The 46,391-nt window shown below is 36.7% G+C and carries 43 protein-coding genes and 2 pseudogenes; 26 read left to right on the forward strand and 19 right to left on the reverse strand.

What is annotated here, in order from left to right; translation table 11 throughout:
- The first annotated feature begins 132 nt into the window (after positions 1–132).
- Complete coding sequence (locus tag ACTJJG_RS17025; protein ID WP_032057792.1) at positions 133–663, forward strand: NMCC_0638 family (lipo)protein; 531 nt, start codon at positions 133–135, stop codon at positions 661–663.
- Positions 664–725: 62 nt separating this feature from the next.
- Here the strand turns inward: ACTJJG_RS17025 and ACTJJG_RS17030 are convergent, their stop codons facing one another.
- On the reverse strand, positions 726–2,099 hold the full coding sequence (locus tag ACTJJG_RS17030; protein WP_440608988.1) for a dihydrolipoyl dehydrogenase: 1,374 nt from the start codon (positions 2,097–2,099) through the stop codon (positions 726–728).
- A gap of 146 nt (positions 2,100–2,245) precedes the next feature.
- On the opposite strand from ACTJJG_RS17030, the gene ACTJJG_RS17035 reads away from it, so the two are divergent.
- Positions 2,246–3,724 (forward strand): Ig-like domain-containing protein, encoded by a 1,479-nt coding sequence (locus ACTJJG_RS17035; RefSeq protein ID WP_032062606.1) that lies wholly within the window; start codon positions 2,246–2,248, stop codon positions 3,722–3,724.
- Positions 3,725–4,015: 291 nt separating this feature from the next.
- Here ACTJJG_RS17035 and ACTJJG_RS17040 read toward each other — a convergent pair whose 3' ends face one another.
- A complete protein-coding gene (locus tag ACTJJG_RS17040) occupies positions 4,016–4,351 on the reverse strand; it encodes a TIGR01244 family sulfur transferase (RefSeq protein ID WP_002116083.1) in 336 nt (111 codons plus the stop codon).
- A 192-nt stretch (positions 4,352–4,543) separates the two neighbouring features.
- Between ACTJJG_RS17040 and ACTJJG_RS17045 the strand changes: the two genes are divergently transcribed.
- The 3 genes from ACTJJG_RS17045 to ACTJJG_RS17055 are packed head-to-tail and all read left to right on the forward strand — an operon-like array spanning position 4,544 to position 6,296.
- The gene (locus tag ACTJJG_RS17045) at positions 4,544–5,440 is read left to right on the forward strand and encodes an alpha/beta hydrolase (protein WP_032056731.1); all 897 of its coding nucleotides are present in this window, start codon (positions 4,544–4,546) and stop codon (positions 5,438–5,440) included.
- A complete protein-coding gene (gene trxC / locus ACTJJG_RS17050) occupies positions 5,441–5,878 on the forward strand; it encodes a thioredoxin TrxC (protein ID WP_032056730.1) in 438 nt (145 codons plus the stop codon). It abuts the gene before it with no gap.
- A 1-nt stretch (position 5,879) separates the two neighbouring features.
- Entirely contained in the window at positions 5,880–6,296 is a 417-nt protein-coding gene (locus ACTJJG_RS17055; protein WP_002116010.1) for an acyl-CoA thioesterase, read from the forward strand.
- 70 nt (positions 6,297–6,366) lie between these two features.
- Here ACTJJG_RS17055 and ACTJJG_RS17060 read toward each other — a convergent pair whose 3' ends face one another.
- From ACTJJG_RS17060 to ACTJJG_RS17080, 5 genes are all read right to left on the reverse strand, one after another.
- Positions 6,367–6,873 carry a nuclear transport factor 2 family protein gene (locus ACTJJG_RS17060; protein ID WP_032056729.1) on the reverse strand — a complete coding sequence of 169 codons (507 nt, stop codon included), beginning with the start codon at positions 6,871–6,873 and terminating at the stop codon, positions 6,367–6,369.
- A gap of 76 nt (positions 6,874–6,949) precedes the next feature.
- On the reverse strand, positions 6,950–7,444 hold the full coding sequence (locus tag ACTJJG_RS17065; protein ID WP_014207651.1) for a DUF4442 domain-containing protein: 495 nt from the start codon (positions 7,442–7,444) through the stop codon (positions 6,950–6,952).
- A 433-nt stretch (positions 7,445–7,877) separates the two neighbouring features.
- Positions 7,878–8,864, reverse strand: coding sequence for a hypothetical protein (locus ACTJJG_RS17070; protein ID WP_000957703.1), 987 nt, complete (start codon positions 8,862–8,864; stop codon positions 7,878–7,880).
- A 1-nt stretch (position 8,865) separates the two neighbouring features.
- Complete coding sequence (locus tag ACTJJG_RS17075) at positions 8,866–10,005, reverse strand: hypothetical protein (protein ID WP_000134309.1); 1,140 nt, start codon at positions 10,003–10,005, stop codon at positions 8,866–8,868.
- Between the two features lie 566 nt (positions 10,006–10,571).
- Entirely contained in the window at positions 10,572–11,672 is a 1,101-nt protein-coding gene (locus ACTJJG_RS17080) for a hypothetical protein (RefSeq protein WP_176326760.1), read from the reverse strand.
- Positions 11,673–12,040: 368 nt separating this feature from the next.
- Here ACTJJG_RS17080 and ACTJJG_RS17085 point away from each other — a divergent pair, with 368 nt between their 5' ends.
- Positions 12,041–12,760: a hypothetical protein gene (locus tag ACTJJG_RS17085; protein ID WP_001281706.1), complete on the forward strand. Its 720-nt coding sequence runs from the start codon at positions 12,041–12,043 to the stop codon at positions 12,758–12,760.
- A gap of 355 nt (positions 12,761–13,115) precedes the next feature.
- Here ACTJJG_RS17085 and ACTJJG_RS17090 read toward each other — a convergent pair whose 3' ends face one another.
- A complete protein-coding gene (locus ACTJJG_RS17090; protein ID WP_000762710.1) occupies positions 13,116–13,607 on the reverse strand; it encodes a YfbU family protein in 492 nt (163 codons plus the stop codon).
- A 269-nt stretch (positions 13,608–13,876) separates the two neighbouring features.
- On the opposite strand from ACTJJG_RS17090, the gene ACTJJG_RS17095 reads away from it, so the two are divergent.
- Together ACTJJG_RS17095 and ACTJJG_RS17100 are read left to right on the forward strand one after the other, a co-directional pair.
- Positions 13,877–14,974 (forward strand): PD-(D/E)XK nuclease family protein, encoded by a 1,098-nt coding sequence (locus ACTJJG_RS17095; RefSeq protein ID WP_001177189.1) that lies wholly within the window; start codon positions 13,877–13,879, stop codon positions 14,972–14,974.
- Between the two features lie 108 nt (positions 14,975–15,082).
- Positions 15,083–15,367 carry a hypothetical protein gene (locus ACTJJG_RS17100; protein ID WP_372552836.1) on the forward strand — a complete coding sequence of 95 codons (285 nt, stop codon included), beginning with the start codon at positions 15,083–15,085 and terminating at the stop codon, positions 15,365–15,367.
- 227 nt (positions 15,368–15,594) lie between these two features.
- On the opposite strand, the gene ACTJJG_RS17105 is transcribed toward ACTJJG_RS17100, so the two are convergent.
- From ACTJJG_RS17105 to ACTJJG_RS17115, 3 genes are all read right to left on the reverse strand, one after another.
- A complete protein-coding gene (locus ACTJJG_RS17105; protein ID WP_372552835.1) occupies positions 15,595–16,800 on the reverse strand; it encodes a hypothetical protein in 1,206 nt (401 codons plus the stop codon).
- A gap of 788 nt (positions 16,801–17,588) precedes the next feature.
- Entirely contained in the window at positions 17,589–17,792 is a 204-nt protein-coding gene (locus ACTJJG_RS17110; RefSeq protein WP_000479026.1) for a hypothetical protein, read from the reverse strand.
- A 68-nt stretch (positions 17,793–17,860) separates the two neighbouring features.
- Positions 17,861–18,079 (reverse strand): hypothetical protein, encoded by a 219-nt coding sequence (locus tag ACTJJG_RS17115; RefSeq protein ID WP_000489162.1) that lies wholly within the window; start codon positions 18,077–18,079, stop codon positions 17,861–17,863.
- Positions 18,080–18,613: 534 nt separating this feature from the next.
- Between ACTJJG_RS17115 and ACTJJG_RS17120 the strand changes: the two genes are divergently transcribed.
- The 7 genes from ACTJJG_RS17120 (at position 18,614) to ACTJJG_RS17150 (ending at position 22,883) form a co-directional block, all read left to right on the forward strand.
- Positions 18,614–18,877, forward strand: a complete 264-nt coding sequence (locus tag ACTJJG_RS17120; protein WP_000790977.1) for a hypothetical protein — start codon at positions 18,614–18,616, stop codon at positions 18,875–18,877.
- 103 nt (positions 18,878–18,980) lie between these two features.
- Positions 18,981–19,127: a hypothetical protein gene (locus tag ACTJJG_RS17125; RefSeq protein ID WP_000682545.1), complete on the forward strand. Its 147-nt coding sequence runs from the start codon at positions 18,981–18,983 to the stop codon at positions 19,125–19,127.
- A 70-nt stretch (positions 19,128–19,197) separates the two neighbouring features.
- Positions 19,198–20,223, forward strand: coding sequence for a J domain-containing protein (locus ACTJJG_RS17130; protein WP_000942649.1), 1,026 nt, complete (start codon positions 19,198–19,200; stop codon positions 20,221–20,223).
- 81 nt (positions 20,224–20,304) lie between these two features.
- Positions 20,305–21,003 (forward strand): hypothetical protein, encoded by a 699-nt coding sequence (locus ACTJJG_RS17135; protein ID WP_001985473.1) that lies wholly within the window; start codon positions 20,305–20,307, stop codon positions 21,001–21,003.
- A 58-nt stretch (positions 21,004–21,061) separates the two neighbouring features.
- A complete protein-coding gene (locus tag ACTJJG_RS17140) occupies positions 21,062–21,391 on the forward strand; it encodes a hypothetical protein (RefSeq protein WP_001068164.1) in 330 nt (109 codons plus the stop codon).
- A 91-nt stretch (positions 21,392–21,482) separates the two neighbouring features.
- The gene (locus ACTJJG_RS17145; RefSeq protein ID WP_000553831.1) at positions 21,483–21,779 is read left to right on the forward strand and encodes a hypothetical protein; all 297 of its coding nucleotides are present in this window, start codon (positions 21,483–21,485) and stop codon (positions 21,777–21,779) included.
- A 54-nt stretch (positions 21,780–21,833) separates the two neighbouring features.
- A complete protein-coding gene (locus ACTJJG_RS17150; RefSeq protein WP_000951143.1) occupies positions 21,834–22,883 on the forward strand; it encodes a DUF932 domain-containing protein in 1,050 nt (349 codons plus the stop codon).
- A gap of 265 nt (positions 22,884–23,148) precedes the next feature.
- Here ACTJJG_RS17150 and ACTJJG_RS17155 read toward each other — a convergent pair whose 3' ends face one another.
- On the reverse strand, positions 23,149–24,030 hold the full coding sequence (locus tag ACTJJG_RS17155; protein WP_002037196.1) for a copper resistance D family protein: 882 nt from the start codon (positions 24,028–24,030) through the stop codon (positions 23,149–23,151).
- Positions 24,031–24,097: 67 nt separating this feature from the next.
- Positions 24,098–24,478: a copper resistance CopC family protein gene (locus ACTJJG_RS17160; protein ID WP_000689223.1), complete on the reverse strand. Its 381-nt coding sequence runs from the start codon at positions 24,476–24,478 to the stop codon at positions 24,098–24,100.
- Positions 24,479–24,756: 278 nt separating this feature from the next.
- On the opposite strand from ACTJJG_RS17160, the gene ACTJJG_RS17165 reads away from it, so the two are divergent.
- Positions 24,757–27,114, forward strand: a complete 2,358-nt coding sequence (locus tag ACTJJG_RS17165) for a heavy metal translocating P-type ATPase (protein ID WP_000349573.1) — start codon at positions 24,757–24,759, stop codon at positions 27,112–27,114.
- 77 nt (positions 27,115–27,191) lie between these two features.
- On the opposite strand, the gene ACTJJG_RS17170 is transcribed toward ACTJJG_RS17165, so the two are convergent.
- Positions 27,192–28,565, reverse strand: a complete 1,374-nt coding sequence (locus ACTJJG_RS17170) for a heavy metal sensor histidine kinase (protein WP_000149041.1) — start codon at positions 28,563–28,565, stop codon at positions 27,192–27,194.
- The gene (locus ACTJJG_RS17175) at positions 28,555–29,238 is read right to left on the reverse strand and encodes a heavy metal response regulator transcription factor (protein ID WP_001221582.1); all 684 of its coding nucleotides are present in this window, start codon (positions 29,236–29,238) and stop codon (positions 28,555–28,557) included. The genes ACTJJG_RS17170 and ACTJJG_RS17175 overlap by 11 nt, the downstream gene beginning before the upstream one ends.
- Before the next feature lie 148 nt (positions 29,239–29,386).
- Here ACTJJG_RS17175 and ACTJJG_RS17180 point away from each other — a divergent pair, with 148 nt between their 5' ends.
- The 8 genes from ACTJJG_RS17180 to ACTJJG_RS17215 all read left to right on the forward strand — a co-directional run bounded on the left by ACTJJG_RS17180 (position 29,387) and on the right by ACTJJG_RS17215 (position 39,556).
- On the forward strand, positions 29,387–29,737 hold the full coding sequence (locus tag ACTJJG_RS17180; protein ID WP_000853615.1) for a hypothetical protein: 351 nt from the start codon (positions 29,387–29,389) through the stop codon (positions 29,735–29,737).
- A gap of 81 nt (positions 29,738–29,818) precedes the next feature.
- A complete protein-coding gene (locus tag ACTJJG_RS17185; RefSeq protein ID WP_032015911.1) occupies positions 29,819–31,702 on the forward strand; it encodes a copper resistance system multicopper oxidase in 1,884 nt (627 codons plus the stop codon).
- Positions 31,689–32,609, forward strand: coding sequence for a copper resistance protein B (locus tag ACTJJG_RS17190; RefSeq protein WP_000557535.1), 921 nt, complete (start codon positions 31,689–31,691; stop codon positions 32,607–32,609). Before ACTJJG_RS17185 ends, ACTJJG_RS17190 begins: the two co-directional genes overlap by 14 nt.
- 45 nt (positions 32,610–32,654) lie before the next feature.
- Positions 32,655–33,116, forward strand: a complete 462-nt coding sequence (locus ACTJJG_RS17195) for a hypothetical protein (protein ID WP_000771461.1) — start codon at positions 32,655–32,657, stop codon at positions 33,114–33,116.
- Positions 33,117–33,196: 80 nt separating this feature from the next.
- Entirely contained in the window at positions 33,197–34,501 is a 1,305-nt protein-coding gene (locus tag ACTJJG_RS17200) for a TolC family protein (RefSeq protein ID WP_000675248.1), read from the forward strand.
- Entirely contained in the window at positions 34,501–36,000 is a 1,500-nt protein-coding gene (locus ACTJJG_RS17205) for an efflux RND transporter periplasmic adaptor subunit (protein ID WP_000945696.1), read from the forward strand. Before ACTJJG_RS17200 ends, ACTJJG_RS17205 begins: the two co-directional genes overlap by 1 nt.
- A 13-nt stretch (positions 36,001–36,013) precedes the next feature.
- Positions 36,014–39,160, forward strand: a complete 3,147-nt coding sequence (locus ACTJJG_RS17210; RefSeq protein ID WP_372552852.1) for an efflux RND transporter permease subunit — start codon at positions 36,014–36,016, stop codon at positions 39,158–39,160.
- 33 nt (positions 39,161–39,193) lie between these two features.
- The gene (locus tag ACTJJG_RS17215) at positions 39,194–39,556 is read left to right on the forward strand and encodes a copper-binding protein (RefSeq protein WP_000911301.1); all 363 of its coding nucleotides are present in this window, start codon (positions 39,194–39,196) and stop codon (positions 39,554–39,556) included.
- Between the two features lie 71 nt (positions 39,557–39,627).
- On the opposite strand, the gene feoB is transcribed toward ACTJJG_RS17215, so the two are convergent.
- The 3 genes from feoB to ACTJJG_RS17230 are packed head-to-tail and all read right to left on the reverse strand — an operon-like array spanning position 39,628 to position 43,026.
- Positions 39,628–41,457, reverse strand: coding sequence for a ferrous iron transporter B (gene feoB, locus ACTJJG_RS17220; RefSeq protein WP_001086231.1), 1,830 nt, complete (start codon positions 41,455–41,457; stop codon positions 39,628–39,630).
- The gene (locus ACTJJG_RS17225; RefSeq protein WP_001048216.1) at positions 41,447–41,707 is read right to left on the reverse strand and encodes a FeoA family protein; all 261 of its coding nucleotides are present in this window, start codon (positions 41,705–41,707) and stop codon (positions 41,447–41,449) included. Before ACTJJG_RS17225 ends, feoB begins: the two co-directional genes overlap by 11 nt.
- Positions 41,708–41,718: 11 nt before the next feature.
- Entirely contained in the window at positions 41,719–43,026 is a 1,308-nt protein-coding gene (locus ACTJJG_RS17230; protein ID WP_372552853.1) for a cation transporter, read from the reverse strand.
- 75 nt (positions 43,027–43,101) lie between these two features.
- On the opposite strand from ACTJJG_RS17230, the gene cadR reads away from it, so the two are divergent.
- Positions 43,102–43,494, forward strand: coding sequence for a Cd(II)/Pb(II)-responsive transcriptional regulator (cadR, locus tag ACTJJG_RS17235; RefSeq protein WP_000480875.1), 393 nt, complete (start codon positions 43,102–43,104; stop codon positions 43,492–43,494).
- A 144-nt stretch (positions 43,495–43,638) separates the two neighbouring features.
- Positions 43,639–43,764: pseudogene (locus ACTJJG_RS17240) on the forward strand (FAD-dependent pyridine nucleotide-disulfide oxidoreductase); the annotation flags it as partial.
- 144 nt (positions 43,765–43,908) lie between these two features.
- Here the strand turns inward: ACTJJG_RS17240 and ACTJJG_RS17245 are convergent.
- Positions 43,909–46,335 (reverse strand): annotated as a pseudogene (locus ACTJJG_RS17245) (ATP-binding protein); the annotation flags it as partial.
- Between the last annotated feature and the right edge of the window lie 56 nt (positions 46,336–46,391).

Genomic DNA, 46,391 nt, shown 5'->3' on the forward strand with positions numbered 1-46,391 from the left:
ATTCTAAACACCCCCGTTCCAATGAATGGGGGTGTTTCTTTATTGCGATAAAAAAATCTAAATCCCCGACTAACTTTAGAATGAATTATGATATAAATCACATTATTTAGAATGATAACAAGAGTATTAATCATGAAATTTTCAGAATTTAAAATATTTTCCTTTATATTGGCTACAACACTGAGTTGTAGTTGTATATATGCTAATGAAACTGTGAAAAGTTTGTATAGTACAAAAGCTTTTTTAAATATTTGTGTAAGTTCTAGAGGAAATCCAGAATTAATAAATAAACAAGCAAAAAATATGGGATTTATCCAAATGCCTAATGAATATGCTGCGCATTTTTTAAAAGATTATAATGGTCATGCTTGGATGATAAGTTCTTCTGAAGGAAAATTTTTTATTACTCAACTCGATAATGGCGTATGTTCATTATTTATAAATAAAGGAAATTCAACTGAAATTCAGAAGAATTTAGAAAACTGGCTACCTCCAGAATCTACGGGCCTAACTTATAAAAAAGAAGTATTTAAAGATAAGAATTTGACCACAACAAATTATATTATTTCTAAAAATGGGAAGCCTTTAGAGACATGGATATATACTAGTTCATCTGAAAAGAATGCTTCATTAGTTGCGGTTATTTCCCATCAAATGAATTAATTAAAGCAATGTGAAGTAGAGAAGAGCCAATTTTGATTAATAAAGGGCTCTTCTAAAATAGATTACTTCAGTTGTCTACGCGCATGCTTTAGAGCAGTTCGAAGACCTTCTTCTAAAGTCGGATGATAAAAGGGTTTCTCTAGAATATCATTTAGCGTTAATTCTTCACCGATTATCCAGCTTAATAAATGGGCCATATGTTCAGTTGCTTCTGTAAATAGCTCAGCACCTAGAAGCTTTTGGCTTTCCCTTTCTATATAAACTTCAATAGCACCTTTATTTTTTCCAAGAACTATAGCTCTTCCTTGTCGTTCATAAGAGGCTTCGCCTGTAATAAAATCTATACCTTCATCTTTTAGCTGTTTATAACTTTGACCTACGATCGCCATTTCAGGATGGCTAAACACAACTCCTAATGGAGTAAGGGTCTTAACTGAATTAACCTGTGGATAATTTAAACAGTTATAAACAACTTTTTTACCTTCATGAGCTGCTTCATGCTGTAGTGGTGTTGAGGTGTAAGCATCCCCAACAATAAAAACTGGATATGTATCTAGCTGCTTAGTTTTAGCATTTACAGGTAATAACTTAATATCTTTGAATGAATTATCAATATTTTCTAGTTTTAAAGTATCAATTAAACTTGTACGGCCAGTTGCAGCTAAAACATATTCAACTTTGAGAGTTTTCTCTGTTTCATCAAGTTGGTAAGTTAATACAGCATTTTCCTGACTGCATTTAACTTCACTCGGTAAAGTCTCGAATAGAATTGTTAATTCTTTTCCTAGCTCTTTTTGAGCAAGCTGTTGAAGTCTAGAACTGGTTAGGATTCCAATTCGTTTACTGCGAGCGAAGATTGTTGTTTCTACACCTAGGCGATGCATAGCTTGTGCGATCTCAAGAGCGATTACACCGCTACCAATTACAGCAATAGATTTAGGAAGTGTTTTTAACTCAAATATTTGGTCTGTTGTTATAAGCCGGTTTCCTAATTCTTGCTTCCAAATTTGATCATAATTAGGAGTTGAACCAACCGCTAGAATAAAACTTTTTGATTTATACTGTTTTCCGATAACTTCTACAGTTTGTGCATCAATAAAATATGCTTTGCCAGAAATTTTATGCTCAGTCGGCCATTGATCTACATCTTTTAAAGTTGCTTGTGTAAATCTGTCACGTAAAGTTTGTACATGCTGCATTACTTGATCAGTATTAATATTTGCAGATACATCTAAAGCAACCTCTTGAGCATTTTGAATGTCAAACATACGGTTTGCTGTAGAGATGAGAACTTTACTTGGCATACAGCCTACACGGGCACAAGTGGTATCCCATGGTCCATCATTTATAATTAAAATATTGTTGGTATGTTTAACGGCTTCTTTGTATGCGCTAATACCAGCAGTACCTGCGCCAATGATAATAATATCGAACATTATAAATTCCAATATCTATAAGTTTTCACTTAATAAGTTACATAATAAAACACAATGTAATTTATGTTTACAGAGTATGGTGAATATGATTACACTAATAATATAAATAATTAAAAAATCTTATACCTTTAGGAAAGATTGGGGAAATGAAAAGTATGTATAAAAAACAACTTACCTTAAAGTTGTCGGCTATTGCTGTGTCAATTATGTTAGCAAGTTGTGGTGGGGGAGGCGGTGATGGCTATTACCAAAATGGTTCATCAAATAGTAACTCATCATCTGGAAGTAGTAATAGCGGATCTCAGCAAGCGACTGCTACAGCTTTAAAGATAGAACTAGATAAATTATCAGTTGCTGCAACGAATGATACTTTAACTGTTACTGTTAGAGCTTTAGATAAGAATAAAGGCGGTGTTGCTGGTGCTAATATCACTTTGGAATTAGATGATCCAACAAATAACGTATCTATAGAAGGCGTATCTACTCAAACTACTGATGCGGCAGGTAATGCTATATACATTATAAAAACACCAAAAACATCGAGTTCGATAAATGAGTTGGTGAAAAATGGTTTTAAATTAAAAGTCTCTACGAATAATGGTACACTTACTCAAGAACAGACAGTGACAGTAACAGGTAGCAACAGTACTGTCGAAGCTGATACTACGAGTATTGTATTGTTTGATGCTACAAAAACCTCTCTAAATGTTAGAGGTGATCAAACAACCGTCACATTAACAGCTGTAGATGCAAATGGTGCAACTTTAGCAAACCAAGCGATTACACTTAAAGTTAGAAATTCAGTTTTAAATGGTGTCAAATTTACTCCTAATACGACACAAACTGATGCAAATGGTCAGATCACCTATACTTTATCTTTTAGTGAAAATCAAAGAACTTCATCATATAGTGCTGCTCAGTTCGTAACAGATGATCTTGTTTTAGAAGCAAACTTTGGCCAATCTACAAAAATTTATACTTATAAACTTGATGTGGTTAATTCTGATGTACCAGTAGCAGTAGGCGCTATTGCCGTAGCATATAATCCGACCACAATGGAAGATTCAAGTGATGGAGTCTACTACTATAAAAATATTTCAGTACAAGTGACTGATGTGGATGGTAAACCGATACCCAATCAAGATGTAGTCATGGGCGTTAATGCTCTTGCGTATTATAAGGGGCGATATGGGTTTGTTGATACTTCTAATCCAACTGATGGTAAACCAGATGAATATCTTCCTGTTATTAGAACAGCCTGTACATCACCAGTCCAAGCTGTAAATGTGAATGGGGACGTTATTAATCAATTAAAGCCGCTTAAAGAAAATTCTACAGTCCAAGTTGTATCGTATATCAACAGTGCAGGTACCGCTGCAACCAATAATAAATATACGACAGATGCAAATGGACGTTTTGATCTTAAAATTCAATATCCTAAAATTTATGCATCATGGTTAACTGTTCAGTTAACTGCTAAATCTACAGTTTCGGGAAGTTTAATTAAAGGATCTACATCTTTAACTTTAGGTTATCTATCGAAAGATGTTAATCTTACTGATCTTAATGGGCCAAATATAGAAAGCCCATATGGAATAGATCCAAATTGTTCAAATGGTAATTAATATAAAAAGAAGCAGCATTTAAGCTGCTTCTTTTTTTAGAGTTGTGTTCCCATACTAACTCCTACGGTAGGTCGGACCTGCATAGATGAGCATGCACTAAGAATAAGACAACTGACCAATAAAAATATAAGTTTATTCATAAGAGAACTGAGAAATTTAATGTGATTTTAATACTTTAGCTGAAAATTATTTATATATCTGTTGAGTTGATACAGTTGTATATATTCTTTTTATTAATAAAAGCTCTACTTTTTAGGAAAAATAGAGCTTCTCGTTGGCTCATTCAATAATTTAATCGTCTAATAAATCCATTTGTTTTGCTAATTGATATAGATTATTTGAACGGTTTCCTGTGCGGCAGAACATCAGCACAGGTTTTGGCAATTCATTATAATGATTAGCAAAAGTACGTACATCTAGCTCAGTAATCTGTCCAGCTACAACAGGTTGATAAACATAGTCTAAGCCTACTTGACGTGCTGCTTCTTCAATCTGAGCGCTTGTAGGTTGTTCTGGGCCGCCTTCCATATCTGGTCGGTTATTAATAATAGATTTAAATCCTTTTTCTACAACTTGGCCAACGTGTTCTGGACCAATTTGACCTGCGAAACCAACATTATCTGACATTTCGTCACTCCAAAATTTAACAAAACCTCTTATGCTGTATCATAGCATTAAGCTTAACCTGAGATACAAGACACTAAAACGTTGTTCCTACATAGATAAAACTTATGTCATAGAACAGCTCTAGATTTTTAAAAGGCGATCAGGATGTTTTTTGTAAATTCATTACTTCGACCATAATGCCACGGAGCACATATGCACGCTTATACGGTTGAGCCTTTATATGTTCCATGTGATCAGGAAATGATCGCAGCTGACTTTTATATTCCAAAAACAAATAATAAATCTGCGGTAATTATCATGGCGCATGGTTTTGCCGGATTGCGTCAATTTAAACTCATTCAGTATGCCCAGCGATTTGCACAAGCAGGTTACGCTGTTATTTTATTTGATTACAGATATTGGGGCGGTAGTACTGGCAAGCCTAGAGAAATGGTCTCTATCAATTTACAATTAGAAGATTGGAAGACAGTGATTCAGTATGCTTCGACTTGTAAACTTGTAGATAACCGAAGGATTGTGCTTTGGGGAACTTCTTTAAGTGGGGGATATGCGCTAAGCCTAGCTTCTGAGTTAAAGAATATTCAAGCAGTTTTAGTACAAATTCCATATGTAGATGGCGCTGAAACTGCCAAGCTCTATCCTTTACAGCGTTATCCCCAAGCATTAAAGCTATCGAGTCAGGATTATATGGGATCAAAGATGGGGCTTAATCCAAAGCGATTACCTGTTGTTGATCAACATAACCTATGCTTTATGCCTACCGCAGATAGTTATTATGGCTATTTATCGATTGTAAATCCTGACTATTATTGGAGTGGGGAAGTCCCAGCTCGTGTCTTCTTTAATCTGATGCGCTACCGTCCAATTCAAGTTGTGCGCCAGATTAATATTCCTGTTTTATTTATTGCTGCTCAAAAAGATTCGCTTATTCCTATTGAGTCAAGCCGTGAAGCTGCGACAAATATTGCGCCTTTTGTGAATTATCATGAATGGGATATGAAACATTTTGATATCTATCACGGTTCATGGTTTGAAAAAGCAGTAACAACCCAATTAGAATTTTTACATCAGCATATAGGAGTGATGTAAATGATTATTGTATGTGCATCGTGTGGTGCTAAAAACCGAGTTCCAGAAGAAAAACTTCCGGAGCAACCAAGCTGTGGGCAATGTCATCAGCCCTTACTACCGCTTGTACCTATTGAGTTAAATGAGCAAAATTTTAGTAACTACATCACGAATAGTGATCTACCTATTCTTATAGACTTATGGGCAGAATGGTGCGGACCTTGTAAAATGATGGCTCCACATTTTGCGCAGGTCGCAAAACAAAATCCAGGCGTTATCTTTGCCAAGATTAATACCGAAGAATCTCCTCGCTTGAGCCAAGCTTTTCATGTGAGAAGTATTCCGACACTTGTCTTAATGAATAAAACGACAGAGGTCGCGCGTATTAGCGGTGCATTACGTGCGCCTGAATTGCAACAGTGGCTCGATCAACAACTTCAAACGAATTTCGGGAGCTAAGGTGTCAGAAGCTTATACCAAACCAGAAGGAATTTTATCCTTACAAACGATTGCCATGCCAGCAGATACAAACTGGAGTGGTGATGTATTTGGTGGATGGATTGTGTCACAAATGGACTTGGCTGGAGCAATTCACGCAGAACGTTTCAGTCGTGGTCGCTGTGCTACGATTTCTATTAATCAAATGACCTTTTTGGTTCCGGTAAAAGTTGGCTTTGTCATTAGCTGCTATACCAAGATCTTAAAAGTTGGAAATACTTCTATTCAGATGCAAATTGAAGTTTGGGATAGTCATGATGACTCTCGTGAACCAATACGCATTACTGAAGGAGTTTTTACCTTTGTAGCAGTAGATGTAAAAGGTAATAAGCGTCAAATACCTGAAGAAGCGAAACAAAAGTTTTTGGAAACTCAATAAGAATCAGAAAGCCTGAATATTAGTATTCAGGCTTTAATCTTTATTCAAAAGAAAAATGAGTTTTTAGAAATTAAAACATCGTATTTGTATTTTTGCTTTGCTCAGGAATATTTTGTATTACATCCCAATGCTCTACGATTTTTCCATTTTCAACACGGAATATATCAACAATCGCTCTTCCTCGATCTTTTTCATTTTCAGTCGAATGGACATGTAAAACGACAAGATTACCTTCAGCAATCGCACGTTTAATCTCATTTTTAGCTTGCGGATTCTTTTGGAATTTTTCAGTGAAGAAATTAACGAAAGGTGCTTTCCCATCTGGAACATTAGGATTGTGCTGAATGTATTGTTGACCAATATAGCGGTCTGCATATTCTTTAACTTTATGTTTTAAAAAGACACCTTCATAAAAGTCGGTCACTATTCTTTTGTTTTGAGCACTTACTTTATCAATAGCTTCTGATTTAGCCGAAGTTACTTTACTGGTTTTAATGCTGGGTTCAGTCGCGTGAGCCGTTATTGTTGTAAATATTAAACTGGTAAATAAAGAGGAAAGAATTAATATTTTTTTCATTTTTAACCTCAAGATACAAAATATTAGTTTTATATCTTGAGGTAAATAACCGTCTAAAAATACTTTAGATTAGTTATTATTTCTTACGTTTAGGTAACCATGCCCAGAGCATTTGGCATTGAATTGGTTCATTGCCTGCATCATCAATCACAGTAACAGGAATCACAAGTTCGCCTTTCTCATTATCTGCAATAAACTTTTGTTGTTCAACAGACAATGTTGCTGTAGCAGTCAAACCGCCTTCAACCACTTTTAAATAATCTACATGTAATGATTTGATTAATAAAATTCGATTATCGGGAATATGTAAACCGGTTAGAAAACCTGTTGCAGTTTCTGCTAAAAGAGCCATAGCCGCAGCGTGGACGCCTTTAATATGATTCTGCATATTTTTTTGGTTATCTAAACGGACAGTAACGTGGTTTGAGTCTACTTCCAGATAGCGGATATTTGCTGTACCCACCATTGGTACGATACGACCAAACGCCTTGCTCCAAAGCGTGCTCCGAATGCCTTTAGGGAATTTTGAAGTTGCTTTTACCAGTTTTGATAGACGGTTGGATTGAGACATGGGATTACCTTAGCTTTAAATGGCCGACAAGATATTAATCTTTAAAGTTATTGAATTTTTAATTGGTTTTAAAGTTTTGATATTTAATGATTATTTGTATTTTTTAACTTCGTATACCCGTTGTTATACCCGTTTTCAAAATTTATACAAACTACAAAAAATATGCCCCTTGTACAGGGGCATATTAGCAAATCGAAGCAGGTTAGGAAATAAGCTCATTACAGAAGTTTATTCTTTTCAACAATCTCTTTGACATAAGAGGCATGCCAATAGGTAATCTTTTTCCCATCGTAATAAGGCTTTTTTATTTCACCTCTTTTAATTTTCCCGTAAAAGCAGGTTGTCTTGCAGCCTAGTAATTCCATGAATTGTTTTGGACTAATTCGAGGGTCAATATCAAATTTATGCATAACTCCCATTTTACTTACCTCTATTACTGTTTAACTTCAAATTTAGAAAACAAAACTTTAAAAGTAGGATGAGTTCCACCCACTCTGATGAACTTATCTGTACCTACCACATACGTTTTCAAACGTTTCATCTGTTCCTTGTAATCAGATGATTTCTTGATGAATCGGTTACTTAATAGAAATCCATTTAGGGGGGTGGATGCTAATACCACCTGATTCTGACTATTAGGTTCTACCAAACGTTTAACCTCTTCCATGAACCTTAGATTGGTAAAACTGCATGGATCATTAATAAACTGACATTCAGTGAAGACTAAATAACGGCAGATGAGTTGGTAATTGACAGTGATTTCCCGTTTAACCAATACACCACATACTGCATTTTCTTTACTTTGGCAGATGAGTCGTGTGATTTCTCCATCGATAGACTCCGAGAAAGTTGATTGGCTTGAAAATGCAACATTGGAAAACAAGTGTTGATTTAAAGGATAGACACAAATCACTTCATTCATGTCGCAACCTTTAAGAGGTTTTTTTAAGTCTTTCATGAACTGATCATACCGTTGTTCACCTTCATTAAACTGCTCATTCCAGTGGTTAAGCTGTTGATCATATTCACGTGTTAATAATGAATTATTAAAGTATTGAATACTATTCAGAATAAAATCCTGATTAAGTTCTTGATTGGGGGGAATGAAGAGGAGTCCACTCTGATTGAAGAAACAAGAGCTGGCTTCTAGGAACGGACTCATCTTGTTATGCCCCATCCGCCCATTCGTGAAAGGACTATCTTTTATGATTGAGATGTTTGAAGGAAACTCTTGTCCAGCTTGATTTAAACCCATACGTTTCTGACCATCCTCATCAGTTTGTAATGAGTAAATAGCTTTGATTTTCAAGATTTTCTGGAAAGTTTGTTGAAGACTATTAATGCATGTGGTCGGGCCATAAGGCAGTTGTGCTATAGCAGCATTTGCCTGACTTTCAATAAGTTGATTTTGAGTTAACATTCTATCTGCCCTTCTTCACATTCAAATTCTGATTTAAACCACTTGCTTTACCTTTACTGATTACAGGAGGCTGGCTCATCTGTAATCGTTTATAAGAGTTCTCTCCTAGATATTTCAGTCTAAAAAACTGTTCTAACTGACAGTAGTATTGAATACTCAACATGAGATTCTCCCGTTGTTCTTTATCCATTTCTTTGATCAGGCTAATCCCAGTAGGGGATTGGCTTGAGTCGCTGTCACAGAAATATGTACAGCCTTGTTGATTCGTCAGCCTGCTCCAGTATTTAGACAGGTACTTGACGTAATCCTCAGTCTGACAAGTATTGCCATCCAGAAAGAAGATCACTTTGACAAAGACACCCTTTTTAAGGCTATGTCCAAAGTAAAAGAGATACCCTTTAATCTGTTTTAGGGTTTTATTACGTCGTCGGTTCTCAAGGAGTTGGTCTATCTGTTGTTTAAGACGCTCAAACTGATAAGGTCCATGGAACCTCTGTTTCAGGTCAGTTGGATGATTGTGTTGTAAATCTTGCTGATCTGGCGTATAAGCAAAATCTACAGGTAAGACCCATAACTGACCGTACTTCTGGAATAACTTGCTTATTAGCAACTTACACGACGTAAAGTTCTCTTTGTGTTGCTTCTCTCTGTTCTGGATAACCTCCTTCACGGTTGGGCTGTTAAGCTCCTCACGTAACAATTCAATAAATTCATTAAGTAACTCGATCTGTTGTTTCAAATTACTTGGGTTTCTTCCTCTTAAATTTCTTTCAAACAAGCCGTATAGGTTTGGAGGACTATCCATTGCATTTAATGTTTTGAAGAAACATTTAGTCTCTTCACATAGATCGAAATGCTTGAAGAAATAAGGATTGGTATTTATTAGTTCATCAAGTATCTTAATGAATGGTCTAAACCAGTCCTCATATTCAAAATATTCCCTCCCTTGATCTGTCTGTTTGACCGTTGCTGCTGGCAACTGGGTCTTATTACACTCCAGAACAAAGTGAGGTATATCCAGCATCCGATCTAACCGAAAATCACTGTATAAAAAAAGTGATTGGCAAACATCAGATGGTGCAAGGGTGACCTGATTTTCACAGATCAATGTCCTCAATTTCTTAGCGTTAAACTCCGTCATGTCTCTACTGCTTTTGGACTAAGCGATTACATACTTAGCTGTATCATTTCTGTCATACCCGTGTTTGACATGAGTTAAGGGTCCTATGCCTGAAACTCATCATCATTCTGTTGAGACTAGAGAAGGAGCTGGCAAATCCTTCTCTTTTAAAATCTTTCTTAGTTCCTGTGTAGTGGGATGATGTGAGTAATCCTACAAATGATTTAGCGATATTTCTTTAAGATTCTCCTTATGGGTAGGAAAAATATTTTTGTTTTTTAAGTGACTGAAAAAATATGGTTATTCACTGTTTTATTCTTTTTTTGAGAGATTATGATTATCCAAATAAACTCTTTTAAAAATCAAAATGTTATGATTTTGCATGTTAATTTTTAGTTTATTTTTTATAGTTTAAAAAGTCTTGTGAAAAAATTAATCTTTTAAGCTTGGAACATTGAAATGGTGAGTATTTTAGAGGCTGAAACTTACGAGCTGAGTAAGAATACCTAGCAGTATTCTTTAGTTAGAATCCTGCCAGATATTGTTTCACTTGGGATGGGGGAGTCTGAGGTAGGAAAATATATTACTTATGCTTGAATAAATTCTTTGATAAAGTCTTCATCATTTTCGATCCATTCTCTTATCACATCGTCTGAATATGAATTTCTTTTGATAAAAGTATATTTCCCAAGCTTAAAGTTTTTTTCTAGTGTTTCTTGTTCAGCGATTAACATGTCTAAGTGTTTTAGTCTTTCCTGAGCATGGGAACGGCGTTCCGTATTGGAAGCATAAGAATTTAACCAAGCATTCTTTTTTAGTTCTTTTTCAAGTCTGTCCTTGGCTTGTGAATATAGCTGTTTATAGTCACGACGCCCTGCTAAAGCATAATCTAAATTCTGCTTGGGTTGGTCTTTCATGATTTCACGAAACTGTGTTTTTACTATTGGGTCTTTAACAATTGCATTGACTGCGTTCCATTTTTTATTCTTTTCACAGCTTATTTCTTTAATGACTTTAATAAATAAAGTACGATGCCATTCATTGAGTTGGCTAGATTTATTTTTGTTGAATAATTCAATCATGTCTTCGCCAAAGTCAGGATCTGCCACGTATCTTGCTTGTTGACCTAAAGGATAGAAATACATCATCTCACGATTAGTTATACCGCAATCCTCTGGTGAGAATAAAAGGTATGATGCGTTTTTGAGAAGCCCTTGAAGTAGTTTGTTTACTTTTTCAATTTTTTCTATTTGAGATAAGCAGGCTTGGATGTCGCCATTCCATAAAATCTCACGGGTATCTTTGCATAGACAAAATAAATAAGATAAAAGAAGTTCTTCTGGCATCTTGCCAATTTCAAAAGGGTTTTTTATTAGTTCATCCCTAAGATATAAATAGTCATCATAGGGAGTAATGACACGAGTGTGTTCTCCTTTATCGTATAAATATTCATATTTGAATGCTTCATTATTTACATTGCTGACGATGTGATTAGGGTCTATAGAGATTGGGTCTATATAGTCGCGCTTTTGATGGCTATAGCGGTCAAGAATATATCTTTCATAGATGCCCAGTTGTTCAATGATATAAGGAATTTTTTCATTATTCGTTTTGTCTTCCTGATGATCAGATGGAAATCCCATGAAAAAGAGTTCATTTCTGGCATGGTCTATATCATTGTTATTCATTAGATTTAAGGCTCGAAAAATTAGAAACTAAAAAAAAGTAATATATAGTAGAAGTTATTGAGGATATAGATAGTATTTTATCGATCGTAAACTGAAGTATAAGATAGCACAACAATAAAGCTCGCTTTTTTATTCAATAAGAACAGTGGCGGAACGGATAAAATGGAACTGTTTACTGAACTATTTTGAAGTACCAAAATTATTTGCAGGCCAATATATTTGATAAGTATGCTCCAAATTCTATTGATGATTTTAAGTCTATCTTAGAAAAAAACGAACTATTATTACATGGTATTAAATTTTGGCACTAGAACATAATTTTAATGATAGGTAAAATTCTTTACTTTATTAATTATAGGGTTATATTCATGTCTGATTTAAATGTATTAAAAATACTTGCCACAAATATAGGGATTAGTGGCGTTGATACTTTGGCTATGGGGCTGGGATCAGCTATAAAAAACTCTGTTACAGAGATTCAAAATTACACGAAGCAAACAAGTGATGCGATCTATTATTTACAAGTGAAAACTTTTCTTGAAACAGCGGAACTGGACCAAGATGACGTAAATACATTTTTTCAAAATAATCCTGATAATCAACGTTTAGGTGCTGAGATATTTAAAATATTAGAGCAAACTTATATTGAAAACCAAAGTCAGATGATGGCGAGAGCTTTCAGCTTATATGTACAAAAAAAAATTGAGAAGCCTATACTGGATCAATTAATATATATAATCACTAATTTAAACCAATATTTGATCAATAAGTTAGAAGAATATCTACCAGAGGATGCAATAACAATTAAAGAGTTTGATTTGCTTCATGAGTCAATAGGCTTGGATTCAATTTTTAATCCAGATGGTAATTATACAAGAGATGAAATCGCTTATGATCGTAAGATTTCGAGTTTTTTCTCACGTAAATATAAAAACGTACCACAAGCATTAATTAATTTTGAATTTTATAAACCTATAGACATGGCTATAACTATGGATCTAGAAACTTTACCTCAACAAGAATATGAACCAACTCGTTTTTTCCTATGGTTCGTAACACATATATTAAAAGATAGTATTTCTAAGTAATAAAGCATACGGTAGACCTGACAAAAAATTATACATTCCTGAACTGCTAGAAATAGTAGTTCAATTTTGGAATGAATCCCTATGATTTACACAATTTTCATTGGATATAAATAAAGTAAAAGAATATTTTCCTCCTATATATCATTTCTCTAGGATATTTATTGAGGGAGCTAACCTTATCTACTCTAAATATTTGTATATTCTTAAGCGAGCTTACCTGCTGATGAAACTTAATAGAAAGATTTTACGTAAATTTAGCGTTTTCTTGAGTAAGGTGAAATGATTAGAATTAGTTAGATAGATAAAAAACAATCCGTAGAGTAAAGCCCTAGTTGGGCTTTACTCTATAAATCATTTATCGACTTAAAATATATAAAATTTGTTCCTTTGATAAAGTATTTGATTTATCAAGTTCTTTCCATTTTTGAATCATATTCTGGTATCTATCTGCTTTAGGAGAGTGAGAGTTAAGTACGCCAGCGTCAATTGTAGAAGAAAAGCGGTGAGCTTTGTTCAAAGCATCTACAAACCCCATAAGTTCTGGCTCACGATTTCCATCAAAACCAGCAAAGCTTACTTCTTGGATAGAAATACCTGATTTATCAGTCAGAGCATCATAACTATCTTTTAATGCTTCATAAACTTGTAGGATATTGAGTACTAACTCAGCATCTTCATCTGGAAGGTTTTCATAAAGGGCATCAAAACTGTGTTGATATAACCATTTATGTCCTTCTCTCAATTGTTCAGCTAGAAGTAAATAATGGTCATCCTTCTTCAGGGTACCCAAGATTTCATATTGGTTGGATAAAAACAAACGTTCTTTATCTGTTAGATCAAGTTTCATATGTTGCTCTTTTAAAGTATGAAAAATAAATAGATTGTTTTATTTTTAACTATTTCAAGGGCTGAAATATAATATTGCTTAATTTGATGAGAAGTCGGTAAGGGGCTTAGTGATAAATATTGTTACTTTAGTTGATTAAGGCGGTAGCATGCTAAGAGACTTTACTGCATCGTGATAAAATATTTCAAGCACTTGATTTTTCATTGATTTAGTTTATCGTGGTTCTGATTGATGGGATCAACTGATGCTTTGGGATTAATGGATAAAATATGCAGTTATCTATCTTTGAACACTATAAGCAACTGCTCAAAAATGCGAAGAAATATAAAATACCACCTCGGGAAAAAACATTCTTTGATACAGCAATTCGTAACCATTACGAAAATCCGACTACGGAACTATTAGAGTTCTTTCTGAACCCAACTGAATCGCATGATCTTGGTGATTTATTTTGGAAGGGTTTCTGTGATGTTTTACAGCAAGAGGCAAGCCTGAGTAAATTAGATCTAGGCAATATTGTGAAGCTGGAAAGGGAGTATGCTACTCATCAGGGCAACCGTATTGATTTATGGATAGAAACAGATACCTGTTTTATTTTGCTAGAAGCTAAAATTTATCATCACCAAAATAATCCTTTTCAGGATTACATCCAATTTGCTCAATCTAAAAATCAGTCTAAGAATAAGCAAATTGTAGGGGTTATTCTTAGTATTGCAGGGAAAAGTGAGAAGAAAGGCTGGCTTGGTTTATCGTATCAACAAATTGTAAATAGTATTCGTCCATATTTGGCAGAGCAAATGCTGGCTAATCCAATGAATAAATGGAATCTCTTTGCTCGTGAGTTCTTACTTCATTTAGACAGTTATTATCGGATAAAGAATTTAGATATGAATCGTGTACAATTTATATTAGATCATTATAAGGAAATAGAGGAACTTCAACGGCTTCGGACTAGTACTATTAGTGAGGTTGTGGATAGCTTAAGTCAGCAGCTTAATGAAATGATTGATGGTTATGAATCTGAAAATAAGTACGAGTCGTGGGGTGGTATTCGTTTTTATAATAAGGCTTGGGGAAACAAATCTAATACTACGTTATTGATAAAACAAGAGGATGGACAAACGGTCATTAAAGTTATTACTTACATCCTTAACCTATCGCTTGAGCTGGAAGAAGAAGCTTTTTCTATTTTAGGTACTCAAACTGATTCACGATATCTAGATCAGAAAGTTGAAAATTATCGTAGAGGTACTGAACGCTGGTTGTGTATTTATTGGCGCTCACCTGAAAATAATCTGACAGCAATTACAGATTTACTTTTCGAAAAAGTTAAGCTTTTAGATACTATTGAAAGAACTTTAAAATAATTTTAAATCAAATTGTTACTTAGCAAGTTTATGTAGCTTTAAGATATATGAGTGAGCAACTCGGCTATAAACTCATTGTACGCTATAGAGTTTAGTGAAAGGGTCTTTATGAATAATAATCAATTTTTAAAATGTTTCTTTGAGATCGAGGCTGGCAAAGAACTACCCCATCTTGAGGAGGATTATCACCATATAACTTTCACCGTAACAATTACCCCTGATGTGCCTGACAAAGATTACATTGTAGTGTTTTCAGGCGATAATTTAATATTTCCTATTATTCTTGAGTTTCCTAAAAATGAACATCGTTTAAACCTAGGTTGGATTGATATCTTTTATATTTCGAAAAAGGCAGTCCGTAAAGACAAAAAAGAATCAAGTTTCTTAAGTTGATTGATGAGTACATCAGGTCCAATCATTTACTTGATTTAGACGAATAACGGGTTTTCTAGAATTAAAAAATAAGACTGTAAGTGAATGTTCACTTAGACACGGTCTGTGTTTTTATAGAAAAAATACCTTGAGCTGTTTATGCCCAAGGTTTGATAAGTGGACGTATGTAACCATATGTCGACTTGGAATCTATAAGATTTTACAGAAAAATTACTGAGCTACCTAACCTATCCGCACATCCGTAAATGTGATTGATCATGCTTTCGGGGGCATCCCATTTTGACGTCAGGGATTACTGGAGTCTGGCTGATACGGAACCCTCGAATGCGTTTCTGTGTCGTAAATTGGAAGTACTGATCATTCTTGCAAAGATAATCAAAACTCTGTTCAAGGTTCTTTAACATCTCTACATCAGAATAATCCAACATTCCTAAAGCACAATAACGGTAATCCTCTTTCTTCATATTGCAGATAAATACCGAACCCTGATTATTGGTCACGTGTTTCCATTGTTTAGCAATGTACTGTCCCCAAGTGATATCTGCCTGATGGTCCTGTCCTTCAAAGAAGTAATAAGCATGCACGTGATAACCCTTCTGGGGGCCGTATTCAATGCGGTGGATATAACCCAGCGCATGCTTCATCCGATTCATTCTGGCATTCTCATTAAGTCGCTCAAGCGCTTTTAGAATGAATTGGCTATCTTGTTCAGACTTCCATTGGTTAGATGAAATATGGTGGTTTATTAGACTCTCTGGACTTCTCATAATACCGAGGTCTACTCTAACAACGAGTATTTTGGAATGTACATGGAGTAGGGCATGTACAAGCTCTATCATTTTCTCTTTGGTCTTTAGTCGACTAGCCTTGCGGTTATGCAATCGTTTACGGACTTTAGCGCTGCTCATTCTCTCATTGAGTAGATTCTGAAATTGATTCAAAGCGTCCACGTAAGTTTGAGCTTGTTCGTTGGTATAAGCGCTATTTGATAAGAATGTGCCTAGAACGAGTCTCTCCGCATCCGATAAGTCTTGAATGACAGAATGGATAGTTTCTAACTCTACGCTCACAGTATAGGTGTCAGACAAAGGCATGGAGAAGATTGAAGGCAATGCTGAGACTAATTGAATTGGAAGGTCTTTTGCATGTTGCACGGATAGTTTCTTATTGCCCTGAATGTCTTTAGTCGTTCGCAATGAAGCTAAAGGACGTTGCTGATGACAATGAATCCCTAACTGTAAGCGGTCAATAAAACACGGAGTTTCAGGATGAGAAGGCAATCGAAATTCAACTAGGTCACCTTCATCGTTGTTTACCTCATAACAGGCATAATCTTGCTGAATCTGATCAAGTAGCTGTAGTGCTTCTAGGTCGTCTAAAGACCATTGCCCAGCACTAGACATTAAGTTCGGTTTAGTGATGTAGTGGTTCATAGATATATACCTACAAGTTGAATGATGTATTTGGGTCAATTAGACAAAGCTCATCTTGGGACACTGTTTGAGCAGTGCCCTCAATGAGCATTCAAGATTTAATTGTGGAGGTGTTACTAGTCGTCGTTATGCACACAGGGGGGAAGTGTATTGACTGATGGAAGCAGAGACATAAGGGGAGAGCTAAACTCTGGTCACATGTGTATTAATCATGGATGAAATATATCTTGGATATATATTTCATCTGGAATACTAGATTGTATGTATTGACTGGATAATTGAATTGTTAGTTACATAGGTTAGTTAATTAAATATATAAATAATTTAAAACCTAAATTCGGTTCATGTTTTGCCTACTTCTATACGACAATTTTAACCTTCTCAGAAATGCGAGCATATTGGGATGAAGCCGATATACGGACTTAAGCAGATCAGAAAGCTCTTTTTCTCACGAACTGGACTCGGTAATTTTTATCTCGTATGATGTGCCAATGTCGTAAAAAATAACTGAATTAGCCTTCTTATGAAGCTAAAGCAACAAAGAATTAAATCGGTATTTTATATCTAGAAGACATACCCATCTCATTGCCATGTTGACAGTCTTTCCAAGTCATTCGTGAATCTGAAAAATAGACCTTGAAAGTTGTACGCCCTTAGGTACAAAGTAATGTTTTTAAATACAATTATTGATGTGAGTGTTTGCAGTAAAAACGATAAAATTAAATGATTACATATGTATCTTACTTAAATTAAAAAGTTTATTAGGGCCATTAAATAGGCCCTAAAACTTAATCGTCATCAGTCGAAATAGCCTCCTCGTAGTCTTTTTCCCATGTTGCCTCAGCCTCCACTCTTGAGTATCCTTTTTCAATCATGATTTGCTCAATTTGTTCTTCTCTATCTTCTTTGAATTGATCAAAGTATGCTTGTTCATGAGGGTTCATTGGGGTTGGCATGTTTTTACCTAAAAAAATTAATGATTTTAGAAACATGGCATATTCTTAAAGTAGGGTCAATATGAGATATGACTAAGGTTTGAATATATAATTTTTTTCTAAGTTTAATAAGGCCTTTTTATTAATTGCAATGCAAGATTATAGGCTACGGTTTTAGAAATTGACTCTGCTACAAAAAACTCTTGGGGCGGTGTGAAGTCTAAAGTCTGTTTACGGTACAGCGTTTGCTTACCTGTCTGTTTGTCTTTAAAAATAAACTCATCATGTGCATGAAAATATTCTTGTCCATACAGTGGACCACCAAGACACTTTAACCGAAACACTGAATCATCCTTAAATTTACCTAATGGTTAGTTTAAAGAATTAATCTAATGAAAAACAATAACAATCACTTTACAACTTAGTCGATAGATCATTGACACCTTAAATTTTGCACATTATCCTTTGCGTGCTGGCCTACATTGCCAGTTGGTTTTGACAGACCATTTCTCAGAGATATTAAAAGATCTTCTTTTAATGTCTAGCTTCTCGTTCCCTTCCGTAGCGGTAGGACGGAAGTGGGACACTTTCGAGTGTGCTGGCCTCTGAGACCAGTCTGTCAACCCACTTTCGTTCTGCCACCATAATTCTAAATTAATGCTTTGGCAGAACTCCCAATATAAGGAGTTGGCTATGCATATTCTTTTTACACCTTCCGATTAGTTTTATAGGGTTTGATAAACTTCTGGTTTCTCAAGCTTTAGTTTTTTTCGTCTAAAAATTTAACTTAATAAATATGTCATGTGAGCTACACCGTGGCAGGGCTTTGTTCTGCCTAAAAAAGCCAATCCTCCATGACTATGTCACTGGATATAACGATGAAGAATAAAATTTTGATGGGTTTGGTTAGTGTCAGTGTTTTGTTGATTGCTGGCTGTTCTTCCGATTTCGAAAAGGGTATGAAACAAAGCTGTAGGAATACAGGAGGGAGTCGCAGTTTCTGTTCTTGTTTCTACGACAGGATGGAAGAACATTATGGCAAAGAGAGGCTGGAGGCGATTGGCATGATGCAAGTCAGGATGCCAGAAGATTTTGACGAGGTGTCATTTAAGTCTGGTCAGCAATGTGCACATAAACTTTAGAACAGCACATCTTCAGATTAAATCTTAGTTTATCTTTTGATCTCACCTGCTGCCATAGAGCAGTGGGTTGGATAGGCTTACCTAAAAAAATGAGGAATTTACAATGAAACATCCATTGATTGGCCTTTATTTCACCATTGTGATTGGTTATTGGCTGTATTTGATTTGGCAGTACCCTATTTATTCTGGTTCATATTCTTTGGGTCGGGCACTTGTTTGGCCTGCTGATTTTCTACGTTGGTTGTTTTAGTCGCTAAATTGGGGAAGTTGCCATGACAATCATATCGAGAGAATCACTCCAGAAAAGCCGTTGGATGTTGATGTTAAGAGCGAGTGACAATATTTATTTTGCACCCGCTATTCCTTATAAAAAATTGCAAGGGGCTATGAGTTATCTCCCTCAAGGAGTTCATCCAGATGAAATCCTTATGCTAATTGACGATACGGTATTTGGCAGTGCTAAAGCTGGACTTTGTGTGACGGCGACAGGACTCTTTTATAAAGAAAGCTTTGGAGATGAAGCGGTTTATCTCTTTAAAAGTATTCATCATGTCGAGGCAGATATTGGCGTCATTAATCATGGCATCGTACTGAATCGTATAGTAACCCTGACCTTTACCCAACTGGATAAGGGCACAGTACGAACATTGGCTTCATTTCTAAATGAAGTTTGTCAGGGTGAAACAGAAACCGATCGGGCTCCACCACAGATTGATGCAGAACTGAAGGTAATTATTGATCTGTTTGCTTATTTCATCACATTCAATATGGGTAAGTGGAATCCTGAATCTAGTCATGCAATATCTAAACATTTTGTAAAGCTGAATGATGAAGCATCACAGCACTATATTAAAAGGTTACTGACTGAACATCCCAACTTTGAATATGAAGAATTATTACATCGCTTTGCAGAACTGAAAGATGTGCTGGCTTACAAGCTTCGTACGGAGATGATCGAACAACTGGTTTATGCCATGGCACTGGGTCAGGTTGAGCAGAATCAGGCGGATCTCTTCATGACCCATTTATGTCGTGTATCCAATGTTTCTAAAGCCGTATTTCCTGATCTGGTCAAAATTATCTATCAATGTCTGGCTGATGAAATGAATCAGTCTACTACTTCTACTTTCAACGGTGGACAACTTCAAGCGTGCAAACTTCTTGATATTCAGCCTAATTCACTGACTGAGCAGAACTTACAATCTGCTTACCGAAAAAAGATGGCTGAGTTCCATCCCGATAAATACCAGAACTTACCTGAATCTGTTCGTCAGTTGATTGAAAGTCAGGCACAGCAACTGAATGAAGCAAGAGCTTTATTAAAAAGCTATTTGGACAATAACTGAAAATAAAGAATTTTTACTTACATATTACCCCAGTGAAGGCAGCCCTAAAGCGCCGTATATCCTCTATTTCAAGGTAATGATATGAATATGATAAAGAACAGCACTAACTCAACTAAAAAGATACCACCGTTATATTGGTTGTTAACTGTAGTCATGATGGCGGTGTTAATTGCAGGCGGTATTTTATTTAATCAACATCAAAAACGACAAACTGAACTTCAGTTAGCACAACTCGCTTTAGAACAATCTAAGGTACAAAATCAATCTGCCACAACACAAGCAGCATCGGAACCCGTTGAATCAGGTTTCACTGGAATTGAAAGTATGGTGGAAAACCCGGAATCAGAATCTGCTCATTCACAAGCTGAAGATGAGGTTGTTGCGGGGGCAATAGCCGCGGTTGATCAGGCAAAAGCACAAGATACAAGTCTAGGTAATCTCAGTTCAGAAGTTGATGGTGAGTACCATGAAGGGAAAACCTTAAGTTCCAATGCTTCTCGCTATGGATTAAAGCCAATCAAATCTGCTCCAGCTGATTTAAAGTCAACCATCCCGAATATTGATCAAATGTTAGCGTCACATCTCATGAATGTATGGGGCCGCTCAAGTCCAGATCAGGTGAGTAAACGAGTTGAAGGATGGAGCCAGCAAGGTAATACCATGACCTATCGTACTGCATGGGACTCTGACCGTTACCAATGTACTTGGTATGTGGTGAGTTGGGATAAGAACAGCAATCAAGTCCTTCACGAAGGATACCAGCCATGCTTTGGTCACTAATTAAAGCTGGTCTGTAGCATTCGTTTAATTATTACTTTACTTAATCAGAGAAAATACCATGAACCCAATCAAACTTATCGCATGTGGAATTTTAAGTCTTTCACTCAGTTCTATTGCTTTTGCTAAAACTGAGCAGATTACACTTAAAGCCAATGTCTATTACGGCGAAGAGTCAGTTGTATTTCCAACTACTAAAGGCGAAGTCATTTTAAATAGCTACGCTATACCAGCTAAAGTCGTTCCACAAGTTAAACCTTTTAAGAAGGGGCAATGTTTAGAAATCAAATCAAAACATGGTTTCTTTAAAGACACTGGAGATGGTCAATATATTGAAAGTATCCAACCTTGTAGCAAGAAAGGTTTAGCGACTCCAAAAGTAACTCGTTAATTTGACTTAATCTAAAACGACATAAAGCTCAATCAAACCACAAGCATTTGCTTGTGGTTTTTTTTATGCCTTTTATTGAGAGGAGACGACTATGCATCAATGTCCTTACTGCCATTCGAGACATCTGAAATTACTACGGCAGTCAGAACAAAGCCATCAAGGTGTATTTGCAAAACTTTCATCATTCTCCCCCATGTCTCTGGCAGCAGCCTGTATGCAATTGTCAAAACGTAGTCCTATTCACCCACTAGTCGGTGGCTTTGTTGGTTTAGTTGTAGGGGGCATGTTTCTGCTCTACGTCCAGCATCAAGACAATACAGTGTCCTTGCATTATCAGTGTGAGCAGTGTCTGCAACATTTTGAAATCCAGCAATCAAGCTTTTCTTAACTTCATCCCAAACTCTTAATCAAATTATTTAAATCACTTAATAGGAAAAACATCATGGCACATCAAGTTGAAACAATGGCTTTTGTAGGTCAAACCCCTTGGCATGGTTTGGGCAATCAACTCACTAGAAATCAACCTTTAGAAGTATGGGCACAACAAGCAGGGATGGATTGGCGAATTGAATCATCCAATGTCAGCTATATGACAAAAAATGAACGTGGACAAAACATCATCATGCCGTATGAAGATCAGAGAGTCCTTTATCGTTCAGATACTCATGCGCCGCTATCAGTGGTAAGTCAGCGTTATCAGGAGGTGCAACCGATGGAGATATTAAACTTCTATAAAGACCTGACAGAACAATCAGGCTTTGAACTGGAAACAGCAGGGGTATTGAAAGGTGGTCGTAAGTTCTGGGCACTGGCTACGACTGGACAATCAACAGCACTGAAAGGAAAGGATGTGAGTAATGGTTATATCCTTCTGGCAACAGCATGTGATGGGACATTAGCCACCACGGCGCAATTTACAAGTGTACGTGTGGTGTGTAATAACACCTTAGCGATTGCCTTACGTGGGCAGAATAGTAGTGCAGGTGTGGTGAAAGTTCCACACAGTACCAAGTTTGATGCTGAAAAGATTAAACAGCAATTGGGTATTTCGGTTCATGCATGGGACGAGCACATGTATGAAATGAAGCAGCTCAGCCAGCGTAAAGTCACTCAGCAGGAAGCAGCAGCTTACTTCGATGCAGTGTTCAATAATACAAACCTGAATATTGCTGAACAAGATGAAAGTATCATTCAGTTCTACCGTAATGTAGCTACGCCTAAACAAATCAACTCATCCAAAACCGACAATAAAACTGAGCCAAATGGACGTGCGATGTCTAAGGTCATGACCATGTTTAACGGGCATGGTCGTGGTGCCGAGTTAGCTTCAGCTAAAGATACGGCGTATGGACTGCTTTGTAGTATTACCGAGTTTGTTGATCATGAGCGACGTGCGATCTCAAAAGATCACCGATTAGATTCAGCATGGTTTGGGGTAGGAGCCAACCTTAAACAACGCGGGCTGGAACAGGCACTAAGAATGGTTGTATAAGTTATGATTATTTGTTTAAGTTTATTTATACATGAATTACAGAAAATCATGTAATTAATTTATAAAAACATGGGCAGATTATGGGGTAAGTAATTTTACCCCTATATTTTAAAAGATCTGAGACTCTACAGTCTTACACTACACTCTACTTACAATAGTAAAGCTTATGGAGTTAGAAAAAATATCAAGGATTGAACCAATGATGAAATCAAGCAGAATCAGATAATTTTTTTCATTTTACTTTTTTAAATTACTATATACCTATTTAATCAATTCCCACTACAGTTGTAATATATCCTGTCATTAAAAGGATCATTAGACCTAATGACATTTCAAATAAAATGGCATAACCCAGCTGTCTGGCAAATTTCGGGTCTTGTAAGCGAGGAGTAAAATACCATTTGTTAAAGGCAGCTAATAATAAAATACTTAGAACAAATGCGATCTTAATAATAAAACCATGCCCATAAGGAGTATTTAGTAGAGTATTGAAATCTTTAATGAGTAACAGAGCAATACTCGCACCGCAAGCGAGTAATATTCCTACAACAAATGCTGCGATTCTTCCAAATAGGTGCATGCGTTCTTTCAAGGGAAGACCAGTAATTTTTTTACTTGTTCTCCATAAAGGATAAAGTGATCCCATCCATAAAGACATTACAAGTACATGGATTGATAATAAAAATTGTGCGAATAAAGGTAAATTTGTAACATGACCAAGTTGAGAAAAACTAAAAACAATAGGAGTTAAAAGTATGAGAAATATTACTCCTTCAATTTTTGAAACCTGAATAGTTCCTTTACTAAGTTTTATGATCATCAATAGAAGTAGAAGAGCAAAACTAATTGATCGAATAATATGAACGTGCCCTGTGGGAGTATTTATTAAAATGTTTATGTAGTTGCTATCCCACATGCCAGAAAGACCTGTATTGGCAAAACTTCCAATGAGAAGGAAGAAGCCAAGAATACTGGATATTAAACCCAGTCCTGCACCAATAGTTATGTACTTCAGAATAGTCTGTTTAATTTCTACATAACGACCAAGTAAGAAATAACAGAAAGCGCCACCAACAACAAATGCAATACCTAAATATAAAACGACTTTAGCCAGCCATGTTGCGTATATCCAAGTTTCAGGAAGCATATTTTTCTCCATTGTTATAGCAACATGCCAGCAAATTGCTGGCATGTTTACTAACTTCGTTTTTATTTTATTTTGCTGCTTTAAGCGTGAAATTATATTCGCCATTCATGTTATGGCCATCTGCACCCATTGTGGTCCATACCACGGTATATTTACCTTTCTTAAGTTTAGGTACGGCCACTTCAAATGACTTTTTCATATCATGAGTTATTTTATAATTTAATGGGATATCCTTACGTTGGGCATCAAGCAATTTGACGTTCATTAACATAACCTCTTCACCAAAATTTAAAGTTATGTTTTGGGGTTGACTTGCTACAGAAGCATTAATAGCAGGTGTTGCACTTTCAAGTTTTACATGTGCAAACGCACTTGAAGCAGCTACAACCATAGTTGCACCAACTAATACATTGCGTAGAACTGATACTTTATTTTGGAAAATTTTCATTTCATCATCCTTCTAAAACTGATACATAGCTAAGTAATGACCCGTTGACGTTCATGAATAGATTGAGTTGATCATCACTCTTCGTATGCTTATTATTCAAGACAGATAGAAACGTCTTGATGACTCCAAAATTACATTTTTGTCATTTTTAAAATTGAAAACACACAAGTGTTACACTGACTTTATTGAAAATAATGGTCACTAAATGACCGGATAACGAAAAATTAGTTTAATCCTAATGAGCTCTTTATTTTGAGAATTAATATGAAGGAGGTTCTATGGACCATCATCATGAAGATAAGAATACTGGCAATAGACTTATTGACCCTGTCTGTGGAATGGCCGTAACGCAGGCTTCTAAATTTTATGAAAAAATTGACAGTAAAACATTTTACTTTTGCAGTGAAAAATGCAAGTTAAAGTTTGAAAATGATCCTTTGTTTTATATTAATGAAGAGGGTAAATCTTCTCCAACTAAAAAATCAATGAATAGAGCTGAAGTAGATTCAAATGAAATTACTAATTCAGCTCATGTAAATACTTCCACAATTTATACATGTCCCATGCATCCAGAGATTCGACAGAATCAACCTGGAAACTGTCCAATTTGCGGTATGACATTAGAGCCTTTACTTCCAAATTTAGATGAGGCTGATGAAAATCCTGAACTCAAGGACTTTAAAAGAAGATTTTGGTACACGTTACCTTTGACCGTTATCGTAATAACCTTGGCGATGTTTGGTCATAAATTAAACTGGTTTGAAATTAAAGTACAAACCTGGATTGAACTTCTTCTTACCTTGCCAATAGTTTTTTGGGCGGGATGGCCATTTTTTGTTAGATGTTGGCAATCAATTTTAAATCGTAGTCCGAATATGTGGACTTTAATTGGAATTGGGACTGGAGCTGCATTTATTTATAGTGTCGTTGGAACCCTAGCCCCACAAGTTTTCCCAGCGTCTTTCATCTCTATGGGGCGTGTTGCTGTATATTTTGAGGCAACAGCCGCAATTATTTCACTGACCTTATTAGGTCAAGTTCTTGAGTTAAAGGCACGTTCGCAAACTTCGTCAGCAATAAAATCTTTACTTGGGTTGGCACCGAAAACCGCAAGAAAAATTAATGAAGATGGCACAGAGGAAGATATCCCACTTTCCCATGTACATGTTGGAGATTTGCTTAGAGTACGACCAGGTGAGAAGGTCCCCGTTGATGGAATAATTACAGAAGGTTCAAGTTCTATTGATGAATCAATGTTAACGGGAGAGCCAGTTCCAGTAACAAAACGTATAGGTGACCAAGTAATCGGTGCGACAATGAATATGAACGGTTCATTAGTGATACGTTCGGAAAAGGTCGGTTCTTCAACAGTACTTTCACAGATAGTTCAAATGGTAGCGCAAGCTCAGCGTTCTAAAGCCCCTATGCAAAGAATGGCAGATCAGGTAGCTGGCTGGTTTGTACTGGTGGTGATCGGTATATCTATCCTTACCTTTTTTGGGTGGGGAATATTTGGACCAGAACCGAGTTGGGTATACGGACTAATCAATGCTGTCGCAGTTTTAATTATTGCTTGTCCGTGTGCTTTAGGATTAGCCACACCAATGTCAATCATGGTGGCAACGGGTCGTGGTGCATCCAATGGCGTACTCTTCCGTGATGCTGCAGCAATAGAAAATTTACGTAAGATTGATACATTAATTATTGATAAAACAGGGACCTTAACAGAAGGTCGCCCCTCATTTGATAAGGTCATTGCTTTATCTGGATATGAAGAAAATGAAGTTCTCAGATTAGCTGCCAGCTTGGATCAAGGTAGTGAACATCCGTTAGCGGATGCAATTGTACAGGCTGCCCGTGAAAGAAATCTTGTACTAACAACACCAACATCTTTTGAGTCAGGTTCTGGAATTGGTGTTAAGGGTGAGTTAGATGGACAACAATTATCATTAGGCAATACAGCTTTAATGGAACAACTCGGCATATCAGTTGATACATATATCCCTCAAGCTGAGCAATTAAGAGCAGAAGGCGCAAGTGTTATGCATTTGGCTGTTGATGGGACGCTCGTAGGACTATTGGCTGTTTCAGATCCAATCAAAGTCAGTACACCTGAAGCTGTGCATGCTCTGAAGAATTCTGGATTAAGAATTATAATGGCCACAGGAGATGGTTTAACTACTGCAAAATCAGTTGGAGCTAAATTAGGTATTGATGAAGTATACGGAGAAGTTAAACCAGCAGATAAACTGGAACTGGTTAATAAATTACAAAAAGAAGGAAGAATGGTTGCAATGGCAGGTGACGGTATCAATGATGCCCCAGCTTTAGCTCAAGCGGATATTGGTATTGCAATGGGGACTGGAACAGATGTGGCTATGAATAGTGCTCAAGTCACTTTAGTCAAAGGTGATTTACGAGGTATAGAGATCGCTCGCTCCCTGTCAGAGGCCACTATTAAAAATATGAAGCAAAACCTGATGTTTGCATTCCTTTATAATGCATTAGGCATCCCTTTAGCCGCGGGTATTTTATATCCATTTACTGGTTGGCTACTTTCTCCTATGATCGCAGCTTTAGCAATGAGCCTAAGTTCAGCATCGGTTATTGGTAATGCTTTAAGGCTACGTAGTTAAGAAAGGATCATTTTCTGACTACTCATAATTTTTTAGATACTGGAAATGAGTAGTCAGTTGTCTTTTATTTACAAAAATTAGTTTTTAAAAGTTATTTTAAAAACTATCCGACCGTTGTTATAGTCTGCTTGAATCGTTGCGCCATGTACATCAAGAATTGACTTGGTAATTGCTAGACCTAAACCTGTGCCTTCCTCAACTCTTTGTCTGGATGCATCCGTACGGTAAAAACGGTCAAATAATCGATTCAGCTGTTCAGATGTTATTGGTGAGCTTTCATTTTCGATTGTGAATATAGTGGTATCAATATTTTGTCGGCAATTAATCTTAATTATTGAATCAGGTTTACCATATTTGATCGCATTTGATAGTAAATTACTCAGTGCACGACGTAACATTGAGGGATCGCCTTTTACGTATCCTTGTCCACTTTGTTCTAGGGACATTCCCTTTTCAGCAGCGATAGCATCATAGAAGTCAAATAAAGCAGAAATCTCTTTTACTAGGCTGACCTGTTGTAGGTTTGGTAAGTGTAGGCCATGCTCTGCCTTTGCAAGAAATAACATATCTGAAACCATTCGAGCCAAACGTTCAAACTCTTCCAGATTAGAAAAGAGAACTTCCTGATAAGTATTAATATCCCGACTACGAGATAAACATACTTGAGTTTGAGTCATTAAATTATTAATAGGTGTTCTAATTTCATGGGCCAGATCAGATGAAAAATCTGAGAGTTTTTCTACAGCCGTTTCTAGCCGATCTAACATATCGTTAAAGGCTATGGCTAATGATTTTAGTTCAGTGCGTGTATTATCGACCGCTAATCGTTCAGATAGATGCTGAGCTGAAATGCCTTCTGCAACTTTTGCCATTTTTTGAACTGGTCGTAATCCTCTCCAAGCGGCAAACCAACCTAAAAACATTAAACAAATTGTGCCTACAACGCCGATATATAATAACTGTCGTCTAAAATCATTTAAAAAGTGTTGATGTTCAGATGTATCGATCCCCACAATAATTTGGGCTGATGGAATACTAATATTATTAAAGGACTTTTTATAAACTAAGCCCCGATAGATTTTTTTTTGAATTTCCCATTCTATCCAAGGGGCTTGTTTAGATTTGACTAACGTTTGCGTCTTTATGACTGCTGGTGCTGAACTAAAAATGATTTGGCCTGTTGGACGTTCTATTTGAACAATCAGATCATGATGACCTACTAAAGCATCTTTTAAATATGTATTTAATTCATGGGTATTTGTAGGGTTCTGTTCAAGTAAATTTTCTAAAAGCTGAATTTTTCCTTCTAACTGGGTCCGGTCCTGAGTTTCAAAATGATGCATAACAAGTTGATGAATGACCAGCCCCATAATCAATAAGATGATGACAGTTGATAGAGAAAAGATAATTGCAATACGGAAGCTAATTGCATTAAACAATTTATGAGTCATCTTCTACCTCTAAGACATATCCCATCCCCCGGATGTTTTGAATTAACTTAGGGGTGAAGTTGCTATCTATTTTATTTCTTAACCGTTTAATAGCGACTTCAACTACATTGGTATCACTATCAAAATTCATGTCCCATATTTGAGAAGCAATTAAAGCACGAGGTAGAATTTCTCCACGTCTACGCATAAATAATTCCATCAATGCAAACTCTTTGGCTGTTAGGTCAATACGTTGCCCTGCACGAGTAACACGACGTTTACGTAAATCAAGTTCAAGGTCTGCAATAGTGATTAGGTTGCTATCTTCTTTTTGTTGTCCCCGACGGAGTAAGCTCTTAATTCGAGCCAGTAGCTCTGCAAAAGCAAAAGGCTTGACAAGATAATCATCAGCCCCTAATTCTAACCCTTTCACTCGATCATCAATTTGATCTCGGGCTGAAAGAAAAAGAATAGGCATGCTTTTACCGCTTTTTCTAATGTCATTAATGATATTCCAGCCGTCCAACTTAGGTAACATTACATCTAGAATAATTAGGTCATACTCTTCAGAAAGAGCCTGGTGTTTTCCTGTTAATCCATCTGTAACCCAGTCAGTAATATAGCCAGCTTCAGAAAGGCCTTGTTTAAGATAATCACCAGTTTTTTGTTCATCTTCAACTAATAAGATTCTCATTTATAAAAACCTGATTGCATTAATTAGGATCATAATAACGTTATAAATCCGTGATTCGGCGTAGATTACAAAAATGTCATTTTCATGTCATATAGATGTTTAGTGCCGGCCTTTAATGTATTCATATGAGCTAATCTTGGAGCAAAAAATGAAAACTTTATTTCGTCGTAGTTTAACTACTTTTTTATGTGTTGGGTCTTTGTTCGCTGGAACTCAGTCTTGGGCTGCAGAGGCTAAACAGACCAGTACAGTAAGTACTGCTGTTCAAGCAGATATCAAAGAACAAGGTAAGTGTCAAAAACCCTGTGATATGAAGAATGATAAAACAACTCAACAGGATCATAGCCAGCACGACCACAGTAAAATGTCCGATATGTCCCAAATGGATCATTCTAAGATGATGAATATGGACCCTTCTAAAATGGGAAATATGGATCACTCAAATATGATGAACATGGATCACTCTAAAATGAACATGTCAAATACATCAAATAAATAAAGAATACGATAAATGAGAGATTGGGGGTAAAGCAGTTAAACATGTTTTATCCCTTATCTTGATATCCGATAGGTGAAGTAAATGTCTAAAAAATTAAGTCATGTCTTTTTAATAGGAATCGGTTTATTTTCGTCGACTTGGGTTATGGCCGCGGTTAAAGAATATGATTTAACTATTGCTGAACAGACGGTGAATATAACAGGTAAGCCTTTAAAGCGAATTACGGTAAATGGTAAGTTTGTTGCACCTCTTCTTGAGTTTGAGGAAGGTGATGATGCTGTTATTCGTGTACATAACAAGTTAAAGAACCAAGATTCATCTATTCATTGGCATGGTTTAATCTTACCTGGCATCATGGATGGTGTTCCTGGATTTAATCAGTTTGATGGTATTGCACCAAATAAAACTTATGAATACAAATTTAAAGTCCGTCAAAATGGTACTTATTGGTATCACTCACACAGTAAAGGACAAGAACAGGATGGCCTATATGGCCCCCTCGTGATTTATCCAAAAAATAAAGTACCTTTATCAGCTGGAGAAAAGGCTGATAGAGATTACGTAGTCCTACTATCTGACTTTCATAATTCGACTAGTGGTCAAATTATGAGTAATCTCAAAAAAGAGGCTGATTATTACCAAAATAGAAGAGAAACGGTTTCTGATGTTTTTAAACAGATTAAAAAAGATGGCTTAAAAGCAACATGGCAAGATCGCTCTATGTGGAATCAGATGCGAATGCTTAAGACAGATATGTCTGATGTAACAAAGTATACGTTCTTGATGAATGGTAAAACCCCGGAACAAAATTGGACCGGAAATTTTAAAGAAGGAGAAAGAGTTCGTCTCCGCTTCATTAATGCATCTGCAATGTCTTTTTTTGATGTAAGAATTCCTAATCTAAAAATGACAGTAGTTAGTGCAGATGGCCAGCCAGTGAAGCCTGTACCAGTTGATGAGTTTAGAATTGGAACAGCCGAAACGTACGATGTTATCGTAGAACCAAAACAGGCAAATTATCAGATAGAGGCTGAATCTATCGATCGTAGTGGTTTTTCTATTGGTACATTACATAATGAAAATACCTTACCTGTAAAAAATATTTTGATGCCAAAACCACGTCCACGTTCTTTATTGACTATGGAGGATATGGGTATGGGGCATGATATGTCTTCAATGGAAGGTATGAACCACGATATGTCTTCTATGGGAAGCAATTCAAAAGACCAGTCAATGTCCGGAATGAATCATGACATGTCTTCAATGGAAGGTATGAATCACGATATGTCTTCAATGGGAGGCAATTCAAAAGACCAGTCAATGTCCGGAATGAATCATGACATGTCTTCAATGCAAGGCATGACACATAATATGGAAATGAATACTGCAATGACCTCACCAACACAAGTGAAAAATGGTGAAAATGTTTACGGTTGGGCGAATGCATCAACTCCAGCTGGTCTAAAAGCACTTCAATATAGTGATTTACAGTCATTAACGCCCCAAAAAGATACTCGTGCTCCAGAACGTGAAATTGAAATTCGTTTAGGTGGAAATATGGAGCGCTATATTTGGACAATTAATGGGAAGAAGTTTAATGAAACTGAACCATTCAAGGTTAAATATGGTGAGCGTATACGCTTGAAATTCGTGAACGACAGTATGATGGCTCATCCAATGCACTTACATGGCATGTTTATGCAACTAGAAAATGGCCAGGATGCTAGTAATATGCCAAATAAACATACTGTAATTGTCCCACCAGGTAAAACAGTTACAACCTTATTAACGGCAGATGAGTTAGGTGAATGGGCTATCCATTGTCATTTACTCTATCACATGTCTGCTGGGATGATGAATAAGCTTATTGTTGCAAATGTCGATAGCAATAGTTCTGATTCAAAAGATGTTGTTGCTCAACCTATTAATAATGATAAGGGGGTAAATCAACATGCACACCACTAAAAAACTCTATTCTAAAACACTTGTATCTTTAGCCTTGTTAGGATTAACAAGTGTTGCCTTTGCCAATGATCCATCTACCGGAAATCAAGTAAATAGCTCTCAATCAGAAAGTATGAGAGTGCTGTTAAAAGAACCAGGTGGGTTAGGTTATGCTGAAAGGAATACTTATCAAAAAACAACTTCTGGTAATGATGGAGATAATAGTACAGGGTTTGAAACTGTAATTTCCAATGGTCAGAATCATGATAAGCATCTTAAAGAACATGGTGGACAAATTTTTCAAACAACAAAGTTTGAGAATGAATGGACTGTGGATGAAGATGGTAAAGGTGCCTTAGGTTCAAAAATTGAAACTTTAATAGGTACAGATGAAAATCGCCTATTTATTGAAGCGAATTTGGATAAGTCAGAAAGCCATGACCCCAAATATGATGTGTCAGCACTTTATAGCCGCAATGTAGCACCTTTTTGGGATTTACAAGCTGGGGTGAGATACAGTGAAGATAAAAATAACAGCAACAGCGATCGAGTTGATGGTGTTATTGGGGTATTAGGGCTAGCTCCTTATTTCTTTGAAACCCAAGCTTATTTATATGGTGGGGAAAATAACTTTTGGGGAGCAAGTTTTGAAGTCGAACGTGATTTCTTGTTAACCCAGAAATTGATTACCCAACCTTACCTAGAAGTAGATGCTGTATTTAGTGATGATTCTAACTATGCTGCAAAATCAGGTTTATCAGAATTAAAAACTGGTATTAAAACGCGGTATGAGATAACTAAAAGAATCAGGCCTTTTATTGATGTGGCTTATCAATATGAAAAAGGACAAAAAGCTACCACTATGCAAGAAGCTACTGAGTCTGAAAAAGGTTGGAAATATGGTGCAGGTATCGAATTAGTTTTTTAAGGTGATATGACTTAGTATCATGAATGATAGCTTTGGCTATCATTCATGAAATTATTGCTATTTAATTTCGAATCTGTAAAACTAAAAAAGCTTAAATTTGGGTCTAAATCTATGCAGTGGTTAAAGACATGCCTATCGCTGTTTTTATCGTTTGCTATCCTGTTCGTCGGATCGGCTGCTGTTGCTTCGTCTGTACATAAGCGGTGTTTAATGCCATCTGAACAGATGCAACCTATACCAATGGAAGCATCTCAAAATCAGGATACAATGCACACTGATTGTATGAAAATAGAGACAAAGGCCAAAAAATCTTTACATGATCCATCCTGTATGTCTGAGCAGGAGTGCATTATGTCTTTTGCCAAGATTGCGTATACCCCTTCTCCACAAGAATTTCTGTACGCAAAGGTGTTCCCTCCTATAGAGCGATCGGCTTTTTATTCTCTGGATCAAAACCTTCCTGCTCCTTTTCCTTCAGTTCTCTGGAAACCCCCACGCTCTAACTAATTTGATGATTCATCGTCATTCATAGCATTTTTTATGGATGTTCTGCGCGTGCGCGTGTATATCATTTTAGAGCTAAAAATATGAAATTTTATAAAGAAAAGCTATCTCGCAGGGTGAGATGGCCGATAGGTGTGATCTGTTTTTCTCTAGTCTATGGTCAAGTCTATGCCCAGCCACTGACTTTGGATACAGCTTTGAAGCTTGCTGAGCAATATGCTCCAACTTTAAGAGTAAATAGTGCCCAAATTGAAGGGGCTGAGAATGTAGTTTTAGCTTCAGGTATTTTACCCAACCCTAAATTATTTGTCGGTTTGGAGAATTATCCTATATCTGGTGATGCGTCATGGTCAGTCACACAAGATGGCATGACCATGCAGAAAATTGGCGTTATGCAAGATTTTCCAAACCGCGCCAAAAGACAAGCCGAGGTCGAGTTAGCAAAAGCTGAATTGGGTTCAGTCACTGCTCAAACTGAGATTCTACGTATTGAGTTACGTCAAAAAGTTGCATCTGCTTGGTTTAAACGTTTTTATCTTGAGCGTAAATTGGCGCTATACGATGAACTGTTTTCAGAGAATCGATTACTTTCTCAGATGACCCAAACACAGGTCACCTCTGGTCGGACAATGGTTGCTGATGCACTTGATCCAAAACAAGAAGCCACGGTATTGCTTGACCAGAAGGATGATTTGCTTCGTGATTTAAATAAAGCCAAGCTAGAGTTGCATCGCTTGATCAGTGCAGAGCCTACCGAAAACCTTACTCAAATTGAAACCTTACCTGACCAAGCTCCATCCATCCATCTTGATTCATCAAAGTTATATCATCATTTGCATCAACATCCTGAATTAAAAGCATTTCAGGCAGAAAAGAAAACTGCTGAAGCAAAACTGAAGCAAGCTCAGGCTTTACAGAAACCAGATTGGGGGATTGAGCTTGCTTATCAGCATCGAGCACGCGAATTTGGCGATATGATCGGGGTTCAACTCACAACAGAGCTTCCAGTATTTTCAAAAAGACGTAGTGGGCCGCTCGTTCAGGCAGCTTTAGCCGAACAAAACCGGATCATTGCCGATCAAGAAGTTCAATACCGTGAACATCTCACCATGCTGGATGATGGGTTATCTGATCTTGATGCGCTTGATCAGCAAATTAGACGTGCAATGCAAATAAGTATTCCACTCGCTAAACAAAAAGTGGGTTTACAGTTGGCAAGCTACCAAGCTGGTAAAAGCAATTTGTCTGATGTTATTACTGCCCGACAATCTCTTTTAGAACAACGTTTGCGTCTCATTGATCTCCAACAACAACAGGCTGTGACTAAAGCCCAACTTTATTTTGCCTTTGAAGAACCAACCTTAAACTATGTTGAGGAGCAGCCATAATGTTAAGAAATAAATTGGCAGTGACTGTCATAGGAGTTGCCACAATTAGTTTGGTTGCAGGTGGTGGTGCTGGATATTGGATAGCACATCAGAAAGACAATCCTCAATCTACTTTAGCGGGTCAGCAACAGGATGCCAAAGTGTTGTATTGGTACGACCCAATGAAGCCTGAACAGCATTTTGATAAGCCAGGTAAGTCTCCATTTATGGACATGCAACTGGTACCTAAATATGCAGACGAAAATACTGCGATGACGGATGAAAGTCGTCCTACAGTCAAAATAGATCCATCTCTTCAACAAAATTTAGCCATCCGTTACGGCACTGTTGAACAGGCTGTAATTGGAAATGCCATGTTTACTAATGGCATATTACAAGCAAATGAACGGCAAACAGCTATTTTACAAACTAGAGCAAGTGGCTTTGTTCAGCGAGTGTATGGGCATGCTGTTGGAGATATGGTGACCGAAGGAAGCCCTATAGCTGATATTTCAATACCCGAATGGACTGGAGAGCAAACTGAATTTTTAGCTGTGCTCCGTACTGGAGATCGTTCCCTTATTCAAGCAAGCCGTCAACGTTTGCAGCTTTTAGGAATACCACAAAATGTGATTCATCAAGTTGAGCGAACTCGTCGAGTGCAATCTAATATAACTTTGCAAGCTCCCATTAGTGGATTTATTGATTCACTAGAAGTCCGCAATGGTATGGCTTTGGCTATGGGACAAACCTTGGCCACAATTAAAGGTATCAACCCGATTTGGCTAGAGGCAGCCGTTCCTGAAAAACAAATTGCTGGAATCAAACGAGGTATGAGTGTAGAAGCCAATTTTGCTGCTTTTTCTCAAAAAGTAACTGGCAAAGTTATCGACATTTTGCCTACCTTAGATACAACATCAAGAACTATTAAAGTTCGGATTGAATTACCAAATCCTAGTGGTCAACTTAAGCCAGGGATGTTTGCTTCTGTCAATATAATAAATAATCCCCAAAGCAGTTTGGTTGTACCAGAGCAAGCTGTTATACGGACAGGTACTCGGAATGTTGTCATTGTAGGGCGTGAGCAAGGGCGTTTTGAACCAGTTGTTGTACAGTTAGGGCAAAGTGATGGCAATAAAATTGCAGTCCTACAAGGGTTGAAAGCTGGTCAGAGAGTAGTGATTTCAGGACAATTTCTGATTGATTCTGAAGCAAATTTGCAAGGCATATTGGATAAGCTCAACACTGGGCAACCAATTACATCATCTCAAACGATTAAGAGGTCAACATATCAAGGTCTTGGTAAAGTTGAAAAAGTCACAAATCAAGATATTACCATTTCACACCAAGCTATTCCTGAGTTGGGCTGGGGTGCTATGACCATGATCTTTAAACAGCCAGTACAACCATTTACCCGAATTCAGCAAGGTGACCAGGTCAACTTTAGTTTTACAAAAGTTGGAAATTCTTATGTCATTTCTGACATTTCAAAGATGTCTATGGCATCTATGAAGAACTAACGGGAGAACTATTATGATCGCCCGTATTATTCGTTTTTCAATTTTGAATCGTGTATTTGTCTTATTGGCAGCTTTAATTCTGGCAGCTTGGGGTGTTTGGGCTGTAAAAAATACTCCGGTTGATGCTTTACCGGATTTATCTGATGTACAAGTGATTGTCAGAACTAATTACCCAGGTCAGGCACCACAAATTGTTGAAAATCAGGTGACGTACCCTTTAACAACAACCATGTTATCAGTGCCCGGTGTTAAAACGGTTCGTGGTTATTCTTTTTTTGGTGATTCATTTGTATATGTCATTTTTGATGAACATACCGATCTTTATTGGGCCCGTTCGCGTGTATTGGAATATCTAAACCAGATTCAGGGAAAAATGCCTGCAAATGCGAAATCTTCATTAGGGCCAGATGCCACAGGCGTTGGCTGGGTTTATGAATATGCGTTAGTTGATCCAACAGGACAACATGACCTTTCACAACTGAGAAGCATACAAGACTGGTTTTTAAAGTATGAACTAAAGACATTACCCAATGTGGCTGAAGTTGCTACGATTGGGGGAATGGTGAAGCAATATCAGGTTGTTTTAGATCCAAGTAAAATGGCCGCCTTAGGAATTACTCAAAACAATGTCATTGAAGCGATTCAAAAGGCCAATCAAGAAACCGGTGGTTCAGTTCTGGAGATGGCTGAAACTGAATATATGGTACGAGCTTCTGGTTATTTAAAGACATTAGAAGATTTTCGACAGATCCCGATAAAAACAAATAGTTTTGGGATTCCTGTTACTTTAGGCGATGTTGCAACTATTCAACTCGGACCGGAAATGCGTCGTGGTATCACTGAGCTGAATGGACAAGGTGAAACTGTTGGCGGTGTTGTGATTTTACGGGCCGGTAAGAATGCACGTGAAACGATTACTGCTGTGAAAGCAAAACTGGCTGAATTGCAACAAAGTTTACCTAAAGGAGTGCAAGTTGTTCCTGTATATGATCGCAGTAAACTGATTGATCGGGCAGTCGAGAATCTCAGTCATAAATTAATTGAAGAATTTATTGTCGTGGCTTTAGTCTGTGGACTTTTCCTCTGGCATTTACGATCAGCAATGGTAGCTATTGTTTCTTTACCACTTGGGATTTTGTCGGCTTTCTTAGTCATGTACTATCAGGGCCTAAATGCCAATATCATGTCATTGGGGGGGATTGCCATTGCTATTGGTGCTATGGTTGATGCAGCGGTTGTGATGGTTGAAAATGCACATAAGCATATAGAGACTTGGCAGCATGAACATCCCAATCAAGTATTAGAAACTCAAGCACGCTGGAATATTATTGCCCATTCCGCCAGTGAAGTTGGTCCTGCTTTATTTTTTTGCTTACTTATCATTACCTTATCTTTTATTCCTATTTTTACTTTACAGGCACAAGAAGGACGTTTGTTCTCGCCTCTGGCGTTTACCAAAACCTATGCCATGGCAGCGGCAGCTGGTTTATCCATTACCCTGATTCCTGTTTTAATGGGTTATTGGATCCGCGGGAAATTACCTTCAGAACAGCGTAATCCATTGAACCGTTTCCTCATCAAAATATACCGACCTATGTTGGATCAGGTTTTAACTCATCCAAAGACCACTTTATTTGGTGCGTTGCTAATTTTCCTTATTAGTCTTTTTCCTTTAACGCGATTAGGTGGAGAGTTTCTACCGAATATGGATGAAGGTGATTTACTGTATATGCCTTCAGCTTTACCAGGATTGTCCGCAGCCAAGGCCTCAGAACTGTTACAGCAAACAGATCGAATGATTAAAACGGTTCCAGAAGTTGCGACAGTATTTGGTAAAGCAGGGAGAGCTGAGTCAGCAACAGATCCTGCGCCTTTAGAAATGTTTGAAACCACGATTCAGTTCAAACCACGATCTGAATGGCGCTCAGGTATGACACCTGACAAGTTGATCAAAGAATTGGATAAGGCTGTTCAAGTACTGGGTTTAACGAATATTTGGGTGCCACCTATTCGTAACCGGATTGATATGTTGGCAACTGGGGTGAAAAGCCCAATCGGGATTAAGATTTCAGCAAATGATCTGCAAGATATTGATCGGGTAGCACAGCAAATTGAACAAGTGGCTAAACAGGTACCCGGTGTTAGCTCGGCTTTAGCTGAACGACTCACAGGTGGTCGATATGTTGATGTCGATATTAACCGTATGCAGGCTGCACGATATGGCCTCAATATCAACGATGTACAGCAAATTGTATCATCTGCGATTGGTGGGGAAAATATTGGAGAAACTGTTGAGGCATTAGCAAGATTTCCTATTAATGTACGTTATCCACGAGAGATTCGAGACTCACTGGAAGCTTTGAGAAATTTACCGATTGTAACTGAATCTGGACAACAAATTGTATTAAGTAGTGTTGCCAATATTCAAATTACAGATGGCCCTCCAATGCTAAAAAGTGAGAATGCTCGCCCAAGCGGTTGGGTTTATGTAGACGTACAGGGACGTGACTTAGCTTCGGTTGTGCAAGATTTGAAGCAATCTATTGATCAAAAAGTAAAACGCTCCTCTGCCATGAGCATTAGCTATTCAGGGCAGTTTGAGTTTATGGAACGTGCTAATGCGCGTTTAAAAGTCGTCATTCCAATTACATTGATGATTATTTTTCTACTGCTCTATTTGATTTTTAGACAAGTACAAGATGCGGTTCTGATTATGGCAACGCTACCTTTTGCTTTGATTGGTGGTATATGGGCCATGTATTTGAGCGGTTTTCACTTTTCAGTTGCGATTGCAGTTGGTTTTATCGCACTTGCAGGTGTTGCTGCTGAGTTTGGTGTAGTCATGTTGTTCTATTTGAAGCAAGCAGTTGAACATGCACAGCAAAACCTATCTTCTTCAACGGCACCCTTAACGGAGCAACAACTCAATGAGGCAATCCGAACAGGAGCTGTACTACGCGTTCGTCCTAAAGCCATGACGGTTGCCGTCATTTTGGCAGGCTTAATTCCTATACTTTTAGGGACTGGGACAGGTTCTGAATTGATGAGCCGTATTGCTTTACCTATGGTTGGGGGTATGATTTCAGCTCCTCTACTGTCAATGTTTGTTATCCCAGCTGCATATCAGCTTTTAATCAAAAGAAAACTATCAACACATTGATCGTTTTATTATTTCGTCTAAAGAGGTTTTATTATGTTGAAATTCATGAAAATTATTGCTCTTGTTACCACTATTGCTGCATTAAGCGCATGTAGTAAAAATGAAGCATCAGAGCAGAAGAAAGCAGACGCACCTATGGAGCAGATGAATAAGGAGTCTTCTACCGCTACAACGGCTCAAGCCGTTGGGGTGATTACTGCTATTGATACGAAAGAAAATATTTTAACACTCGACCATGAAGCAATTCCTGCGATTAATTGGCCAGCAATGAAGATGGGCTTTAAAGTTGCTGACCCATCCTTATTAAATGGTTTAACTGTAGGGGATAAAGTTGACTTTGAATTAAAAACAGAGAGTGAGAATCAGATTATTGTTGCTGTGAAAAAAAGCTCATAATTGGTTTGATACTTAAAAGACGAATGGATGCGAAGGCATCCATTTGTCTTTATAAAAGATTCTTGTTTTGATTAAAGTCTACTAATAAGCTGATATGTGATGAATGAGAAGAAATATGCAAGTGCGAATAAATATGTCGCCATGATAACTGGTTGCTTCCAACTACCTGTTTCACGTCGAATAGTTGCTAGTGTCGCAAGACAATGGGGGGCAAAAATATACCAGACCAAGAGCGACATCCCTGTTGCTAGCCCCCATCCATCAGGTCCCGAAATTTGACTAAGCAATGTTTGAGTTACAGTATCTTCATCACCAGACATTGCATAAATCACACCTAAAGCTGCAATTACAACTTCACGTGCTGCCATAGCAGGAATTAACGCGATACAGATTTCCCATGTAAAGCCAATTGGGGCAAATATAGGATGAATAAAGTGTCCAAGTTGCCCAGCTAAACTATAGTTGATAGCAGGCATTGTTGCATGCTCAGGAGGTTGAGGGAATGTCACTAAAACCCAAAGCAGTATTGATAATGCTACGATAATGCCACCAACCCTTTTTAAAAAGATCGTAGCTCGATCATAAAGTCCTAATGCAACATTTCGAATATCTGGTAATCGGTAAGTAGGCAACTCAAAGATAAAAATACTTTCTGTTTTATCTTTTCTAACTAGTTTCAAAAATAAAGAAACACATAGTGCTGAAACAATGCCAGCCATATATAGTCCAAAAAGAACTAAACCTTGTAGACTCAACCAACCATAAACTAATTTGTTTGGAATGAATGCCGCAATAAGTAAAGCATAAACAGGTAATCTTGCAGAACAAGTCATTAATGGTGCAATCATAATAGTTGCTAGACGATCTCTTTCCGAACTAATGCTTCGTGTTGCCATGACACCTGGAATTGCACAGGCAAAACTAGATAATAATGGAATAAAGGAACGTCCACTTAAACCGGCTTTAGACATCAACTTATCTAGAAGAAATGCTGCCCGTGGTAAATAACCTGATTCTTCTAAAATTAAAATAAAGAAGAATAGAATAAGGATTTGCGGCATATAAGCCAAAACACTACCTGATCCAGCGATCACGCCATCAACAATAAGACTTCTAAGTAAGGGATGAGTAATGAGCGGCCCAATTGTATCACCTAACCATGTAATTGAATTCTCAATTAATGAGATAAAAGGTTGTGCCCAGATAAATACAGCTTGGAACATGACAAACATGGTAAACGTTAGGATGACTAAACCAAGTACAGGGTGTAAGAAAATTTTATCCAAGAAGGCTGTTCTTGCATCACCGTTATCATTTTTTAAAATTACTTGTTTAGTAATATTTTTAATCTGATCAAAATGATTCAGATCAGAATGATAAGGAGTTACAAATAGATTTTTTTTATCTAATTGATTTAATAGATCCTGCACGCCTTTAGTTTTAACAGCAACAGCCTCAATAACTGGGATACCCAATAATTCTGATAGCTTATTAATATCTATCGAAATACCACGTTTTTTGACTTCATCCATCATATTTAAAACAAGAAGCATTGGTCGATTCAATGCCCTTATTTCAAGTACAAGGCTTAAATGTAAATGTAAATTTGTGGCATCAACCACACATACATATATATCAGGTAAAACCTCACCCTCCAGCTCACCTAAGCATACAGCTCTTGTTACCTCTTCATCTAGACTCGTAGGTTTCAAACTATATGTGCCAGGCAAGTCTAAAACTCTAACTGATTCACCAGATGGTAGTTTAAAGAAACCTTCTTTCCGCTCAACAGTAACACCCGCATAATTAGCTACTTTTTGACGAGTACCTGTTAAAGTATTAAAGAGAGATGTTTTTCCACAATTTGGGTTACCAATAAGTGCAATATTTTTACTGTTCATTTGAAACAATCTCTACAAAAATTCGTTCAGCTTCATTCTTTCTTAACGCAAATCGAGAAGTTTCAATTTGAACCAATACTGGATCACCACCGAAAAGTCCCTTAGCTAGAACTTGTAAAGTTTCACCAATTCTGAAACCTAACAATTCAAGTCGTTCGAGAACTGGATCATTTTTATCTAAATATTGGTTACCTTTTTTTAGGTCAACAATTTTGACAAAGTCGTTTGGTTTAACTTGGAATAAATTCATTTTTAATACTCTTATTTCAATGCCAAAATTTTTCGAGCACCGTTAAGTACGAAAAGCGAAACAATTATTCCTATAACAAGATCTGGATATGCGGAACATGTCAAAGCCACAAGGAAGCCAGCAATAATTACACCTAGATTCACAATCACATCATTAGCTGAGAAAATCCAACTTGCTTTCATATGTGCTCCACCATCTTTATGTCCAGAGATTAGATAAAGACAGGCAACATTCGCAATTAGTGCAAAAAAGCCGATTACAATCATTAATAAAGATTCAGGCTCACTACCTAATACAAAACGTCTAATTACATCGACAATTACAGTTATTGCGAGAAATAATTGAATCCAACCCGCAAAATGCGCGGCTTTAACTTGATACTTTGCAGCTTTACCTACAGCATAAAGTGCAATCCCATAAACAGCAGCATCTGCAAACATATCAAGAGAGTCTGCGATTAACCCTGTAGATGCAGCAATTAGTCCACTAATAAATTCAATAACGAAAAGTGCAGCATTAATAGCTAAAAGAATTTTTAAAACTTTTGCTTGTTCAGACGTATCTGCTTTTTCAGGCATTTCACCCACAGAGGTGGCGGTACTTTCAAGTTTGGCTCCAAAACCAAGTGCTTCAAGTTTGCTAGTAATTTTATTAAGACCATCATTATGAAAAACTTTCAATTTCCGATTAGGTAAATCAAATGTTAGTCCTTTGATCTCATTTACTGGAGACAATGCCATACGAACCATTTGCTCCTCAGCAGAGCAATCCATTTTCGGAATCAGAAACGTACTGATTTCTTTTGCATGCTCTTTATTTACATAGGCTTCAGTTTTATTTAATTTTGCTCCAAACCCAAGAGCTTCAAGTTTTGCAGTGATTTCATTACTTTTACCATTATGCATAACTTTTAGGTTTCGATTCGGCAAATCAAAAACTAGCCTCTTAACATTTACCAAAGAAGATAAAGTCATCCGAACCATTTGTTCCTCTGCGGAACAATCCATTTTAGGGATTTTATAGTCACTGATGAAAGTCGCTACATCCTCATTATCATTAACTGTCTCAGGTGAACTTATCGAATCTGGGGTACAACATGAGTTTGACTGCGTAGAACATGGCTGAGTACTAGCACAAGGATCTTTTTCATCTGGCTTAGATTGTTGTGGTAATTCATTACCACAACAAGAACTTTTACTTTCTTCAGCAGTTAAATCTTTACTGTTACCAGAATTTGTTTCTGATTCATTTTGATTTTGCTTAGTGTCTTCACAAGAATTTTCTTTATTACAACCGCAACCACTCATTGATGTGCCCATAGTCATATCTTTACTTATTGCATATTAAAATCTCTATAGCTACTATAGAGTCAAGTTGGATTTTGAGTATTTCTAATGTTTATGAAGATAGGAGAGCTCTCTGAAAAAACGTCGTGCTCAGTACTGACAATACGGTTTTATGAAAAAGAAGGTCTAATCCCGCAACCTGATCGAACTCAAGGTAACTATAGACTATATACTGAAGATTACATTGATCGGTTGAAATTCATTGTGAATTGTCGTTCTTTGAATATGAACTTAATTGAAATCAAAAAATTACTAAATTATAAGGATCTACCTAATCTAAATTGTTCTGATGTGAATGAGCTTATCGATTCACATATTAACGATGTAGAGGAAAATATTCGGAATCAGCAGAAACTCATACAGCAGCTATTAGAAATAAGAAAGACTTGTGATGGGTTATGTACAGTGGAAAAATGTGGTGTACTGAAGAAGTTAGCCTGAATAAAAAGTTAGTGATCACATTTGTCTCTCAAACTTACTGATACGTATATTGGCTTATTTAATATTATTGCTAAATTCTTAATCTAAAATGAATTGTTTACAGCAGTTTTTCAAATTTAACTAGCTTATTTAATGGATTGTATTTTGCAGACCATCTGGCTAGTTGGTTATGGTGAATGGACAGGCATGACATCGGCAACATTAATTGGGGTTTCTAGAACTGCCAGAGCAGTAGTCGATGAAATAGTTGTCTATTTAGCCATAGATTAAATAGTTGAAGGGGGAGATAAATTACTTACTCCCCAGAAAACATCTCATTTACTCATTGTTAAATACCTAATCGATGAAAACTAGATTATCAAAGGTTTGAGTTCTGTTAGGTGGGAGGGCTTGAAGGTAATTGGTATCCAAAATTTATAAATCGAAATTTTCATACCAGCTAGCCCAACTGTTTAGCTTTTTACCTGCATACTCCACAGTACCTTCAGCCCACTTAATATCATGCTTATCCCTCAGGAGCTGCCCAACGAATGATGCAGTTAATTTTTTAGTTCCTGAATACAGTTTCTTTATTAATATGGTTTCTTGGATACTTAACTCATTTGAAATCGCATCGTAAAGATAAGATTCGATATCTTCAACATCTCTAATTTTATTATCATCATCAACTAAATTATATCTCTTGAAAATTTCCACAGCTTTGGCATTACTACTACCATTTTTGTATTCAGAAATTTTCTTACCCTTAAGTTCATTATAAATATTTATAGTTAATTGAGGACTATTTCTTGGTATGAAAAAAGAAGATTGCTGGCGTCTAACGTTACTGACAGATGTTTTTACAGAACCTATATCTTTATAAAACCATGTGTATGTTTCAATTGACCGAGATAAAAAGCCCGTAATTTCTAGCCATTTACACATTCTGATAGCATAGTATCTCCATGTTTTATCTGCATAATCATTGTTAGAGTAAATACTTTTCATTAAGTCTATAAAGAAAGCCAAAGTAATATTTGTACCGTTAGGTAAGTCCTTTAAACTTAAAGTAATAATATGTTTTTTAAATTTTTCTCTCATTAATGAGAGAATACTTTCCATGGAATTCCCTGTAGCTAATATTTCCTCTGACAATGAATATTGGCTATTCTCCCTTACTGCAATGCCAAATGTCAGTAAGTCTGTACCAATATTTTGAATAGTACCATCAGATAAATTCGTTTTAATTTCCAATTCGGGAATGGAAATTGGAGTGCCTGTTAAATGTTGCGCTACATTCCAGATAGCAAGAAAATCATTTGATGGTAAATAGCGAAGAGAAATAATAGGAATACTCTCTGTTAATATATATTCTCTAAAAATATCCCAATAAATATTTAATCTAATACCACTTTTAATGATTAGTCGTTTATGAAGCAGGTTTGTGACTACATCTTCTCCACATGTATCGATTGTATCAACAAGATCAACAGGTGCTCTTTGAGCAATAAATTTTAAAGCTCTAACTTCATTAGGATTTAACTCTTCTAAATCACTAGCGAAAAGACTTGAGATATCTAATTTATTCTCTAAAAGCTCCTCTTGTTTTTGGCCTGACAATATTTTTTCATGTAAATGAATGCATAGTTTCTTTAACAACCATGGATAACCCTGACTACTTACAATTAAGTTATGTCTTAAGTCGCTATGAACTTTTTCTCCAATTGCTTCCTCAAACTTATTTATGACCGCATTAGATTCTCTAACAGAAAATGGATTTAATTTTCTTACAATTCGATAATCTGACAAACGATGCCAGAAGAAATAAGCAGGATGTTCCGAGTGGGTTGTACTATCAGTCTTCCATGCAAAACCTATGCATAAATTTGTTTTTAAACTAGCCGCATCTAATAGAATGTTCGTTGCATTATTAAATAGTTCGAATAACTCTGGTTTACTAAACAACTCTTCAAATTGGTCAAAAACTAATACTACTAATTGCTTTGACCTTTCAAGGCTATTCAAGTATTTAGCTATAGATTCAGACTCTAAAGGATGGTTTACGTTAGTTATTTGTAATTTAATAGTTGGATCACCAAAACCTTTTATTTGGGCCTCTTGTAAAGTTTTTAACAATGCGGAGTAAATATATTCTGGTGATTTAGCCGCACGAACATCAATAGCGTAAAGAAATAATTTTTGTTTTTGATGACGATTTTTAGCTTTTTCAGAAAGAGTAATAATCAAAGAACTCTTGCCTAATCCAGAATTACCAGTAATAGCAAAAATCCTAGTATTTATTTCATTTGTTCTAATCTTCTTAAAAAAATCAAAAATCTCTTGAATATCCTTAGTTCTTCCTACGAAATCCTGTGGACGTGCAGGTCGATAGTCATTCCAATCTTCGCCTCTTTGAACTTCTACAACTTCAATTTGAGAGTCAAATAAAGGTTTCATCTCTTTTTTTGTATTTATAATTTTAGAAAAATCTAACTTAGAAAGACTACTATCTGTAGAGGCAATGTTATCTAGTAGTTCTTGATCTTCAACTAAGACACCTGTTTTTGCATAATAACATACAGCATTTGTTGGAATGCCTGCACTTAATATTGTACTTACCCAAAAATTTCCAAAAGTTGTAATTAATAAAAACCATTCACCAATGCTGTTTATATCAAGGTGTTGTTCTAGATGTTCACGAGGTATTGAGCTAATAATTTTAGATGCTTGTAGTGATTCAACAATATCTGTTGATGAATAGACTACTATACGATCACCAAGTGGTCGACTAGGTAGCTCCTCACAAAATCCTTTCGCATCTTTACTAAATTCTGAAGTACCTATTAACCAGCCTTCACTATAGTGATATGTGCTGAATTAGCAGGAGACTTTCACTTGGGATATGCTAGGCAGCTAAC

Source organism: Acinetobacter sp. 22512 (genome assembly GCF_052044755.1).
In the GTDB taxonomy this organism is placed as follows: domain Bacteria; phylum Pseudomonadota; class Gammaproteobacteria; order Pseudomonadales; family Moraxellaceae; genus Acinetobacter; species Acinetobacter pittii.

What these genes read in the sequence shown, in the direction of transcription:
- ACTJJG_RS17200 (WP_000675248.1), top strand. Translation starts at nt 33,197, where the DNA reads ATGAAATTTTATAAAGAAAAGCTATCTCGCAGGGTGAGATGGCCGATA.
- ACTJJG_RS17210 (WP_372552852.1), top strand. Translation starts at nt 36,014, where the DNA reads ATGATCGCCCGTATTATTCGTTTTTCAATTTTGAATCGTGTATTTGTC.
- cadR (WP_000480875.1), top strand. Translation starts at nt 43,102, where the DNA reads ATGTTTATGAAGATAGGAGAGCTCTCTGAAAAAACGTCGTGCTCAGTA.
- ACTJJG_RS17155 (WP_002037196.1), bottom strand. Translation starts at nt 24,030, where the DNA reads ATGCTTCCTGAAACTTGGATATACGCAACATGGCTGGCTAAAGTCGTT.
- ACTJJG_RS17195 (WP_000771461.1), top strand. Translation starts at nt 32,655, where the DNA reads ATGAAATTATTGCTATTTAATTTCGAATCTGTAAAACTAAAAAAGCTT.
- ACTJJG_RS17030 (WP_440608988.1), bottom strand. Translation starts at nt 2,099, where the DNA reads ATGTTCGATATTATTATCATTGGCGCAGGTACTGCTGGTATTAGCGCA.
- ACTJJG_RS17085 (WP_001281706.1), top strand. Translation starts at nt 12,041, where the DNA reads ATGTCTGATTTAAATGTATTAAAAATACTTGCCACAAATATAGGGATT.
- ACTJJG_RS17140 (WP_001068164.1), top strand. Translation starts at nt 21,062, where the DNA reads ATGAACCCAATCAAACTTATCGCATGTGGAATTTTAAGTCTTTCACTC.
- ACTJJG_RS17180 (WP_000853615.1), top strand. Translation starts at nt 29,387, where the DNA reads ATGAAAACTTTATTTCGTCGTAGTTTAACTACTTTTTTATGTGTTGGG.
- ACTJJG_RS17045 (WP_032056731.1), top strand. Translation starts at nt 4,544, where the DNA reads ATGCACGCTTATACGGTTGAGCCTTTATATGTTCCATGTGATCAGGAA.
- feoB (WP_001086231.1), bottom strand. Translation starts at nt 41,457, where the DNA reads ATGAACAGTAAAAATATTGCACTTATTGGTAACCCAAATTGTGGAAAA.
- ACTJJG_RS17135 (WP_001985473.1), top strand. Translation starts at nt 20,305, where the DNA reads ATGAATATGATAAAGAACAGCACTAACTCAACTAAAAAGATACCACCG.
- ACTJJG_RS17230 (WP_372552853.1), bottom strand. Translation starts at nt 43,026, where the DNA reads ATGGGCACATCAATGAGTGGTTGCGGTTGTAATAAAGAAAATTCTTGT.
- ACTJJG_RS17185 (WP_032015911.1), top strand. Translation starts at nt 29,819, where the DNA reads ATGTCTAAAAAATTAAGTCATGTCTTTTTAATAGGAATCGGTTTATTT.
- ACTJJG_RS17125 (WP_000682545.1), top strand. Translation starts at nt 18,981, where the DNA reads ATGAAACATCCATTGATTGGCCTTTATTTCACCATTGTGATTGGTTAT.
- ACTJJG_RS17150 (WP_000951143.1), top strand. Translation starts at nt 21,834, where the DNA reads ATGGCACATCAAGTTGAAACAATGGCTTTTGTAGGTCAAACCCCTTGG.
- ACTJJG_RS17130 (WP_000942649.1), top strand. Translation starts at nt 19,198, where the DNA reads ATGTTAAGAGCGAGTGACAATATTTATTTTGCACCCGCTATTCCTTAT.
- ACTJJG_RS17075 (WP_000134309.1), bottom strand. Translation starts at nt 10,005, where the DNA reads ATGACGGAGTTTAACGCTAAGAAATTGAGGACATTGATCTGTGAAAAT.
- trxC (WP_032056730.1), top strand. Translation starts at nt 5,441, where the DNA reads ATGATTATTGTATGTGCATCGTGTGGTGCTAAAAACCGAGTTCCAGAA.
- ACTJJG_RS17025 (WP_032057792.1), top strand. Translation starts at nt 133, where the DNA reads ATGAAATTTTCAGAATTTAAAATATTTTCCTTTATATTGGCTACAACA.
- ACTJJG_RS17040 (WP_002116083.1), bottom strand. Translation starts at nt 4,351, where the DNA reads ATGTCAGATAATGTTGGTTTCGCAGGTCAAATTGGTCCAGAACACGTT.
- ACTJJG_RS17080 (WP_176326760.1), bottom strand. Translation starts at nt 11,672, where the DNA reads ATGAATAACAATGATATAGACCATGCCAGAAATGAACTCTTTTTCATG.
- ACTJJG_RS17215 (WP_000911301.1), top strand. Translation starts at nt 39,194, where the DNA reads ATGTTGAAATTCATGAAAATTATTGCTCTTGTTACCACTATTGCTGCA.
- ACTJJG_RS17100 (WP_372552836.1), top strand. Translation starts at nt 15,083, where the DNA reads ATGAATAATAATCAATTTTTAAAATGTTTCTTTGAGATCGAGGCTGGC.
- ACTJJG_RS17090 (WP_000762710.1), bottom strand. Translation starts at nt 13,607, where the DNA reads ATGAAACTTGATCTAACAGATAAAGAACGTTTGTTTTTATCCAACCAA.
- ACTJJG_RS17170 (WP_000149041.1), bottom strand. Translation starts at nt 28,565, where the DNA reads ATGACTCATAAATTGTTTAATGCAATTAGCTTCCGTATTGCAATTATC.
- ACTJJG_RS17225 (WP_001048216.1), bottom strand. Translation starts at nt 41,707, where the DNA reads ATGAATTTATTCCAAGTTAAACCAAACGACTTTGTCAAAATTGTTGAC.
- ACTJJG_RS17175 (WP_001221582.1), bottom strand. Translation starts at nt 29,238, where the DNA reads ATGAGAATCTTATTAGTTGAAGATGAACAAAAAACTGGTGATTATCTT.
- ACTJJG_RS17205 (WP_000945696.1), top strand. Translation starts at nt 34,501, where the DNA reads ATGTTAAGAAATAAATTGGCAGTGACTGTCATAGGAGTTGCCACAATT.
- ACTJJG_RS17065 (WP_014207651.1), bottom strand. Translation starts at nt 7,444, where the DNA reads ATGTCTCAATCCAACCGTCTATCAAAACTGGTAAAAGCAACTTCAAAA.
- ACTJJG_RS17095 (WP_001177189.1), top strand. Translation starts at nt 13,877, where the DNA reads ATGCAGTTATCTATCTTTGAACACTATAAGCAACTGCTCAAAAATGCG.
- ACTJJG_RS17165 (WP_000349573.1), top strand. Translation starts at nt 24,757, where the DNA reads ATGGACCATCATCATGAAGATAAGAATACTGGCAATAGACTTATTGAC.
- ACTJJG_RS17035 (WP_032062606.1), top strand. Translation starts at nt 2,246, where the DNA reads ATGAAAAGTATGTATAAAAAACAACTTACCTTAAAGTTGTCGGCTATT.
- ACTJJG_RS17160 (WP_000689223.1), bottom strand. Translation starts at nt 24,478, where the DNA reads ATGAAAATTTTCCAAAATAAAGTATCAGTTCTACGCAATGTATTAGTT.
- ACTJJG_RS17190 (WP_000557535.1), top strand. Translation starts at nt 31,689, where the DNA reads ATGCACACCACTAAAAAACTCTATTCTAAAACACTTGTATCTTTAGCC.
- ACTJJG_RS17145 (WP_000553831.1), top strand. Translation starts at nt 21,483, where the DNA reads ATGCATCAATGTCCTTACTGCCATTCGAGACATCTGAAATTACTACGG.
- ACTJJG_RS17120 (WP_000790977.1), top strand. Translation starts at nt 18,614, where the DNA reads ATGAAGAATAAAATTTTGATGGGTTTGGTTAGTGTCAGTGTTTTGTTG.
- ACTJJG_RS17060 (WP_032056729.1), bottom strand. Translation starts at nt 6,873, where the DNA reads ATGAAAAAAATATTAATTCTTTCCTCTTTATTTACCAGTTTAATATTT.
- ACTJJG_RS17105 (WP_372552835.1), bottom strand. Translation starts at nt 16,800, where the DNA reads ATGAACCACTACATCACTAAACCGAACTTAATGTCTAGTGCTGGGCAA.
- ACTJJG_RS17070 (WP_000957703.1), bottom strand. Translation starts at nt 8,864, where the DNA reads ATGTTAACTCAAAATCAACTTATTGAAAGTCAGGCAAATGCTGCTATA.
- ACTJJG_RS17110 (WP_000479026.1), bottom strand. Translation starts at nt 17,792, where the DNA reads ATGTTTCTAAAATCATTAATTTTTTTAGGTAAAAACATGCCAACCCCA.